General features: G+C 70.9%; 53 protein-coding genes. 38 read left to right on the top strand and 15 right to left on the bottom strand.

Annotated features, from left to right (window positions below; all coding sequences use genetic code 11):
* Positions 1-32: 32 nt before the first annotated feature.
* Together ACWGDE_RS02210 and ACWGDE_RS02205 are read right to left on the bottom strand one after the other, a co-directional pair.
* Positions 33-1,031 carry a hypothetical protein gene (locus ACWGDE_RS02210; protein ID WP_453387049.1) on the bottom strand — a complete coding sequence of 333 codons (999 nt, stop codon included), beginning with the start codon at positions 1,029-1,031 and terminating at the stop codon, positions 33-35.
* Between the two features lie 23 nt (positions 1,032-1,054).
* Positions 1,055-1,702: a hypothetical protein gene (locus ACWGDE_RS02205; RefSeq protein WP_453387048.1), complete on the bottom strand. Its 648-nt coding sequence runs from the start codon at positions 1,700-1,702 to the stop codon at positions 1,055-1,057.
* 386 nt (positions 1,703-2,088) lie between these two features.
* On the opposite strand from ACWGDE_RS02205, the gene ACWGDE_RS02200 reads away from it, so the two are divergent.
* The 15 genes from ACWGDE_RS02200 to ACWGDE_RS02130 all read left to right on the top strand — a co-directional run bounded on the left by ACWGDE_RS02200 (position 2,089) and on the right by ACWGDE_RS02130 (position 16,043).
* On the top strand, positions 2,089-2,799 hold the full coding sequence (locus tag ACWGDE_RS02200; RefSeq protein WP_453387047.1) for a hypothetical protein: 711 nt from the start codon (positions 2,089-2,091) through the stop codon (positions 2,797-2,799).
* A 29-nt stretch (positions 2,800-2,828) separates the two neighbouring features.
* Positions 2,829-3,674, top strand: coding sequence for a hypothetical protein (locus tag ACWGDE_RS02195; RefSeq protein ID WP_453387046.1), 846 nt, complete (start codon positions 2,829-2,831; stop codon positions 3,672-3,674).
* Entirely contained in the window at positions 3,671-4,978 is a 1,308-nt protein-coding gene (locus ACWGDE_RS02190; RefSeq protein WP_453387045.1) for a CpaF family protein, read from the top strand. Before ACWGDE_RS02195 ends, ACWGDE_RS02190 begins: the two co-directional genes overlap by 4 nt.
* 7 nt (positions 4,979-4,985) lie before the next feature.
* Positions 4,986-5,927, top strand: a complete 942-nt coding sequence (locus tag ACWGDE_RS02185; RefSeq protein WP_453387044.1) for a type II secretion system F family protein — start codon at positions 4,986-4,988, stop codon at positions 5,925-5,927.
* Positions 5,924-6,862, top strand: a complete 939-nt coding sequence (locus ACWGDE_RS02180; RefSeq protein WP_453387043.1) for a type II secretion system F family protein — start codon at positions 5,924-5,926, stop codon at positions 6,860-6,862. Before ACWGDE_RS02185 ends, ACWGDE_RS02180 begins: the two co-directional genes overlap by 4 nt.
* A 49-nt stretch (positions 6,863-6,911) precedes the next feature.
* On the top strand, positions 6,912-7,157 hold the full coding sequence (locus ACWGDE_RS02175) for a hypothetical protein (protein ID WP_453387042.1): 246 nt from the start codon (positions 6,912-6,914) through the stop codon (positions 7,155-7,157).
* A gap of 104 nt (positions 7,158-7,261) precedes the next feature.
* Positions 7,262-7,639 carry a TadE family protein gene (locus ACWGDE_RS02170; RefSeq protein WP_453387079.1) on the top strand — a complete coding sequence of 126 codons (378 nt, stop codon included), beginning with the start codon at positions 7,262-7,264 and terminating at the stop codon, positions 7,637-7,639.
* 13 nt (positions 7,640-7,652) lie between these two features.
* Complete coding sequence (locus tag ACWGDE_RS02165; protein WP_453387041.1) at positions 7,653-8,105, top strand: TadE family protein; 453 nt, start codon at positions 7,653-7,655, stop codon at positions 8,103-8,105.
* On the top strand, positions 8,102-8,566 hold the full coding sequence (locus ACWGDE_RS02160) for a pilus assembly protein TadG-related protein (RefSeq protein WP_453387040.1): 465 nt from the start codon (positions 8,102-8,104) through the stop codon (positions 8,564-8,566). Before ACWGDE_RS02165 ends, ACWGDE_RS02160 begins: the two co-directional genes overlap by 4 nt.
* 52 nt (positions 8,567-8,618) lie before the next feature.
* The gene (locus ACWGDE_RS02155; RefSeq protein ID WP_453387039.1) at positions 8,619-11,603 is read left to right on the top strand and encodes a BTAD domain-containing putative transcriptional regulator; all 2,985 of its coding nucleotides are present in this window, start codon (positions 8,619-8,621) and stop codon (positions 11,601-11,603) included.
* 2 nt (positions 11,604-11,605) lie between these two features.
* Positions 11,606-12,352 carry a prepilin peptidase gene (locus ACWGDE_RS02150; RefSeq protein ID WP_453387038.1) on the top strand — a complete coding sequence of 249 codons (747 nt, stop codon included), beginning with the start codon at positions 11,606-11,608 and terminating at the stop codon, positions 12,350-12,352.
* Between the two features lie 106 nt (positions 12,353-12,458).
* On the top strand, positions 12,459-13,658 hold the full coding sequence (gene mqnC, locus ACWGDE_RS02145; protein WP_453387037.1) for a cyclic dehypoxanthinyl futalosine synthase: 1,200 nt from the start codon (positions 12,459-12,461) through the stop codon (positions 13,656-13,658).
* A gap of 7 nt (positions 13,659-13,665) precedes the next feature.
* Positions 13,666-14,319 carry an imidazolonepropionase-like domain-containing protein gene (locus ACWGDE_RS02140; RefSeq protein WP_453387036.1) on the top strand — a complete coding sequence of 218 codons (654 nt, stop codon included), beginning with the start codon at positions 13,666-13,668 and terminating at the stop codon, positions 14,317-14,319.
* Between the two features lie 113 nt (positions 14,320-14,432).
* Complete coding sequence (locus tag ACWGDE_RS02135) at positions 14,433-15,125, top strand: demethylmenaquinone methyltransferase (RefSeq protein ID WP_453387035.1); 693 nt, start codon at positions 14,433-14,435, stop codon at positions 15,123-15,125.
* A gap of 6 nt (positions 15,126-15,131) precedes the next feature.
* Positions 15,132-16,043, top strand: coding sequence for a glutaminase (locus ACWGDE_RS02130; protein WP_453387034.1), 912 nt, complete (start codon positions 15,132-15,134; stop codon positions 16,041-16,043).
* A 363-nt stretch (positions 16,044-16,406) separates the two neighbouring features.
* Here ACWGDE_RS02130 and ACWGDE_RS02125 read toward each other — a convergent pair whose 3' ends face one another.
* On the bottom strand, positions 16,407-16,937 hold the full coding sequence (locus ACWGDE_RS02125; protein WP_453387033.1) for a GNAT family N-acetyltransferase: 531 nt from the start codon (positions 16,935-16,937) through the stop codon (positions 16,407-16,409).
* Positions 16,938-17,034: 97 nt separating this feature from the next.
* On the opposite strand from ACWGDE_RS02125, the gene ACWGDE_RS02120 reads away from it, so the two are divergent.
* Positions 17,035-18,318 carry a geranylgeranyl reductase family protein gene (locus tag ACWGDE_RS02120; protein WP_453387032.1) on the top strand — a complete coding sequence of 428 codons (1,284 nt, stop codon included), beginning with the start codon at positions 17,035-17,037 and terminating at the stop codon, positions 18,316-18,318.
* 16 nt (positions 18,319-18,334) lie between these two features.
* Here ACWGDE_RS02120 and ACWGDE_RS02115 read toward each other — a convergent pair whose 3' ends face one another.
* Positions 18,335-18,715 (bottom strand): hypothetical protein, encoded by a 381-nt coding sequence (locus tag ACWGDE_RS02115; RefSeq protein WP_453387031.1) that lies wholly within the window; start codon positions 18,713-18,715, stop codon positions 18,335-18,337.
* A gap of 456 nt (positions 18,716-19,171) precedes the next feature.
* On the opposite strand from ACWGDE_RS02115, the gene ACWGDE_RS02110 reads away from it, so the two are divergent.
* Both ACWGDE_RS02110 and ACWGDE_RS02105 read left to right on the top strand, forming a co-directional pair.
* Entirely contained in the window at positions 19,172-19,582 is a 411-nt protein-coding gene (locus ACWGDE_RS02110; RefSeq protein WP_453387030.1) for a hypothetical protein, read from the top strand.
* A gap of 30 nt (positions 19,583-19,612) precedes the next feature.
* Positions 19,613-20,593 (top strand): hypothetical protein, encoded by a 981-nt coding sequence (locus tag ACWGDE_RS02105; protein ID WP_453387029.1) that lies wholly within the window; start codon positions 19,613-19,615, stop codon positions 20,591-20,593.
* Positions 20,594-20,864: 271 nt separating this feature from the next.
* On the opposite strand, the gene ACWGDE_RS02100 is transcribed toward ACWGDE_RS02105, so the two are convergent.
* On the bottom strand, positions 20,865-21,707 hold the full coding sequence (locus ACWGDE_RS02100) for a C40 family peptidase (RefSeq protein ID WP_453387028.1): 843 nt from the start codon (positions 21,705-21,707) through the stop codon (positions 20,865-20,867).
* Positions 21,708-22,521: 814 nt separating this feature from the next.
* On the opposite strand from ACWGDE_RS02100, the gene ACWGDE_RS02095 reads away from it, so the two are divergent.
* The 14 genes from ACWGDE_RS02095 to nuoN are packed head-to-tail and all read left to right on the top strand — an operon-like array spanning position 22,522 to position 38,368.
* Entirely contained in the window at positions 22,522-22,881 is a 360-nt protein-coding gene (locus ACWGDE_RS02095) for an NADH-quinone oxidoreductase subunit A (protein ID WP_030010013.1), read from the top strand.
* Positions 22,882-22,895: 14 nt separating this feature from the next.
* Complete coding sequence (locus ACWGDE_RS02090) at positions 22,896-23,450, top strand: NuoB/complex I 20 kDa subunit family protein (protein WP_007265818.1); 555 nt, start codon at positions 22,896-22,898, stop codon at positions 23,448-23,450.
* Positions 23,447-24,187, top strand: coding sequence for an NADH-quinone oxidoreductase subunit C (locus ACWGDE_RS02085; protein ID WP_453387027.1), 741 nt, complete (start codon positions 23,447-23,449; stop codon positions 24,185-24,187). The genes ACWGDE_RS02090 and ACWGDE_RS02085 overlap by 4 nt, the downstream gene beginning before the upstream one ends.
* Positions 24,187-25,521: an NADH-quinone oxidoreductase subunit D gene (locus tag ACWGDE_RS02080; RefSeq protein ID WP_453387026.1), complete on the top strand. Its 1,335-nt coding sequence runs from the start codon at positions 24,187-24,189 to the stop codon at positions 25,519-25,521. Before ACWGDE_RS02085 ends, ACWGDE_RS02080 begins: the two co-directional genes overlap by 1 nt.
* Positions 25,518-26,261, top strand: coding sequence for an NADH-quinone oxidoreductase subunit NuoE (nuoE, locus tag ACWGDE_RS02075; protein WP_453387025.1), 744 nt, complete (start codon positions 25,518-25,520; stop codon positions 26,259-26,261). Before ACWGDE_RS02080 ends, nuoE begins: the two co-directional genes overlap by 4 nt.
* Positions 26,261-27,610: an NADH-quinone oxidoreductase subunit NuoF gene (gene nuoF / locus ACWGDE_RS02070; protein ID WP_453387024.1), complete on the top strand. Its 1,350-nt coding sequence runs from the start codon at positions 26,261-26,263 to the stop codon at positions 27,608-27,610. Before nuoE ends, nuoF begins: the two co-directional genes overlap by 1 nt.
* The gene (locus ACWGDE_RS02065) at positions 27,607-30,114 is read left to right on the top strand and encodes an NADH-quinone oxidoreductase subunit G (protein ID WP_453387023.1); all 2,508 of its coding nucleotides are present in this window, start codon (positions 27,607-27,609) and stop codon (positions 30,112-30,114) included. Before nuoF ends, ACWGDE_RS02065 begins: the two co-directional genes overlap by 4 nt.
* Positions 30,111-31,481, top strand: a complete 1,371-nt coding sequence (gene nuoH / locus ACWGDE_RS02060; RefSeq protein WP_453387022.1) for an NADH-quinone oxidoreductase subunit NuoH — start codon at positions 30,111-30,113, stop codon at positions 31,479-31,481. Before ACWGDE_RS02065 ends, nuoH begins: the two co-directional genes overlap by 4 nt.
* Entirely contained in the window at positions 31,474-32,100 is a 627-nt protein-coding gene (gene nuoI / locus ACWGDE_RS02055; protein WP_453387021.1) for an NADH-quinone oxidoreductase subunit NuoI, read from the top strand. Before nuoH ends, nuoI begins: the two co-directional genes overlap by 8 nt.
* Positions 32,097-32,909: an NADH-quinone oxidoreductase subunit J gene (locus ACWGDE_RS02050; RefSeq protein WP_453387020.1), complete on the top strand. Its 813-nt coding sequence runs from the start codon at positions 32,097-32,099 to the stop codon at positions 32,907-32,909. The genes nuoI and ACWGDE_RS02050 overlap by 4 nt, the downstream gene beginning before the upstream one ends.
* Positions 32,906-33,205, top strand: a complete 300-nt coding sequence (gene nuoK, locus ACWGDE_RS02045) for an NADH-quinone oxidoreductase subunit NuoK (RefSeq protein WP_112449176.1) — start codon at positions 32,906-32,908, stop codon at positions 33,203-33,205. Before ACWGDE_RS02050 ends, nuoK begins: the two co-directional genes overlap by 4 nt.
* Before the next feature lie 9 nt (positions 33,206-33,214).
* Entirely contained in the window at positions 33,215-35,110 is a 1,896-nt protein-coding gene (nuoL, locus tag ACWGDE_RS02040; RefSeq protein ID WP_453387019.1) for an NADH-quinone oxidoreductase subunit L, read from the top strand.
* Between the two features lies 1 nt (position 35,111).
* A complete protein-coding gene (locus tag ACWGDE_RS02035) occupies positions 35,112-36,713 on the top strand; it encodes an NADH-quinone oxidoreductase subunit M (protein WP_453387018.1) in 1,602 nt (533 codons plus the stop codon).
* Positions 36,714-36,718: 5 nt separating this feature from the next.
* Positions 36,719-38,368, top strand: a complete 1,650-nt coding sequence (nuoN, locus tag ACWGDE_RS02030; protein WP_453387078.1) for an NADH-quinone oxidoreductase subunit NuoN — start codon at positions 36,719-36,721, stop codon at positions 38,366-38,368.
* A 62-nt stretch (positions 38,369-38,430) separates the two neighbouring features.
* Here nuoN and ACWGDE_RS02025 read toward each other — a convergent pair whose 3' ends face one another.
* Together ACWGDE_RS02025 and fahA are read right to left on the bottom strand one after the other, a co-directional pair.
* Entirely contained in the window at positions 38,431-39,021 is a 591-nt protein-coding gene (locus ACWGDE_RS02025; RefSeq protein ID WP_453387017.1) for a hypothetical protein, read from the bottom strand.
* Between the two features lie 218 nt (positions 39,022-39,239).
* Positions 39,240-40,463: a fumarylacetoacetase gene (gene fahA, locus ACWGDE_RS02020; RefSeq protein ID WP_453387016.1), complete on the bottom strand. Its 1,224-nt coding sequence runs from the start codon at positions 40,461-40,463 to the stop codon at positions 39,240-39,242.
* Positions 40,464-40,604: 141 nt separating this feature from the next.
* Here fahA and ACWGDE_RS02015 point away from each other — a divergent pair, with 141 nt between their 5' ends.
* Together ACWGDE_RS02015 and ACWGDE_RS02010 are read left to right on the top strand one after the other, a co-directional pair.
* Positions 40,605-41,411 (top strand): HAD-IIB family hydrolase, encoded by an 807-nt coding sequence (locus ACWGDE_RS02015; RefSeq protein WP_453387015.1) that lies wholly within the window; start codon positions 40,605-40,607, stop codon positions 41,409-41,411.
* Between the two features lie 328 nt (positions 41,412-41,739).
* A complete protein-coding gene (locus ACWGDE_RS02010; RefSeq protein ID WP_453387014.1) occupies positions 41,740-42,192 on the top strand; it encodes a hypothetical protein in 453 nt (150 codons plus the stop codon).
* Between the two features lie 74 nt (positions 42,193-42,266).
* Here the strand turns inward: ACWGDE_RS02010 and ACWGDE_RS02005 are convergent, their stop codons facing one another.
* Together ACWGDE_RS02005 and ACWGDE_RS02000 are read right to left on the bottom strand one after the other, a co-directional pair.
* Entirely contained in the window at positions 42,267-44,273 is a 2,007-nt protein-coding gene (locus tag ACWGDE_RS02005; protein ID WP_453387013.1) for a CocE/NonD family hydrolase, read from the bottom strand.
* Between the two features lie 73 nt (positions 44,274-44,346).
* Positions 44,347-45,864 carry a peptide MFS transporter gene (locus tag ACWGDE_RS02000; RefSeq protein ID WP_453387012.1) on the bottom strand — a complete coding sequence of 506 codons (1,518 nt, stop codon included), beginning with the start codon at positions 45,862-45,864 and terminating at the stop codon, positions 44,347-44,349.
* Between the two features lie 190 nt (positions 45,865-46,054).
* Between ACWGDE_RS02000 and ACWGDE_RS01995 the strand changes: the two genes are divergently transcribed.
* The 4 genes from ACWGDE_RS01995 (at position 46,055) to ACWGDE_RS01980 (ending at position 49,302) form a co-directional block, all read left to right on the top strand.
* On the top strand, positions 46,055-47,065 hold the full coding sequence (locus ACWGDE_RS01995; RefSeq protein ID WP_453387011.1) for a polyprenyl synthetase family protein: 1,011 nt from the start codon (positions 46,055-46,057) through the stop codon (positions 47,063-47,065).
* A 265-nt stretch (positions 47,066-47,330) separates the two neighbouring features.
* The gene (locus tag ACWGDE_RS01990) at positions 47,331-48,560 is read left to right on the top strand and encodes a LolA family protein (protein WP_453387010.1); all 1,230 of its coding nucleotides are present in this window, start codon (positions 47,331-47,333) and stop codon (positions 48,558-48,560) included.
* A gap of 125 nt (positions 48,561-48,685) precedes the next feature.
* On the top strand, positions 48,686-48,889 hold the full coding sequence (locus ACWGDE_RS01985) for a ribbon-helix-helix domain-containing protein (RefSeq protein WP_239516343.1): 204 nt from the start codon (positions 48,686-48,688) through the stop codon (positions 48,887-48,889).
* On the top strand, positions 48,886-49,302 hold the full coding sequence (locus tag ACWGDE_RS01980; protein ID WP_453387009.1) for a hypothetical protein: 417 nt from the start codon (positions 48,886-48,888) through the stop codon (positions 49,300-49,302). Before ACWGDE_RS01985 ends, ACWGDE_RS01980 begins: the two co-directional genes overlap by 4 nt.
* Here ACWGDE_RS01980 and ACWGDE_RS01975 read toward each other — a convergent pair.
* From ACWGDE_RS01975 to ACWGDE_RS01950, 6 genes are all read right to left on the bottom strand, one after another.
* On the bottom strand, positions 49,276-49,677 hold the full coding sequence (locus tag ACWGDE_RS01975; protein WP_453387008.1) for a hypothetical protein: 402 nt from the start codon (positions 49,675-49,677) through the stop codon (positions 49,276-49,278). The genes ACWGDE_RS01980 and ACWGDE_RS01975 overlap by 27 nt on opposite strands.
* Positions 49,678-49,743: 66 nt before the next feature.
* Positions 49,744-51,060, bottom strand: coding sequence for a M28 family metallopeptidase (locus tag ACWGDE_RS01970; protein WP_453387007.1), 1,317 nt, complete (start codon positions 51,058-51,060; stop codon positions 49,744-49,746).
* A 268-nt stretch (positions 51,061-51,328) separates the two neighbouring features.
* Positions 51,329-52,312, bottom strand: coding sequence for an EamA family transporter RarD (rarD, locus tag ACWGDE_RS01965; protein WP_453387006.1), 984 nt, complete (start codon positions 52,310-52,312; stop codon positions 51,329-51,331).
* A gap of 219 nt (positions 52,313-52,531) precedes the next feature.
* Positions 52,532-53,590, bottom strand: coding sequence for a 2-oxoacid:ferredoxin oxidoreductase subunit beta (locus ACWGDE_RS01960; RefSeq protein WP_453387005.1), 1,059 nt, complete (start codon positions 53,588-53,590; stop codon positions 52,532-52,534).
* Positions 53,583-55,574: a 2-oxoacid:acceptor oxidoreductase subunit alpha gene (locus ACWGDE_RS01955; protein WP_453387004.1), complete on the bottom strand. Its 1,992-nt coding sequence runs from the start codon at positions 55,572-55,574 to the stop codon at positions 53,583-53,585. Before ACWGDE_RS01955 ends, ACWGDE_RS01960 begins: the two co-directional genes overlap by 8 nt.
* Positions 55,575-55,722: 148 nt before the next feature.
* Entirely contained in the window at positions 55,723-56,382 is a 660-nt protein-coding gene (locus tag ACWGDE_RS01950; RefSeq protein ID WP_453387077.1) for a response regulator transcription factor, read from the bottom strand.
* Positions 56,383-57,094: the final 712 nt, after the last annotated feature.

The raw sequence follows: 57,094 nt of genomic DNA, 5'->3' as shown, positions 1-57,094 counted from the left end.
GCGTCCGTCGTTCGTCCCGCGTGCTCGTGCGTTTAGCGGTTGACGGCCTGGATCTCCTGGACCGTCACGTTCTGGGTGGTGGTGAAGGTTCCGCTGGGGAGGTTTCCACCCTGGCCGTTGCTGCCGGTCCAGCTGACTTCCCAGGTGATGCTGGCTTCCAGCGTGTAGCTGCTCTTGCCCGAGGACCGCAGGTACGTGACCCCGCAGGGCGGGTTCTTGCCGTCCGACCCGGCGCTGTACGGGGCGCCGATGGTGCCGTCCGCGTTGATGGCGCACTCACCGGAGCCGGGGTGGAGCGAGGCCTCCGACGTGCCGGGCTTGATGTGGAGGGAGACCGGCTTGGCGGTGGTGGTGGCGGAGATGGTCGTGCCGCCGGCCGTGAGGGAGGCCGTCACCGCGACGTTCTTGAAGACGGGATCGCCGTTCCAGATCCAGGTGGGCAGGTTGACCTTGTTGTTCCCCGTGTCCGGGGCCACCGTCACCTTCGTGGTGGGGATGTCGAGCTGGTTGTAGGCGGCCTGGGCGAGGATCTCCGGCGTGACGGCGTTCCGCATCGGCGGCGGGGTTCCGTTGGGGACCCATTCGGGCAGGTCGCTGCAGGAGAACGCGGCGAGCTCGTCGCTGCGGGCGGGATTCTGGACGCCGACCCAGAAGGCGCCCTTGCCTTCCTGGTCGAGGTTGTAGTCCTTGTACTTGCCCTCGGTGTACATCTTCCGCAGTTCGGCCATGGCCGACTTGGCGTAGGACGGCTGCGACGGGTCGTTGACCACGTTGTTGTACGAGCCCTCGGACGCGGCCTTGAAGTCGGCGGCCGACATGGGCTCGTACCAGCACGCCGGCGGAGTCCAGTTGCTCGTGGCGTGGAAGTCGCTGGACTGCGTCTTGCCCGGTCCCAGCGCCGGCGAGAAGCTGACCTTCGATGTGAGGGTGTTCCCCTGGACGCTGCCGCCGGTCTGGGTGCCGCCGCCCGGAGGGCGGTCTGCCGACGCCACTCCCGGTACCAGTGCCAGCGTGGCCGCGGTCGTACCCACAGCGGCCCATCGCAGTGAAGCCCTTATGGCGTGCACGTCTTGTCCCCCCGCTTCGAATCCATCTGGGTCGTCTGCCAGATCCCCTGCTGGTTCTTGTCCATCCGCACGTTGTAGGTGACGTACGAATCCTTCGTGACGGGCGTGGTGAGGACCTTGCCCGTCTTGCGCTCCTTGGCGAACGCCTGACCTTCGTCCGTGCAGTAGACGACTCCGGCCGCCGTGTCACTGAACATCTGGATCTTGGGGTTGTAGAAGCGGGTGGTGCCCGTCACCGTCAGGTCGTCCTTCTTGAACTTCGCGATCCAAGTGGAGGCGCCGATGAGGGCCTCTCGCTGGTAGTAGAAGGGGATCGCCGCGGACTCGGCATCGTTGTTGGCGATCGCGGCGTCGGTGGCGTTGGCACGGTTGGTGACGTCCGAGAGGATCGCGTCCTTCACCGGATCGCCTGTTGTCCAGCCTTCGTACACGTTCTTGACGTCGTCCGGCAGCGTGATCTTCGGGCGGTTTGCTGCTTGGGACGGGCTCGCGCTCGGGGATGCGGACGGTGGAGCGCTGGATTCCGTGCCCGTGATCTTGTCGTTGGCCTTGGTGTCGCCTCCGCCGCATGCGGTCAGGAGAAGGGCGGCAGTTGCCGTGGCGGCGACTGCAACGGGCAAAGTGCGGCGGTTCACTGGGCGGCTCCTGGTGGGGCGAGGGTCATCTGAAGCGTTCAGACGCTACCGGCGTGGAGAATGGTTTCGCCAGGGCGAAGGTCAATGGATCCCGACGGATCGGCCGCCGAGCCGCCGTGCGATCGGGATCGCGGGCTCTCGGGAGTCCATCCTCCCCGGCGGGGCGAGGCGGTGTCTGAGTACGTGCACCCCGGGGTCTGAGTACGCGTACTCAACTGTCCGTCACCGCGTCTCGTGGGGGCGGACTCGCCTTGAGGTGCCTATGTGCCGCTGCTACCGTGCGATCAGCTTACTTTTTCTATGGTTCGGCAAAGTCTCCAATCTGCTTGGTTCTGTTGGAGAATGGCCGATTTTGTCTTTTGTAGTGCGCGCGGGGGAGCAGTCGAGTGAAGGTCCAGGAACGTTCGGGTGCGGCGGGCCACAGGAGTTCCGGGCCCGCTCAGGGCGTTGGTGAGCGGCTGCCCTCCTCGGGGCGGGAACGCAAGCCCGCGCTGGCCGCGTTGGCGGTGCTGCTCATCCTCATCGGGGCCCTCGGGGCCACCGTGCTGGTCCTGCGGGCCGGCGAGCGGATCGAGGTCGTCCGGATCTCGGGGGACATTCCCGCGGGCAAGTCCGTGACCGACGCCACCATGACGTCGGTGCTGGTGGCGGACGACCCTGCCGTCCACTACGTCCGGTGGGAGCAGCGGGAGGCGCTCAAGGCGCTCCAGGCGAAGAACAGCCTGGTCAAGGGCACCATCGCGATCGGCGAGATGTTCACGGACGTCAAGGGACTGCCGGACGGGAAGGCCTTCGTCGGCCTCTCCCTCAAGGACGGCCAGTACCCCGCCGGTCTCAAGCCCGGTGACCACGTCGCCGCCTACCGCGTGAGCGCCGACGCCACCAAGCCCGCCACCGGCGCGGCCGCCGGCGCCGAGAACACGCTGCTCGTGAAGGACGCCAGGGTCAACGACGTCTTCGTCAGCGACGGCAAGACCATCGGCAGCGGCAACCTGCCCGTCACCGTCATGGTCAGCGCCAACGAGATCGCACCACTGACCCAGGCGGCCGCGTCCGGCCAGGTCTCCCTGGTGCTGATCCCGTCGGCCGCCGGCTGATTCACGGGCGCACAGGAAAGCAGAACGAAATGGCGCTCATCGCACTCGCCGCCGACAAGGGGGCACCCGGTGTGACCACCGCGGCGGTCGCTCTCGCGGCCGTCTGGCCGCGGCGCACCCTCCTCGCGGAGGCGGACCCCGCCGGCGGCGACCTCGTCTACCGCGGCGCCGCCTCGCACGGCGGTCCGCTCAACCCCAACACCGGCATGCTGTCGATCGCCGCGACGGCGCGTCGCGGCCTCGCCCCGGAACAGCTCTGGGACCACGCCCAGACGATGTCCGGCGGGCTCGACGTGCTCGTCGGCATCGGTTCGTCCGAGCAGTCCGCCGGCCTCGTCGGCCAGTGGCCGCTGCTCGGCCGGGCGTTCGCCTCGCTCGCCGAGTCCCCGCACGCGCCCGCCGACGTCATCGCCGACTGCGGCCGGATCGGCGGGGACGGCCCCGCGCTGGAGCTCTTCGCGCACGCCAGCCTCGTGCTGCTCGTCGGCCGTACGCAGCCCGAGAGCATCGCCCGGGTACGGGACAGGGCGCTCGCGCTGTCCGCCCGGCTGCACGGTTCCCAGCGCGGTGCCGGACAGCTCGGCACCCCGCTGATCGGCGTGCTGCTGGTGACCGACCCCAAGGACTCCTCCAAGGTGGTCGGGCAGGTCAACGACATGCTGGTCGCCTCGCACTCGGGCGTCCGCGTCGTCGGCTCGCTCGCGTACGACCCCCAGGGCGCCGACCAGTTGGCCGGGCGCCGACGGGGACGGCTGGACAAGTCCCTGCTGATCCGCTCCGCCCGGCAGGTCTCCTTCGACCTGAACCAGCAGTACGGCTCCGTGTGGACCGCTCCCACCGGCCCGTCGGGTGCCGTACCGGGTGCGGCCCGATGAGCGCGGTGGACCATCAGCTCGTCAAGCGCTTCCGGCAGGAGGCCGGCGACCGGATCGCCGAGCAGCGCCGCGTGGACCAGCTGTCGGGCCTCATGCAGATGTCCGGGGAGGACGAGCGGCAGTACGCCCGCGCCGTCATCGCCCAGATCCTGGAGGAGTACGCCCGCGGCGAGATCAACGCGGGCCGCACCCCCTTCGACGCCGAGACCGAGGAGCAGTTCGCCTCGGCCGTCCACGCCGCGCTCTTCGGCGTCGGCCGGCTCCAGCCGCTGCTCGACAACCCCGAAGTCGAGAACATCGACATCAACGGCTGCGACCAGGTGTTCGTCGGGTACGCGAACGGCAGCGAGGTCCGGGCCGACCCGGTGGCCGAGACCGACGAGGAGCTCATCGAGCTGATCCAGGTCCTCGGCGCCTACTCGGGCCTGTCCTCCCGCCCCTTCGACTCCGCCAACCCGCAGCTCGACCTGCGACTGCCCGACGGCTCCCGTCTGTCGGCGGTCATGGACGTGACCCGACGGCCGTCGCTGTCGATCCGTCGCGCCCGCATGGGCAAGGTCTTCATGTCGGACCTGGTGGGCAACGGAACCCTCACCCCGGAGCTCGGCCACTTCCTGTCCTGCGCGGTCCGCGCCCGCAAGAACATCATGATCGCCGGGGCGACCAACGCCGGTAAGACGACGCTGCTGCGCGCGCTCGCCAACGAGATCCCGCCGCACGAACGCCTGATCACGGTGGAGCGTGCCCTGGAGCTCGGTCTCGACACGTTCGCGGAACTGCACCCCAACGTCGTGGCCTTCGAGGAGCGCCTGCCCAACTCCGAGGGCCAGGGCGCCATCATGATGTCCGAGCTGGTGCGCCGCTCGCTGCGCATGAACCCCTCCCGGGTCATCGTCGGCGAGGTCCTCGGCGACGAGATCGTCACCATGCTCAACGCCATGTCGCAGGGCAACGACGGCTCGCTCTCCACGATCCACGCCAACAGCTCCAGCGAGGTCTTCAGCCGCATCTCCACGTACGCGCTGCAGGCCGCCGAACGGCTGCCCATCGAGGCCAGCCAGATGCTGGTCGCGGGAGCCATCAACTTCGTGGTCTTCGTCGAGCGCCGCAACGCCTTCCAGAGCGGCGGAAGGCTCCGCCGCGTCGTCACCTCCGTACGCGAGGTGAACGGGGTCGACGGCCGCGTGCTCTCCAGCGAGGTCTTCGCGGAGACCAGCGACGGCCGGGTCATCCCGCACGCCCCGATCTCCTGCATCGAGGAGCTCGTTCCCTTCGGCTACCGACCCAGCGGATCCTGGGGGTGAGGCGGACATGAACGGCATCACCTCCATGGGCGGCCTCTTCTCGCTGCCCGTCCTGTACGCGCTGGTGTGCGGCCTCGTGGTCGGTGGCGGGCTCGCCCTGCTCACGGCCGCGATCCGCGGTCTGCCCGTCAAACCGGAGCACGAGCGGGCCAATTCGCGCGAGCGCCTCGCCGAGCTGGCCCGGTTCGCCGGCCAGCGGGGTTCCCTCGCGATCGGTACCGGGCTCGTCATCCTGCTGCTGACCCGGTGGGCAGTGGCCGGCATCGCCACCGGCGTGCTCGTGTTCTTCTGGGAGCGCCTCTTCGGCGGCGCCGCCGAGGAACGGTCCGCGATGCGCCGCGTCGAGGCCCTCGCGGCCTGGACCGAGTCGCTGCGCGACACCATCGCCGGCGCGGTCGGTCTGGAGCAGGCCATCCCCGCCTCGGCACGCGCCGCGGCTCCGGCCCTGCGGCCCCACCTGGAGACGCTGGTCGACCGGCTGCGGGCCCGTATGCCGCTCCCGGACGCGCTGCAGCACCTCGCCGACGAGATCGACGACGCTTCCGCCGACATCATCGTCGCCGCGCTGATCCTCAACGCCCGGCTGCGCGGCCCCGGTCTGCGGCAGGTACTGGGCGCGCTGGCCAAGTCCGCGCGCGAGGAGGTCGACATGCGCCAGCGCGTGATGGCCCAGCGCTCCAGCACCCGGCGCAGCGTGCAGATCGTCGTCGGCGTCAGCGTGGCCTTCGTCATCGGCCTGTCGGTCTTCAACCCGGACTTCGTGTCCCCGTACAACTCGCCGATCGGCCAGGTCGTACTGGCCTGCGTGTGCGGCCTCTTCGCCCTGGGCTTCTGGTGGCTGCGCAAGCTGTCCACCATCGAGACGCCCGAGCGCTTCCTGGTCCGCGACGCCCAGCCGGTGCGCTTCGCGCAGCCCCCGTCCGAACACGAGGAGGTCGGTCAGAGGTGAACCTCACCCTTCCGATCGTGATCGGGGCGATCCTCGGTCTCGGCGTCTACGCACTCTTCCGGGCCCTGGTGCCCTCCAAGAGCGGTGCGGTGGCGACCGTGGCCCGGATCGACGCGATGCGGGCCCGCGGAGCCCTGTACGAGTCGCCCGGGCGTCTGGCTCCGCAGGAGGCGGACTCCGGCCGGCTCGGCGGTCTCCGCGCCGGCATCGGCGTCCGGGTCGCCGACTTCTACCGGCAGCAGGGCTGGGAACAGCACTCCCTGCGCGCCGACCTGAACGTCCTGGAGCGCAGCTGGGAGAACTTCCTGGCCACGAAGATGCTGCTGGGCGTGGTGGGCCTCTTCTTCGGCCCGTTCCTCTTCGCGATCGTCTGGACCCTCAGCCTCGCCAGCGGACCGGTCATCCCGTTCTGGATGGCGCTGGTCTGCGGCGGCCTCTTCTTCTTCCTCCCCGACCTCGAGGTACGACGGGACGCGGCGGAGAAGCGCCGTGACCTGCGGCGCGTCATCGGCGCCTACCTCGACCTGGTCGCGATGAACCTCGCGGGCGGCCGCGGCCTGCCCGAGGCGCTCATGGCCGCCGCCGAGGTCAGTGACGGCTGGGCCCTGCGGCGCATCCGCAACACCCTCGCGGACGCCCGGATCACCGGCACCAGCCAGTGGCAGGCGCTCGGCATGCTCGGCCAGGAACTGGGCGTGGAGGAGCTGAAGGACCTGGCGAGCGCGCTCGCCCTCGTCGCCGAGGACGGCGCGAAGGTGCGCGAGTCCCTGGCCTCCCGTGCCGAAACGATGCGCCACCGCGAGATGGCCGAGATCGAGGGCAGCGCGGGCGAGAAGTCCCAGTCGATGCTCGTGGCCCAGCTCCTGCTCTGCGCGGGCTTCCTGGTCTTCCTGATCTATCCGGCGGCGATGCGGGTGTTCCAGGGCGCCATCTGACCCTCTCGTCCCCCTTCCGTTTCTCCAATCCTCTGAGAGGACAACCACTATGAACAGGTTCCTTACCAGTCACCCCGCTGTCGATTTCCTGGTCACCTTTCTGCAGGGCCGGGTCCAGCGCGCCCGCTCCGGGGAGCTGGACCGCGGCGCGTCGGCCGTCGAGTGGGTGATCATCTCCGCGGTCGTCGTGGCGATCGTCGGGGTGGTCGCGGCGATCATCAACACCGCCCTCAACACGGGCGCCAACAAGGTCGGCACCTGCATCACGGGCGCCACCAACTCCAAGACCTGCTAGGAGCAGTTCTTTCCGTGACCGACGCCGTGAACCACTGCGCCGCCCGACTGCGCGGCGCCGTACGCCGCCGGGTGGAGGCCGCCTCCACCCGGGGCGACTCCGGCATGTCCGCGATCGAGTTCGTCTTCCTCACACCGCTGCTGTTCTTCATGATCTTCGCGGCGGTCCAGTTCGCCATGTACTCGTTCGCGGACCAGGTGGCGCAGGCAGCGGCGCAGGCGGGTGCCCGCGAGGGGCGGGCCTCGGCGAACGCCAACCCGGGCGGCTGGCAGGCCAGGGCGCGCGACAGCGTGGACAGCTACATCCAGCAGCTCGGCCCGCAGCTGGTGCTCAGCCCGGTCGTGGTGACCGAACGGCCGACGCCGGACACGGTGCGCGTCGAGATCACGGCCCGGGCGCCGAGCATCGTGCCCGGGCTCGAGCTGACCATCCGCGCGCAGTCGAGCGGGCCGGTCGAGCGTTTCGTGCAGGACGGGGGGTGACGGTCCGTTGACCATGCGGACAGAGCAAGCAGAACAAGCAGAACAAGCAGAACAAGGCGCAGGTGAGCGCGAGGCCGGCGATCGGGGGATCTCCACCGTCGAGGTGGTCATCATCGCCCCCGTCTTCTTCCTCTTCATCCTGGTCCTCGTCGCCTTCGGTCAACTGGCGAACGGGCGCGGGGCGGTCGACGGCGCCGCGCGCGACGCGGCCCGGGCCGGCTCCATCCAGCGGAACCAGAACACCGCGATGGCCGAGGCCCGCCGGGCGGCGGAAGCCGACCTGAACGACGTCTGCTCGGGCCCGGTGACGGTGACGAAGACCAGCGCGGGGTTCGAACCCGGCGGGTTCTTCACGGTGGAGGTCGCCTGCCAGGTACGCGGCCTCGCCATGCTCGGCATCGACGTCCCGACCCGGATCAGCGGCAAGGCCACCTCGCCGCTCGACCCCTACCGGAGGGCGGCATGAGAAACCTCCTGGACGGGCTCCGGACCCGCCTCGCGGCACGCGGGGCGGAGCTGGACGACCGCGGCTCCGGCGCGGGCGCCCTGATCATCTTCAGCATCCTCTTCCTGGCCCTGGCCGCCTTCGTCGTCGACGGCGGCATGGCGATCTCCCAGCGGGAGCGGGCAGCCGACGTGGCCGAGCAGGCCGCGCGGTACGCCGCGCAGGACATCGACCGTGCCGCCCTCTACGCGGGCACGGGCGGGGCCCCGATCAGGTTCCAGAACTGCGACGCCCGGGTGCGCGAGTTCACCCTGCAGGCGGAGATGTCGCTCGCCGACCGGATGGCGTCCAGCTGTGTCGAGGCCGACGCACAGCAGGTCAAGGTCGAGATCCAGCTCACCTACCGTCCGGTGCTCGGCCTGTACCACCGCGGGCCGGTCACGGTGCGCGGCAGAGCGATCGCCGCGTCGCTGACCGGATAATCCGTCCCCCACCCTTCCCGTCCCACCGCTCTCTCCACATCAGGAAGCCGCCATGGCCCGCAGCACCTCCCGTACGAGCGCCGCACCGAGACAGCGGCGGACCTTCGGCGACTTCGTCAAGGCGTTCCTCGCGTTCCTCGCACTGGCCGTGCTCGTGCTCGGCGTGCCCGTGGCGCTCGCCTCCGTGGTCGGCTGGCCGCTGCCGGACGAGGTCCCCTCGCTGGACATGCTCCGCCAGCAGATCACGGTCAACACCTTCATCGACGTACTGACCGTGGTCGTCTGGCTGGCCTGGGCGCAGTTCACCGCGTGCGTCCTCGTCGAGGTCAAGGCCGCCGTCTCCGGGTTCGGCATGCCGGCGCGCGTCCCCGCCGCCGGGGCGAGCCAGGCCCTGGCCCGGCAACTCGTCGCGGCCCTGCTGCTGGTGACCGCCGGAGCGGCGAGCTTCGCCCCCGGCCTCTCGCAGCTGGGCCAGCCCTTCGAGGACCAGCACCGGCCGGGAGTGGCGGCGTCCGCCGAGCAGACCCCCGGCCAGCAGGCACAGCAGGAGGCCCAGGACCGGGCCGCGGAACAGGCGGAGTCCGACCGGCAGGCGGCCGAGCAGGCGCGGGAGCAGGGGACGAAGTTCTACCGGATCCAGCCTCCCGAAGGCCGCCACCACGACTCCCTGTGGGAGATCTCCGAGCGGCACCTCGGCGACGGCCGGCGCTACTCCGAGATCTACGAGCTGAACAAGGACCGCGTCCAGCCGGACGGCGAGAAGCTCTCGAAGGCCAGCCTGATCCGGCCCGGCTGGATCATGGAGATGCCCGCCGACGCGTACGGCGGCGATCTCGTGGAGATGCCGGACGAGGCGCCGAAGGTGTCGGAGAAGGTCCGCGAGCAGATCGTGGAGTACTCCAAGAGCGGCGACCACGCGCAGGCCGCGGCCGACTCGACCGCGGGCGCCAAGGCCGGGGGCGGCGCGGCCGCCTCCACGGGCGCCCTGGACACGGACACCGCACAGCTCTTCCTGCCCCGGGACTGGACCAACCAGGACGAGTCCGACGCCATGGCCGAGGCCATCGCCGCGGCCGACGCGGCGGACGCGGCCTCCATCGCGGCCGGCCCCCAGGCGCAGGCGACCGACGCCGGCGACTCCTCCTTCGGCCTCCCCGAAGCCCTCCTCGCGTCCCCGCTGCTGGCCGCCGGACTGCTGGCCGCCCTCGGCCGCCGTCGCCGCAGCGCCCTGTGGCAGTCCGCGACGGGCACCCTCACGGGCCGCGGCGCCACCCCGCGGATCCCCACCGGCGAAGCCGCCAACGTGCAGGACGCGCTGTTCGTCGGCGCGGACCCCGATGCCGTACGCCGCCTCGACCGCTCCCTGCGCAGCCTGTCCGAGACGCTCACCGCGGCCTCCCGCCCGCTGCCGACCGTCTACGCGGCCTGGCTCGCCGGCGGCGAGATCCACCTCCAGCTCGGCGACGGGGAGGACGCCCCGCCCGCGCCGTGGCAGCTCGGCCAGGACCAGACGGTCTGGCGCCTCGACCAGGCGGCCGCCGAGGCCGCCCGGCCCGGCGACGGCGCGGCCCCCTACCCCGGGCTGGTCAGCGTGGGCACCCAGGGCGGGAACCGCCTGCTGCTGAACCTGGAGGCCGTACCCGGCGTGGTCGCCCTGACCGGCGCCCCCGAGGACCGGTCGGCGGTCATGTCCTCGATCGCAGCCGAACTCGCGACCAACGGCTGGTCCGACCGTCTGACCCTCACCCTCGTCGGCTTCGGCGAGGAGCTCACGTCCCTCGCACCCACCCGCGTGCACCACCTGCCCGGGATCGACGACCTGCTGCCGGTCATGGAGGCCGAGACCCGTCAGCGGGCCGGCGCCCTGGAAGCGGCGGGCCACGACTCCGTCCTCACCGGACGCACCGGCCACGCGCAGGACAACCGGTGGGCGCCGCACTTCGTGCTGCTCGCCGCCGAGCCGACCGAGGCCCAGGCCGCCCGGCTCGCCACCCTGGGCGCCGAAGCGGCCCGCCTCGGCATCGGCTACCTCCTCGCCACCCCGACGGCGAACCTTCCCGGCGCGGTCTGGGGGCTGGAGATCACCTCCGACGGCCGGCTGCTCGCCCCGGTACTGGGCCTCGAACTCCAGGCCCAGACGCTGCCCCAGGCACTGCACGAAGCCGTCGTACAGCTCTTCCGGGACGCCGACGGCGAGACCGGCCACGACCCGGACCCGGCCGCCCCGGCCTTCCTCGTCGACGTCACCGAACAGGGCCGCCCGGCGGTCTACGCCCGGATCATCGGGCCGGTCGAGCTCATCGGCCTCGCCGCCCCGGACCCCGACCGCGCCGCGCTGATGACCGAGGCGCTCGCCATGTGCCTGCTGCACCGCGAGGGAGTCAACCCGAGGGTGCTCGCCGCCGCGTTGTGGCCGCGGGGCGTGACCGACGACGTCCGTGACGCACTCTTCGACCGGCTGCGGGAGTGGCTCGGCACCGACCCGGACGGCAGCCCCAGGCTGCGCTCCGGCCAGGCCGGCCGGCTCACCCTGGCCCCGTCCGTCGTCTCCGACCTCGACGTGCTGCGGTCGCTGCACTACGAGGCGACGCAGGGCCGCGGAGCCCGCAACGCGACCGTGCGCGAGCGGATGCTCACCGACGCGCTGGGCCTCGTACGGGGAAACCTGCTCCCGGACCGGACCGCGGGGCGGTACGGGTGGCTCTCCCACGAGATCATCGACGCACAACTGCCCCTGCTCGTCACGGAGGTCGCCCTGACCCTTTCCGAGCACCAGCTCGCCCAGGGCCGGCCCGAGCAGGCCATCGGCGCGCTCTCCACCGCCATGACGCTGTCGCCCGGCGACGAGCGGCTGTGGAACGAGACGCTGCGGGCCACCCACGCCACCGGCGACACGGCACGCCTGACGGCGCTCGCCGCCTCCATGTCCGCGCGCGCCGCCGAACTCGGCGGCGGCCGCGGCCTGCCCCCGCGCACCGCGGCCCTCCTCGACGAGCTCCTGCCGACCTGGCGCGGCGACAGCGCGACGGCGGGCTGACGTTGAACGCCACGCAGGCCCTGGTCGTGGCCGGCGGCCTCGTGTGGGGCCTCGCCTGCGGCCTCCTCGTACCGCGCGCCGCCTACCGGCTCGCCGTCGAACGGGACACCGCGTGGCGTACGGAGTGCCCGGCCGGACACCCGCTGACGGGCCCGGCCGGGGGCTGGCTGGGGCGGGCCCTCTGCGCGCCGTGCGGCGGGGCCGAGGCGCGCTACCGGCCCGCGCTGCTGCCCGTACTCCTGACCGCGGCGGCCTGCGGGGCGCTCGCGGCGGCCGTCGGAGGCAGCCCCGAGCTGTTCCTGTGGCTGGTCCTGGTGCCGTTCGGCGTCCTGCTGGCCCTCGTCGACGCGGCCGTGTTCCGGCTGCCCGACGTGCTGACCCTGCCGCTCGCCGCGCTGACGGCGGCCGGCCTCGGCCTGGCCGCGCTCCTTCCCGGGGCGGCGGGCTCCTGGCCGACGGCCCTGCTCGGCGGTCTGGCCCTCGGCGGCTTCTACCTGACGCTCTTCCTGATCAACCCGCGCGGCATGGGGTTCGGGGACGTCAAGCTCGCGCTCGCGCTCGGCCAGGTCCTGGGCTGGTACGGCTGGCCCGTCCTGTTCCTCGGGACCTTCGCGGCCTTCCTCGCGGGCGCGGTCCACGGGCTCGTCCTGATCCTGCTGCGCCGCGCGGGCCGCAGCACCGCGATGCCCTTCGGCCCCTTCATGCTCGCCGGGGCACTGGCCGCGGTGGTGTACGCGGGCCTCGGTTGATCACGATCTCCAGGGGTGTCCGGGAAGTGGTCATCGCCCTGGCGTAGGCTGGATCGGTCCGGACCCTTGACACAGCCGAACGACACAGCCGAAAGGTGACGCACCGGTGACCGACCAGGCCGCTCTCCAGTCTGTCCTCGACCGAGCCGCCGCTGGGGGCCGGATCACCAAGGAAGAGGCGCTCGACCTCTACCGCCACGCTCCGCTGCACGCGCTCGGCCAGGCCGCCGACGCCGCGCGGCGCCTGCGCTACGCGGGTACCGAGCACATCGCGACGTACATCATCGAGCGCAACATCAACTACACCAACGTGTGTGTGACGGCGTGCAAGTTCTGCGCCTTCTACGCGGCCCCCAAGGACGCGAAGAAGGGCTGGTCCCGCGATCTCGAGGACATCCTGCGCCGCTGCGCGGAGACCGTCGAGCTGGGCGGCACGCAGATCATGTTCCAGGGCGGCCACCACCCGGACTACGGCGTCGAGTACTACGAAGAGCACTTCTCCGCCATCAAGCAGGCCTACCCGCAGCTGGTCATCCACTCCCTCGGCGCGTCCGAGGTCGAGCACATGGCCCGCATCTCGGGCGTCTCGGCGGAGGAGGCGATCCAGCGCATCCACGCCGCCGGCCTCGACTCCTTCGCGGGTGCCGGCGCCGAACTCCTGCCGGAGCGGCCGCGCAAGGCGATCGCCCCGCTGAAGGAGTCCGGCGAGCGCTGGCTGGAGATCATGGAGATCGCCCACAAGCTGGGCGTGGAGTCCACCTCCACCATGCTGATGGGCACCGGCGAGACCAACGCCGAGCGCATCGAGCACATCGCGATGATCCGGGACACCCAGGACCGTACGGGCGGCTTCCGCGCCTTCATCCCGTACACCTACCAGCCCGAGAACAACCACCTCAAGGGCCGCACCCAGGCGACGATCTTCGAGTACCTGCGCATGATCGCGATCGCGCGCCTGTTCCTCGACAACATCGCCCACATCCAGGGCTCCTGGCTCACCGTCGGCAAGGAGGCGGGCCAGCTCTCCCTGCACTACGGCGCCGACGACCTCGGCTCGATCATGCTCGAGGAGAACGTCGTCTCCTCGGCCGGTGCCAAGCACCGCTCCAACCGCCAGGAGATCATCGACCTGATCCGCAAGGCGGGCCGCACCCCGGCGCAGCGCGCGACGACGTACGAGCACCTGCTCGTGCACGACGACCCGGCGAACGACCCGGTCGACGAGCGCGTCGTCTCGCACATCTCCTCCACCGCCATCGAGGGCGGCACGGCCCACCCCGAGCTGAAGCTCATCTCCACGAACTGACGCGCCCGTGCTGACGATCCACACCGCAGAACTCCTCGTCACCGGCCTCACCGGCCCCGGATCCGCGCCGCTTCCCGGCGGCGCGGTCCTGGTCGACGGCGACCGCATCGCCGGGGTGGGCCCGTACGAGGAGATCGCCGCGGCCTGTCCGCACGCCCGGGTCCGCAGCTGGCCCGGCGTGCTGACCCCCGGGCTGCTGGTGCGCGGCGGCGACGAGCTGCTGGAGCGCACGTACTACCCGGACGACCCGTACGAGATCACCGAGCTCGGCGCCGATCCGATCAGCGGCGCCGAGGCGCTGGCCGACCTGAAGATGACCGAGGCCCGCTGGGGCAACAGCGCCCGGCGCGGCACGCAGAAGCTCCTCGCGCGCGGCGTGGTCGCGCTGACCGGCCGCATCACCGTCCCGTCCGTACGGACCGCGGTGGCCCGCTCAGGGCTCGCCATCCTGCCGCCCACCCCGTACGAGGGCCCCGCGAGCCTCGACCCGTTCGCCGGCCGGGACACGGCCGAGCAGGCCTTCCACGGAATCCTGGAGCCCGGCGCCCCGGCCCGCTTCGCGGCCTTCGCGGTGGCCGGCCCGGCGGAGCTCCTGGAGCAGGGCCCGACCAGCTGCGTGGCCACGGTCATCGGCGGGCGGCTGCTGCACCGCCGCCGCTGAGCGGACGGCGGGGACGGCCTGCGAGAATGGCAGGGCATCCGCGGAGCCCGCGCAACGCACCCGCACGACCGCGTACCGCACCCGCACCGAAGAGACCCGAGGGGCCAACGCCAGTGACCACCGCTTCCCTGGACAAGCAGCCGCACGAAGTCGCCTCCATGTTCGACGACGTGGCGGCGAACTACGACCTCACCAACGACGTCCTCTCCCTCGGGCAGGCCCGCCTGTGGCGCAAGGAGGTCGCCAAGGCGGTCGGTGCGCGCCCCGGGCACCTGGTCCTGGACCTGGCGGCCGGCACGGCCACCTCCTCGCTGCCGTTCGCCGCGACCGGCGCGTACGTGGTCCCCTGCGACTTCTCCCTCGGCATGCTCCGCGAGGGCAAGAAGCGCAACCCCTGGCTCCCGCTGACCGCCGGCGACGCGACGAAGCTCCCGTTCAAGGACGACGTCTTCGACACGGTCACCATCTCCTTCGGCCTGCGCAACGTCCAGGACACGATCGCCGCCCTGCGCGAGCTGTACCGGGTCACCAAGCCCGGCGGCCAGGTCGTGATCTGCGAGTTCTCGCAGCCCACCTGGGCCCCCTTCCGGACCGTGTACACCGAGTACCTGATGCGCGCGATGCCGCCGGTGGCCCGGGCTGTCTCCTCCAACCCGGACGCCTACGTGTACCTCGCCGACTCCATCCGCGCCTGGCCCGACCAGCCGGCGCTGGCCGCGCTGCTGCAGGAGGCCGGCTGGGCCAAGGTCGCCTGGCGCAACCTGAGCGGCGGCATCGTGGCCCTGCATCGCGGCACCAAGGGGTAGTTCCCCGTGGACTACCAGGCGCTGCTGGAACAGGTCGCGAAGGACATCGCCCCGCTGGTGGGCAGCGGGGCGCCCGCCGAGTACATCCCGGCGCTGGCGTCCGTGGACCCCCGGCAGTTCGGGATGGCCGTCGCGGACCTCGACGGCAACGTCTTCGGCGTGGGGGACTGGCGTACCCCCTTCTCCGCGCAGTCCATCACCAAGGTCTTCGCGCTGGCCCTCGCCCTCGCCGAGGGCGGCGACAGCCTGTGGGAGCGGGTGGGCCGGGAACCCTCCGGCAACCCCTTCAACTCCCTCGTGCAGCTGGAGTACGAGAACGGCATCCCGCGCAACCCCTTCATCAACGCGGGCGCGCTCGTCGTCACCGACCGGCTCCAGACGCTGACCGGCGACGCGAGCAGCGAACTCCTGCGCTTCCTGCGGGAGGAGAGCGGCAACCCGGACCTCTCCTTCGACGCGGACGTGGCCGCCTCCGAATCCGAACACGGCGACCGCAACGCGGCGCTCGCCCACTTCATGGCGAGCTACGGCAACCTGGACAACCCGGTGCCGGCGCTGCTGGAGCACTACTTCTGGCAGTGCTCGATCGAGATGTCCTGCGCGGACCTCGCGCGCGCCGGACGCTTCCTGGCCCGGCACGGGCTGCGGGCGGACGGCACGCGGCTGCTGACGCGCAGCGAGGCGAAGCAGATCAACGCGGTCATGCTGACGTGCGGGACGTACGACGCGGCGGGCGAGTTCGCCTACCGCGTCGGCCTGCCGGGCAAGAGCGGTGTGGGCGGGGGGATCGTGGCGGTGGTCCCCGGCGCGTGCACGCTGGCCGCGTGGAGCCCGGGCCTGGATCCCCAGGGCAACTCGGTCGCCGCGGTCGCCGCGTTGGACCGCTTCACCACCCTGACGGGCCTGTCGGTTTTTTGACGCGCCCCTCGCACGGCACGCCTCTTTGACGCGTCCCTCGCACGGCACGCCTCTTTGACGCGTCCCTCGCACCGCTCAGCGCCGGCGCGCTTCCCGGGCTTCGGGCCGCTGCGCCGAACTCCGTCCGGCGGGGGCCGGTCGGGGGCCGGTCGGGGGTGCCGCCACCGCCGTCCCGGCGGAGGCCCGGTGGGCGGGTGCGGCTGCCCGGCCCTGCGGGGGCAAGTCCCCTACCCGCCCTTCGCCCGTTCCCCGGGCTCCGCCCGGACCCGAAAGATCGCCTCAAACGCCGGCGGGGCTGGATCGTGGCCGGCGTCGGGCTGCACCCGCCGCGGCGGCCCGCCCGCCCCGCAGGGCAGTGGCGGGCTACTCGCCCCGCAGGGAAAGGGCGTAGCGGCGGCCGTGCCGGGTGCCGCTCGGGAGGAGGAACCGGTCCTCCAGGTCCATCCCCAGCCGCTCCGCCACCGCGATCGACCGGACGTTCGCGTCGTCGATCATCGCCACGACCCGTGCGAGCCCGGTCTCCCGGACCCGCTCCACCGTCGACAGCGCAGCGGCGTACGCGTACCCCTTGCCCCAGTGGCCGCGCCCCAGCCGCCAGCCGATCTCGATCTCCCCGACCGGCCCCCACGCCTTCTCCGCCGGCCACGGCTGCGCCCCGGTGAAGCCGAGCACCGTGCCCTCCTCGTCCAGCAGCGTCCACAGGCAGTAGCCGAGCTGCGCGTCGTGCATGCGCTGCCGCGCGGTGAACTCCTCGTACGCGGACAGCTCGGCCGGTCCGCCGAGGAACTCCATGACCTCGGGGTCGTCGAAGAGTCCGTGCCAGGCCCGCGCGTCCTCGTCGGTGGGCACGCGGAGCTGTACGGCGGGCAGTGGCCGGGTCGGCGAGGTGGTCATGAGGGCAGCCCTTCGGATCGTGATCTCTCTCGCTGCATAGACTGCACGTGTCTTGTGCCGTTGGGCACCCCTTATCGAGCCTTCGGGAGACCCCGCTGTGACCGAGCCCCTCTCCGAACACTCCGCGGACGTGATCGTCGTCGGGGCCGGGCCCGCCGGCTCGACCACCGCCTACTACCTGGCCAAAGCCGGACTCGACGTCCTGCTCCTGGAGAAGACGGCGTTCCCCCGCGAGAAGGTCTGCGGCGACGGCCTGACCCCGCGCGCCACCAAGCAGCTGGTGTCGATGGGCATCGACGTCTCCGAGGAAGCGGGCTGGCTCCGCAACAAGGGCCTCCGCATCATCGGCGGCGGTCAGCGCCTCCAGCTGGACTGGCCCGAGCTGGCCTCCTTCCCCGACTACGGACTCGTGCGCAAGCGCGACGACTTCGACGAGACGCTGGCCCGCCAGGCGCAGAAGGCGGGAGCCCGCCTCTACGAGCGCTGCAACGTAGGCGAGCCCGTCCGTGACCCCCGTACCGGCCACATCACGGGCGTGCAGGCCAAGCTCGGCGAGGAGAAGACCCCGGTCACCTTCAGCGCCCCGCTCGTCGTCGCGGCCGACGGCAACTCCTCGCGCCTCTCCCTGGCGATGGGCCTGCACCGTCGCGAGGACCGCCCGATGGGCGTGGCCGTGCGCACGTACTTCACCTCGCCCCGGCACGACGACGACTACCTGGAGTCGTGGCTGGAGCTGTGGGACCGGCGCGGGGCCGAGGACCGGCTGCTGCCCGGCTACGGCTGGATCTTCGGCATGGGCGACGGCACCTCCAACGTCGGCCTCGGCATCCTCAACTCCTCCTCCGCCTTCAAGGAGCTGGACTGGCGCGAGGTCCTCAAGGCCTGGTGCGCGTCCATGCCGGAGGACTGGGGCTACACCCCCGAGAACATGACACAGCCGATCCGCGGCGCGGCCCTGCCGATGGCCTTCAACCGGCAGCCGCACTACACCAAGGGCCTGCTGCTCGTCGGTGACGCGGGCGGTCTCGTCAACCCGTTCAACGGCGAGGGCATCGCCTACGCCATGGAGTCGGGCCAGATCGCCGCCGACGTCATCGTCCAGGCCCACTCCCGCGCCACCACCGCCCTGCGCGAACTGACCCTGCACAGCTACCCGAAGGTCCTCAAGGAGACCTACGGCGGCTACTACACGCTGGGCCGCGCCTTCGTGAAGCTCATCGGCAACCCGAAGGTCATGAAGATCGCCACCCAGCGCGGGCTGAGCCACCCGGTGCTGATGAAGTTCACCCTGAAGATGCTGGCCAACCTCACCGACCCGACGGGCGGCGACGCGATGGACCGGGTCATCAACGGCCTCTCGAAGGTGGCCCCCAAGGCCTGAGCCGGGGAGCTTTCGTTCAGGCGGGCCGGGCCGGGGGAACGTCTCCGGTCCGGCCCGTCTGGTCCTGCGGGGTGCCGTGCGTCGGTTCGTACGGGGCTTCGGGCGCGCCGTGGACCGTCCGGATGCAGCGCGTCAGGAGCACCAGGCCGCAGATCAGCAGGGCCCCCGAGGCCGTCCAGTCGAGGCCGAGGGTGATCGGGGAGCTGGGCTTGTGCCACGGGCGGGCCGTGGTCAGCAGCCAGCCGCCCAGTGCCAGCAGTCCGAGCCCGGCGGCGGCCCGGACGGCGGTCGGGTCGGCGGGGTCGGTGTGGGTGGCCGCGGGGTCGGCGGCGCGGCCACCGGGTGGACGGTCGCCGGCGCCGTGGCCGGGGGCTTCGTCGGACGGCCTGGTGATCACGGATCACCACCTCCTGGGGAGACTCGGGCGTGCTCGCCCCGGCCATCTTCGCAGGGCTCCGGCCGGTTCGGTACGAGCCGACCGGCAGGCGGGACAGACCCTTCCGCGCGTCCCAGCCCCTTCGTTCCACGCCCCGGTGTCGTCCGTGGGCGGTATTCCGGAATCCCGGACGACTTCCGGGTGTCCGTTCCGGGTCCGGGTGAAATCCCCGTACGAAAGGGCCGCGGAATTGGCGCGTCCGGATCGGGGCGCGGGCCCGCGAGGAGACCGGGCGAGGGTAGGCAGCCGGGCCAGAGGTGAGCAAGTTGGCTATGAGACAACTGTTTTGACGGTCCATCAGGCCAGAAACTGCTTGCTCACGGCCGGTGACGGACTGTTGAATTCCGGCCGGGCTGAATTCTCCGGCCGGGTTCCGCTGCACCATCCGCATTTCACCCGAAGGGCAAGGAATACGTGATGAAGAAGGCGCTCCTCAAGCTGGCGGTCGGCTGCGCCGCCACCCTTTCCGTCGGTTCCGTCCTCCTGGGCGCGGCCGGTCCTTCCGCCGCCTCGGCGCGGGACGGAAATCTGGAGGACCAGGAATTCGGGCTCTTCTACTACGCGGGCCGCACCGGTTGCGTCTTCGACCTGGTCACCGATGACCTGAACTTCGCCGACGACACCTTCCGGGGCTCCTGCTCCGGCAGCGGCGCGAGCGTGAACGACAACACCGAGGCCTACCGGAACCGCGACGTGTACGCCTGGAAGGTGGCCACGGACAGGGATCTGGGCGGCAACGTCGGGGAGATCCCCTCGAAGTACGAGGGCAACGCCTCCAGCACCTTCAAGAACCGGATCAGCTCGGCCAAGTACACCCTCCACCCCTGATCCCGGCCGCCGACGAAGGAGTCCCGCCCGATGCGCACCCGCACCCGCACCCGCACCCGTCTGCGCGTCTCCGCCCTCGCCGCCCTGCCGGCGGCCGTGCTCCTGGCCGGCTGCGGGGGCGGCGCCGGAGCGGCGGAGAGCGAACCGGAGCTCGGCCCGGTCGAGGTCAATCCGGCGACGGCCGCGCTGGTCCTGCCCATGGACGCGTACACGGACACCGAGGCCGAGTCGATCCGCATGGGTCAGGTGCAGCAACGGCTGCTCTCCCGCTGCATGGCCCGCTACGGGTTCGCGTACGAGGAGGTGCGGCCGGCCGACGGTGCTGCCGCCGGCGGCAGCGGCCCGGCGGACCGGCACCGCACCCTCTTCGGCGCGGCCGACCTCGCGTACGCGGCGGCCTACGGGTACGACCCGACGGGAGGTGCGGGTTCCCGAGCCAAACCGGCCGCCCCCGAGCTGAGCGACAGCGCGTACGTCGTCATGAACGGCGAGCAGCGGGGCTCGGCCGGCGGGCGGGCCCCCGACGCGATGACCGAGGAGGAGGCCGCGGGCGTGGAGAGCGGTCTGTCGGCCGGCGGTCAGAAGGTGCCGGCCGGCGGGTGCGGGCGGGAGGCCTACCGCAAGCTGTACGCGCCGACGAAGGACAGCGTGGACCTGCTCTTCACGTTCGGGCTGGCGGCGGAGGCCCACGACCGCTCCAAGAACGACTCGCGCGTCCTCGCCGTACTGGGGAAGTGGTCGGCGTGCATGGGCAGATCGGGCTACAGCGGGATCAAGACCCCGTACGACGTGATCGAGGAACTCGGCCTCCAAGGCGAACAGGGCGGCCCGCGGGCCGTCAACGCGGCCAAGGCCGACGTCGCCTGCAAGCAGGAGGTGAACCTCGTGGGGATCTGGGCCGCGGTCGAGAAGGCCTACCAGGAGCGGCTCGTCGAGCAGCACGCCGAGACCCTCGCCCGGTACAAGGCGCAGCGCGAGGCCCGCTTCAGGCTGGCGGCCACGATCAGCTGATGCCCCGACGGGCCCCGGCCGAGACCCCGACGGACCTCGGCCGGGCCCCGACAGGCGCCTCCAGGGCGCCCGTACGCCCCTCAGCGGCTCCGGGAGGCCCCGGGAAGCGCGGAAGCGCCGGAAGGCCGGTACTCGACCCCGAGCGGGGGAGTACCGGCCTTCAGCGCGTCACCGAGGGCGGCTCGGGACGCGAACGACAGTCACATCCGGGACGATCCGGGGGAATCCGGGGCGAAAACACGGCCCGAGGGCCGGGAACCCCGGAGACGGATCAGAGGATGCGGACGGCGCCGGTCGGCTTGTCGTAGCTCAGGGAGCGCTCGACGATGCCCGTGCTGGAGTTCTGCGCGCCGACGAACTTGCCGCCGCCCACGTAGATCGCGACGTGGTAGGCGCTGCCCTTGGAGCCCCAGTACAGGACGTCGCCCGGCTGCAGGGCGCTCAGCGACACCGAGGTGCCGGCCGAGGACTGCGCCTGGGACATGCGCGGCAGGCTGATGCCGGCCTGGCGGTACGCGGCCTGGACGAGGCCCGAGCAGTCGAACGAGGACGGGCCGGTGCCACCCATGACGTAGGCCTTGCCGACCTGCGCGCGGGCGAAGTTCACGATCGCGGCGGCGGAACCGGTCGCCGGGGCGGTGACGGTGCCCTCGCCCTGCGAGGAGCCCCCGGCGGAGGCGGACTTGCCTTCGAGCGAGGTGCGGGAGGCGCTGCGGCTGGCACGCTCGGCCTCGGCCTTGCGGTCCGCCTCCTCCTTCTCCTTCTGCTCGGCGTCGGCCTTCTGCTGGGCGTCGGCCTTGGCCTGCTTCGCCTCGGCGGCGGCGCCGGTGCGGGCGCTCTCCTCCAGGGCGTTGAGCTCGCCCTCGACGGCGGCGGCGCGGGTGTTCTCGGCGGCCTTGGTGACCGCGGAGGAGACCTCGGCGCTCAGGTCCAGGTTGAGGACCGGCATTTCGAGAGTGGTCTCGTGGACGGGCTCGGCGGAGGGGGTGGCGCTCGCCGTGCCGGCCATGGCCAGGGTGCTGAGGACGCCACCGGCAACTCCGGCGCGGACCGCGAGCTTCGAGGCGCTGCGGCGGGGCTTCCGGTGGCTGGGTATGTGAGCGGTAAGGGACATGGGTACAACCGCTATCAGGGCGTTGCGGTTCCCTTCAAGAAACGTGGTCTGCGCCACAGTTGTGCGCGAAGGGTGCTAACCGGGCGCGTCGGACTCCTTATTGACGCCGTAACGGGCCAATCGGACACCTCGCCGCAAGGCTGTGATCATGGGTTTTCCGCAATAAGTCCGAATTGATCCTTGGCCTACCATCCACCCGGACAGTTGGCCAAGCCCCCTTTCGCGGCCGCGAATCCGGAGTGGCACAGGTCACAGAAGTGTCACGCGATGCGGACGCTGTGCCCGGGCTGTGACCTGACCGTGAACTTGCCGCAGGGTCGGCGGCCGGATCGGGGTCGGCCCGGAGGCCGATCGGGATCGCGCCGCCGGCGCCGGCCGCCCCGACTTAGTGAACGCGTGCACGCGTCCACTCCCGTACGCGGGGCATCCCCCGGGCGGGCGATGCCGATCCCTTTATCACCACGGGCATCGTGTCGCCAATTTGCGTGCAGCGGCCACGGTTTGATAGTGCGGCAGGCCTTCCACCTGCATCTACATGGCCGGATGTCACCTTTGGTGATCATGTGGATGCTTCGCGTATGAAGATCACCACTCATCGGACTTCATGATCGTTCGTCAGGTGGTGGAGATCACAAACTCGTTGTTGTAACCCGTGTCGCAGATCACAGACGAGCAGGCATAAGATGCGCACCAGTCCGGCTTGTGAACTGCCTCACATGCAAGTGCTCGAACACAGCACGATCTTCGCGAGGCGGGGCGCTCGGCGCCGGCACAGCGGTCCAACGGTCAAGGACGACTGGAAGGAGCGAGGAGCGTGAATGCGTACGCGCCCATCCTCGTGCTCGGCGCCCTCGGCGCAGGGTTTGCGATCTTCTCCGTGGTCATGGCCACGCTGATCGGCCCAAAACGGTACAACCGGGCAAAACTTGAAGCTTACGAGTGCGGCATCGAGCCCACTCCCATGCCGGCCGGCGGCGGCCGCTTCCCCATCAAGTACTACCTGACGGCGATGCTCTTCATCGTCTTCGACATCGAGGTTGTCTTCCTCTACCCCTGGGCGGTCACCTTCGACTCGCTGGGGATCTTCGGGCTCGTCGAGATGCTCCTCTTCGTGCTCACCGTCTTCGTCGCCTACGCCTACGTGTGGCGCCGCGGCGGCCTGGAATGGGACTGAGGGGCTGAATTTCCATGGGACTGGAAGAGAAGCTGCCGAGCGGCTTTCTGCTGACCACCGTCGAACAGGCCGCGGGATGGGTGCGCAAGTCATCCGTCTTCCCCGCGACCTTCGGCCTGGCCTGCTGCGCCATCGAGATGATGACCACCGGAGCGGGCCGGTACGACCTGGCCCGCTTCGGCATGGAGGTCTTCCGCGGATCCCCGCGGCAGGCCGACCTGATGATCGTGGCGGGCCGGGTCAGTCAGAAGATGGCGCCGGTGCTGCGGCAGGTGTACGACCAGATGCCCGCTCCCAAGTGGGTCATCTCTATGGGTGTTTGTGCGTCTTCGGGCGGAATGTTCAATAACTACGCGATCGTCCAGGGCGTTGACCACATCGTTCCGGTGGACATCTACCTGCCCGGCTGCCCGCCCCGTCCCGAGATGCTGATGGACGCGATCCTCAAGCTCCACCAGAAGATCCAGGGATCGAAGCTCGGCGTGAACCGGGAAGAGGCGGCCCGCGAGGCGGAGGAGGCGGCCCTCAAGGCGCTCCCCACCATTGAGATGAAGGGGCTCCTGCGGTGAGCGACGAACCGGCCGTGGAGAACGGCCCCCCTGCCGGCAACGGCAACAACGTGCCCGCGCCCCGCGGCGTCGCCGGCCCCGAGGTGATCGGCGTCCGCAAGGGCATGTTCGGCGCCGCGAGCGGCGGCGACACCAGCGGCTACGGCGGCCTCGTGCGCACCGTGGCGCTGCCCGGCGAGAGCGCCCGCCCGTACGGTTCGTACTTCGACGAGGTCGTCGACGAGCTGGAGGGCGCGCTGGAGGAGCAGGGCCTCGTACCGGAGAACGCGATCGAGAAGGTCGTCGTCGACCGGGCGGAACTGACCCTCCACATCGCCCGCGAGCACCTCCTCCTCGTGGCGAGGACCCTGCGCGACGACCCGGCCCTGCGCTTCGAGCTCTGTACCGGCGTCAGCGGAGTGCACTTCCCCGGAGACAAGGGCCGCGAGCTGCACGCCGTCTACCACCTGCGCTCGCTCACCCACGGGCGGATCGTGCGGCTGGAGGTGTCCGCGCCGGACGCCGATCCGCACGTGCCCTCGATCGTCCCGGTCTACCCGACCAACGACTGGCACGAGCGCGAGACGTACGACTTCTTCGGGCTGGTCTTCGACGGGCACCCGGCCCTCACCCGGATCATGATGCCGGACGACTGGCAGGGCTTCCCGCAGCGCAAGGACTACCCGCTCGGCGGCATCGCGATCGAGTACAAGGGCGCCCAGATCCCGGCTCCTGACCAGCGGAGGTCGTACAGCTGATGAACACCCAGAAAGAGTCGAACCACGCCTCCGCCCGCGAGACGACCGAGGGCACCGTCTACACCGTCACCGGCGGCGACTGGGACGAGATCGTCCAGTCCGCGGCCCGTGCCGACGACGAGCGCATCGTGGTCAACATGGGTCCGCAGCACCCGTCCACCCACGGAGTGCTCCGCCTGATCCTGGAGATCGACGGCGAGACGGTCACCGAGGCCCGCTGCGGCATCGGCTACCTCCACACCGGCATCGAGAAGAACCTCGAGTTCCGGAACTGGACGCAGGGCACCACCTTCGTCACGCGCATGGACTACCTGACGCCGTTCTTCAACGAGACGGCGTACTGCCTGGGCGTCGAGAAGCTGCTCGGCATCACCGATCAGATCCCGGACCGCGCCACCGTCATCCGCGTCCTGCTGATGGAGCTCAACCGGCTCTCCTCCCACCTGGTGTGCATCGCCACCGGCGGCATGGAGCTCGGCGCGACGACGATCATGATCTACGGGTTCCGCGACCGCGAGCTGATCCTCGACATCTTCGAGCTCATCACCGGACTGCGCATGAACCACGCGTTCGTCCGCCCCGGCGGCCTCGCGCAGGACCTGCCCCCGGGCGCGGTCGACCAGCTCCGCGAGTTCGTCAAGACCATGAAGAAGAACCTGCCGGAGTACGACAAGCTCGCCACCGGCAACCCCATCTTCAAGGCCCGCATGCAGGACGTCGGCTACCTCGACCTCACCGGCTGCATGGCGCTCGGCGCCACCGGCCCGATCCTGCGCTCCGCCGGCCTGCCGCACGACCTGCGCAAGTCGGACCCGTACTGCGGCTACGAGAACTACGAGTTCGACGTGCCGACCACCGAGTCCTGCGACTCCTACGGGCGCTTCCTGATCCGCCTGGAGGAGATGCGCCAGTCCCTGCGGATCGTCGAGCAGTGCCTGGACCGGCTGGAGCCGGGCCCGGTCATGGTCGCCGACAAGAAGATCGCCTGGCCCGCACAGCTCGCGATGGGCCCGGACGGACTCGGCAACTCGCTCGACCACATCAGGAACATCATGGGCACCTCCATGGAGGCCCTCATCCACCACTTCAAGCTGGTGACCGAGGGCTTCCGGGTGCCGGCCGGGCAGGCCTACGCGGCCGTCGAATCGCCCAAGGGCGAACTCGGCGTCCACGTGGTCTCCGACGGCGGCACCCGCCCCTACCGGGTCCACTTCCGCGACCCGTCCTTCACCAACCTGCAGGCCATGGCCGCGATGTGCGAGGGCGGCCAGGTCGCCGACGTCATCGTCGCCGTCGCCTCCATCGACCCCGTGATGGGAGGCGTCGACCGATGACTTCCGATGTCAGCCTGGGCATGCCCCAGCTGCCCGCCCCCGACTACCCGGCCGAGGTGCGCGAGCGGCTGGCGGCCGACGCCGCCGAGGTCGTCGCCCGCTACCCCGACAGCCGCTCCGCGCTGCTGCCGCTGCTCCACCTCGTCCAGTCGGAGGAGGGCTACGTCTCGCGCACCGGCATCCGGTTCTGCGCCGAGGTGCTGGGCCTGACGACCGCCGAGGTCACGGCGGTCGCCACCTTCTACACGATGTACCGGCGCAAGCCCTCGGGCGACTACCAGGTCGGCGTCTGTACGAACACCCTGTGCGCGGTCATGGGCGGCGACGCCATCTTCGACGAACTCAAGGAACACCTCGGGGTCGGCAACAACGAGACCACCCCCGACGGCAAGGTCACCCTCGAGCACATCGAGTGCAACGCGGCCTGCGACTACGCCCCCGTGGTGATGGTCAACTGGGAGTTCTTCGACAACCAGACCCCCGAGTCCGCCAAGGCCATGGTGGACGACCTGCTGGCCGGCCGCCCGGTCGAGCCGACCCGGGGCGCACCGCTGTGCACGTACAAGGAGACCGCCCGGATCCTGGCGGGCTTCCCGGACGAGCGCGCGGGCGCCGTCGAGGCGAGCGGCGGCGCCGGCCCCGCCTCGCTGATCGGGCTGCGCATCGCGCGCGGCGAGTCCCCGCAGCTCGGCAAGGTCGTGCACCCGCGTGCCGAGACCGCGACCGAGGAGGGGGAGTGATGACGGTGACCGCTGAGATGCACGAAAACGGAACCAGCCCGGAAAAGCTGCTGGCACCGGTGCTGTCGGCGTTCTGGGACGAGCCGAACTCGTGGACGCTGGAGACCTACCGGCGCCACGAGGGGTACGAGGGCCTGCGCAAGGCGCTCGCGATGACTCCGGACGAAGTGATCGCCTACGTCAAGGACTCGGGTCTGCGCGGACGCGGAGGCGCAGGCTTCCCCACGGGGATGAAATGGCAGTTCATTCCGCAGGGCGACGGAAAGCCGCACTACCTCGTCGTGAACGCGGACGAGTCGGAGCCGGGAACCTGCAAGGACATCCCCCTCCTCTTCGCCAACCCGCATTCCCTCATCGAGGGAATGATCATCGCCTGCTACGCGATCCGCTCGGAGCACGCCTTCATCTACCTGCGCGGCGAGGTCGTGCCGGTACTGCGGCGCCTGCACGAGGCGGTGCGCGAGGCGTACGAGGCCGGCTATCTCGGCAAGGACATCCTGGGGAGCGGGCTCAACCTCGACATCACCGTGCACGCGGGGGCGGGCGCGTACATCTGCGGCGAGGAAACGGCCCTCCTGGACTCCCTCGAAGGCCGGCGCGGTCAGCCCCGGCTGCGTCCTCCCTTCCCTGCCGTCGAGGGGCTCTACGCCTGCCCCACTGTCGTGAACAACGTGGAGTCCATCGCCTCGGTTCCCGCGATCCTGAACAAGGGCAAGGACTGGTTCAAGGCGATGGGGACCGAGAAGTCCCCCGGCTTCACGCTGTACTCGCTCTCGGGCCACGTCGTCGGCCCCGGCCAGTACGAGGCCCCGCTCGGCATCACCCTGCGCCAGCTGCTCGACATGAGCGGCGGCATGCGGCCCGGGCACCGGCTGAAGTTCTGGACCCCGGGCGGCTCCTCCACCCCCATGTTCACGGACGAGCACCTCGACGTCCCGCTGGACTACGAGGGCGTCGGCGCGGCCGGTTCCATGCTCGGCACCAAGGCCCTGCAGTGCTTCGACGAGACGACCTGCGTGGTGCGGGCGGTGACCCGCTGGACCGAGTTCTACGCCCACGAGTCCTGCGGCAAGTGCACGCCCTGCCGCGAAGGCACGTACTGGCTGGTCCAGCTGCTCCGCGACATCGAGGCCGGCAAGGGCGTCATGTCCGACCTCGACAAGCTCAACGACATCGCCGACAACATCAACGGCAAGTCGTTCTGCGCGCTCGGCGACGGTGCCGCCAGCCCCATCTTCTCCTCGCTCAAGTACTTCCGCGAGGAGTACGAGCAGCACATCACGGGCAAGGGCTGCCCCTTCGACCCCAAGAAGTCGACCCTCTGGGCCGACACGGAGGTGACCGCATGACCGTGACCACCAGCGCAGCCTCCGGCGGCGGTGCGGCAGCGGTCCCGCCGGAGAACACGGTCTCGCTGACCATCGACGGCATCGAACTGTCCGTGCCCAAGGGGACCCTGGTCATCCGGGCCGCCGAACAGCTCGGCATCGAGATCCCCCGGTTCTGCGACCACCCCCTCCTCTCCCCGGCCGGCGCCTGTCGCCAGTGCATCGTCGAGGTCGAGGGCCAGCGCAAGCCGATGGCCTCCTGCACCATCACCTGCACCGACGGCATGGTCGTCAAGACCCAGCTGACCTCCGAGGTCGCCGACAAGGCCCAGCGCGGGGTGATGGAGCTGCTGCTCATCAACCACCCGCTGGACTGCCCGGTCTGCGACAAGGGCGGCGAGTGCCCGCTGCAGAACCAGGCGATGTCGCACGGCAACGCAGAATCGCGTTTCGAGGGCAAGAAGCGCACGTACGAGAAGCCGGTCCCGATCTCCACCCAGGTGCTGCTGGACCGCGAACGGTGCGTGCTGTGCGCGCGCTGCACCCGCTTCTCCAACGAGATCGCCGGCGACCCGATGATCGAGCTCCTGGAACGCGGCGCGCTCCAGCAGGTCGGCACCGGCGAGGGCGACCCCTTCGAGTCGTACTTCTCGGGCAACACCATCCAGATCTGCCCGGTCGGCGCCCTCACCTCGGCGGCCTACCGGTTCCGCTCCCGCCCCTTCGACCTCGTCTCCTCCCCGAGCGTGTGCGAGCACTGCGCGGGCGGCTGCGCGACCCGCACCGACCACCGGCGCGGCAAGGTGCTGCGCCGCATGGCCGCGGAGGACCCCGAGGTCAACGAGGAGTGGATCTGCGACAAGGGCCGCTTCGGGTTCCGCTACGCGCAGCGCCCCGACCGGCTCACCACCCCGCTGGTGCGCGGCAGCGACGGGGTCCTCGCCCCGGCCAGCTGGCCCGAGGCGCTGGAAGCCGCGGCGAACGGACTGGCCGCCGCGCGCGGCCGGGCCGGGGTGCTGACCGGCGGCCGGCTCACCGTCGAGGACGCGTACGCCTACGCCAAGTTCGCCCGGGTCGTGCTCGACACCAACGACATCGACTTCCGGGCCCGGGTGCACAGCGCCGAGGAGGCCGAGTTCCTGGCCTCCTCCGTCGCCGGCACCGGCAAGGACCTCGACGGCCGCGGCGTCACCAACGCCTCGCTGGAGGCGGCCCCGGCCGTCCTCCTCGTCGGCATCGAGGCCGAGGAAGAGGCCCCCGGAGTCTTCCTGCGGCTGCGCAAGGCCCACCGCAAGCACAAGCAGCGGACCTTCGCCCTCGCCCCGTTCGCCACGCGCGGCCTGGAGAAGGCGGGCGGCACCCTGCTGGCCGCCGCCCCCGGCACCGAGCCCGAGTGGCTGGCCGCGCTGGCCTCCCGTACCGGGTTGGAAGCGGGCGGCTCCGAGGCCGCCGAAGCGCTGCGGCTGCCCGGCGCGGTCATCGTCGTGGGGGAGCGCCTCGCGGGCGTGCCCGGCGCGCTGACCGCCGCCGTACGGGCCGCCGCGGCCACGGGCGCCGCCCTGGTGTGGATCCCGCGCCGGGCCGGAGAGCGGGCCGCCGTCGAGGCGGGCGCGCTGCCGTCCCTGCTGCCGGGCGCCCGCCCGGCCACCGACCCGCGGGCCCGCGACGAGGTCGCCGCCGCCTGGGGCCTGGACGAGCTGCCGCACCGCTACGGCCGCGACACCGGCCAGATCGTCGAGGCCGCCGCCGGACGCGAACTGTCCGCCCTGCTGGTCGCGGGCGTCGAGCTCGCCGACCTGCCGGACCCGGCCCGCGCCCGGGTCGCGCTCCAGGAGGCCTTCGTGGTCTCGCTGGAACTGCGGCCCAGCGAGGTCACCGACCACGCGGACGTGGTCCTGCCCGTCGCGGCCGTCGCCGAGAAGCCGGGCGCGTTCATCAACTGGGAAGGCAGGGTCCGGCCGTTCGAGGCCGCGCTCAAGCCCGAGCAGATGACCCGTCGGCTCGCCCCCGCCGACTCCCGCGTACTGCACATGCTGGCCGACGCGGCCGACCGGCCGATCGCGCTGCCCGACGTGCACGCCGTGCGCCGGGAGCTGGACGCGCTCGGCCAGTGGGCCGGGGAGCGCGCCGCCGAACAGCACGCGGACACCGCGCCGCTGCCCCGGCCGGGTGCGGGCGAGGCGGTCCTCGCGGGCCACCGGCTCCTCCTCGACCAGGGTCTGCTGCAGGAGGGCGACGAGGCCCTGGCCGGCACCCGCCACGAGGCCAGCGCCCGACTGTCGGCCGCCACGGCCGCCGAGACGGGCGTCAAGAACGGCGACGTCCTCGCGGTGACCGGCCCGGCCGGCTCCGTGGAACTGCCGCTGCGGGTCACCGACATGCCCGACCGGGTGGTCTGGCTCCCGCTGAACTCCACCGGCTCCGGGGTCCTCGCCGACACCGGGGCACGCCCGGGGGCGCTGGTCCGCATCGGCCCGGCCACCCCCGCCGACACCAGCGACTCCCCTGCGGAGGTGGGCGCGTGAACACCGTTCAGATCGCCGCCGAAGACCTCTCCCTGTTCGGCAGGGACGTCTGGTGGCTCGTCGTCGTCAAGGCGGTGTTCTGCTTCGCCTTCCTGATGGTGACCGTGCTCTTCTCCATCGTGTGGGAGCGCAAGGTCGTCGCCTGGATGCAGCTGCGCATCGGCCCCAACCGGCACGGCCCCTGGGGCATGCTCCAGTCGCTCGCCGACGGCGTGAAGCTCATGCTGAAGGAAGACCTCATCGTCAAGCGGGCGGACAAGGTCGTCTACGTCCTGGCCCCGATCATCGCGGCGATCCCGGCCTTCATGGCCATCGCGGTGATCCCCTTCGGCCCCTCGGGCAACGAGGTCTCCATCTTCGGCCAGCGCACCACGATGCAGCTGACCGACCTGCCGATCGCGATGCTCTACATCCTCGCGGTGGCCTCGGTCGGCATCTACGGCATCGTGCTCGCGGGCTGGTCCTCGGGCTCGACCTACCCGCTCCTGGGCGGCCTGCGCTCCTGCGCGCAGATGATCTCGTACGAGATCGCGATGGGCGCGGCCTTCGCCTCGGTCTTCCTCTACTCCGGGTCGATGTCGACCTCGAAGATCGTGGAGGCGCAGGCGGACCGCTGGTACATCATCCTGCTGCCGGTCTCCTTCATCATCTACGTCATCACGATGGTCGGCGAGACGAACCGCGCCCCCTTCGACATGCCGGAGTCCGAGGGCGACCTCGTCGGCGGCTTCAACACCGAGTACTCCTCCATCAAGTTCGCGCTGTTCATGCTGGCCGAGTACGTCAACATGGTCACCGTCTCGGCGGTCTCGGTCACCCTGTTCCTGGGCGGCTGGCGGGCCCCGGCGCCGATCTCCACGTACTGGGAGGGCGCCAACCACGGCTGGTGGCCGATGCTCTGGTTCGTCCTCAAGGTCCAGCTGCTGCTGTTCTTCTTCATCTGGCTGCGCGGCACGCTCCCGCGCGTGCGCTACGACCAGCTGATGAAGCTCGGCTGGAAGGTGCTGATCCCGGTCTCCGTGGTCTGGCTGATGCTGGTCGCCACCGTCCGGGCGCTGCGCAACGAGAACTACGACTTCCAGGAGATCGTGCTCTACGTCGGCGGCGCGGTCATCGCGATCCTGCTGCTGTCCTTCGTCGTGGACCTCTTCCGCGACAAGAAGGAGAAGGCGGCCCTCGCGGACGCCGAACAGGCGGCGGCCGAGGCTCCCTTCGACCCGCTGGCGGGCGGGTTCCCCGTACCGCCCAAGCCCGGCCAGCACCTGGCACCCGTACCGCGCAGGCGGCCTCGCAGTGAGCGGGAGCTCATTGTCAGTGGCGCGGCGAATACTGACAGTGACCGAGAGGAGGGTGCTGAGAATGTCTGACAAGTCTGACGCCGACCAGGGCGAGAAGTGGCAGAACCCGGTGGCCGGCTTCGGCGTGACCTTCAAGGCCATGTTCAAGAAGCGCCTCACCGAGCAGTACCCGGAGCAGCACAAGACCACCGCTCCGCGCTTCCACGGGAGGCACCAGCTCAACCGCCACCCGGACGGTCTGGAGAAGTGCATCGGGTGCGAGCTCTGCGCCTGGGCCTGTCCCGCCGACGCGATCTACGTCGAGGGAGCGGACAACACCGAGGAGGAGCGCTACTCCCCGGGTGAGCGGTACGGCCGGGTCTACCAGATCAACTACGCCCGCTGCATCCTGTGCGGGCTGTGCGTCGAGGCGTGCCCGACCAGGGCCCTGACCATGACGAACGAGTTCGAACTGGCCGACTCCAGCCGCGAATCGCTCATCTACACCAAGGAGCAGCTGCTCGCCGGTCTCACCGAGGGCATGGTCGAGGCTCCGCACTCGATCTTCCCGGGCACCGACGACACCGACTACTACCGCGGGCTGGTGACCGGGGCGGCTCCCGGTACGGTCCGCCAGGTCGCCGTGTCGAAGGGCGAGACCGCCTCCGAGGACGCCTCCCGGGACGCCTCCGAGGGGGTGGGGGCGTGAGCGCCATCGCCGCGGCCGCCACGGTCACCTCCGCCGGTGAGGCGGTGCAGTTCTGGGTCCTCGCCACGGTCGCCGTCATCGGCGCGCTGTCCACGATCCTGATGAAGAAGGCCGTGCACAGTGCCCTGAGCCTGGCCGGCACGATGATCATCCTGGCGGTCTTCTACCTCGCCAACGGGGCCTACTTCCTCGGCATCGTCCAGGTCGTCGTCTACACCGGCGCGATCATGATGCTGTTCCTCTTCGTGGTCATGCTCGTCGGCGTCACCGCCGCGGACTCCCTGAGCGAGACCATCAAGGGGCAGCGCTGGCTGGCCGCCCTGTGCGGACTCGGCTTCGGGATCCTGCTGATCGCCGGCATCGGCAACGCCCGGCTCACCCACTTCAACGGACTGGGCCGGATCAACTCCGGCGGGCACGTCGAAGGCCTGGCCACGCTCATCTTCACCAAGTACGTGTTCGCCTTCGAAATCACCGGCGCCCTGCTGATCACGGCGGCCGTCGGCGCGATGGTGCTCACCCACCGCGAGCGCACCGAGCGCGCCGCCACCCAGCGCGAGCTCGCCGAGCGCCGCGTACGCGAGGGCGTACAGCTCCCGCCGCTGCCCGCACCCGGCGTCTACGCCCGGCACAACGCCGTGGACGTCGCGGGCCTGCTGCCGGACGGCACCCCCTCCGAGCTCACCATCAACCAGACGCTGCGCGCCCGCGGCCAGATCAGGGACGTCTCCAGCCAGGCGCTGGACGACCTGAAGGCGCTGGAGCAGCGGTCGTCCGAGCGGCTCGGCCGTGAGGAGGCCTCGAAGTGAACCCGGTCAACTACCTGTACCTGTCCGCGCTGCTGTTCACCATCGGGGCGGCCGGAGTCCTCATCCGCAAGAACGCGATCGTGCTGTTCATGTGCGTCGAGCTCATGCTCAACGCCTGCAACCTCGCCTTCGTCACCTTCTCGCGGATGCACGGCAACCTCGACGGACAGATCATCGCGTTCTTCACGATGGTCGTCGCCGCCGCGGAGGTCGTGGTGGGCCTCGCGATCATCGTGTCGCTGTTCCGTACCCGCCACTCGGCCTCGGTCGACGACGCCAGCCTGATGAAGCTGTAAGGGGTCGCTGTGGAGAACATGATCGCGCTGCTGGTAGCAGCGCCCCTGCTCGGAGCGGCGGTGCTGCTCTGCGGCGGCCGCCGCCTCGACAAGGCCGGCCACTGGCTCGGCACCCTGCTCGCCGCCGTCTCCTTCGGGATCGGCCTGGCCCTCTTCGCCGAGATGCTCGGCAAGGGCGCCGAGGAGCGGACCTTCCACCAGCGGCTGTTCAGCTGGATCCCGGTCGAGGGTTTCCAGGCCGACATCGGCTTCCAGCTCGACCAGCTGTCGATGACCTTCGTCCTCTTGATCTCCGGGGTGGGCACGCTCATCCACGTGTACTCGATCGGGTACATGGAGCACGACGAGCGCCGCCGCCGGTTCTTCGGATACCTCAACCTCTTCGTCGCCGCGATGCTGCTCCTGGTCATCGCCGACAACTACCTCCTGCTGTACGTCGGCTGGGAGGGCGTGGGCCTGGCCTCGTACCTCCTGATCGGCTTCTGGCAGCACAAGCCCAGCGCGGCCACCGCCGCGAAGAAGGCCTTCCTGGTCAACCGGGTCGGCGACATGGGCCTTTCGATCGCCATCATGCTGATGTTCACCACCTTCGGAACCTTCGCCTTCGGTCCCGTGCTCGGCTCGGTGTCCGGGGCCGGCGAGGGCAAGCTGACGGCGATCGCCCTGATGCTGCTGCTCGCCGCCTGCGGCAAGTCGGCGCAGGTGCCGCTGCAGTCCTGGCTCGGCGACGCGATGGAGGGCCCGACCCCGGTCTCGGCCCTCATCCACGCGGCGACCATGGTCACCGCCGGCGTGTACCTGATCGTCCGCTCGGGCGCCATCTTCAACGGAGCCCCGGACGCCCAGGTGGCCGTCACCGTCGTGGGCGCGGTCACGCTCCTCTTCGGTGCGATCGTCGGTTGCGCGAAGGACGACATCAAGAAGGCCCTCGCCGGCTCGACGATGTCGCAGATCGGCTACATGATCCTGGCCGCGGGCCTCGGCCCGATCGGCTACGTCTTCGCGATCATGCACCTGGTCACGCACGGCTTCTTCAAGGCGGGTCTCTTCCTCGGCGCCGGTTCCGTGATGCACGGGATGAACGACGAGGTCGACATGCGCAAGTACGGCGGCCTGCGCAGGTACATGCCGGTCACCTTCATCACCTTCGGTCTCGGCTACCTCGCCATCATCGGCTTCCCGGGCCTGTCGGGCTTCTTCTCCAAGGACAAGATCATCGAGGCGGCCTTCGCGAAGGGCGGCACCGAGGGCTGGATCCTGGGCGGCGTCGCCCTGCTGGGCGCGGCGATCACCGCGTTCTACATGACCCGCGTCATGCTCCTCACCTTCTTCGGCGAGCAGCGCTGGCAGCCGGACGCGGAGGGCCACGCGCCGCACCCGCACGAGTCCCCGAAGTCCATGACCATCCCGATGATCGTCCTGGCCTTCGGCTCCGTGTTCGCGGGCGGGATCTTCGGCATCGGCGACCGGTTCCTGAAGTGGCTGGAGCCCGTCACCGGACACGAGCACGGCCACCCGCCGGTCAGCGCCCTGACGGTGACCCTGGCCACCATGGTGGTCCTCGTCGTCGGTGTCGCCATCGCCTGGGCGATGTACGGCAGGAAGCCCGTCCCGGTCATCGCCCCGCGCGGCTCGCTCCTCACCCGGGCGGCCCGACGGGACCTGCTGCAGGACGACTTCAACCACGTCGTCCTGGTCCGCGGCGGGGAGCACCTGACCCGCTCCCTCGTCTACCTCGACCACAGCCTGGTCGACGGAGTGGTCAACGGGACGGCCGCCGGGGTCGGCGGGCTCTCGGGCCGGCTGCGCAAGCTGCAGAACGGCTACGCCCGCAGCTACGCGGTCTCGATGTTCGGGGGCACGGCGATCCTGATCGCCGCGACCCTGCTGATGAGGGCGGTGTGAGATGAGTTTCCCGCTTCTGACGGTGACGGCCGCGGTACCCGCGGTCGGCGCGATCCTGACGGCGGCCGTCCCGGCCGCCCGCCGGACCGCGGCCAAGTGGCTCGCCCTGTTCTTCTCCCTGGCGACCCTGGCCCTGGCCGTGCTCGTCGCCGTCCGCTTCGAGCCCGGTGGCGACCGCTACCAGCTCACCGAGTCCCACTCCTGGATCCCCGACTTCGGGGTCCGCTACGAACTGGGCGTCGACGGCATCGGGGTGGCGCTCATCGCGCTCACCGCACTGCTGATCCCCTTCGTCATCGGGGCCGGCTGGCACGACGCCGACCCCTTGGAGACGCACTCGTCCCGCTGGCGGCCGACGCAGGGCTTCTTCGCCCTGATCCTGCTGGTCGAGGCGATGGTGGTGATCTCCTTCGAGGCCACCGACGTCTTCCTCTTCTACATCTTCTTCGAAGCCATGCTCATCCCGATGTACTTCCTCATCGGCGGCTTCGGGGACCGGGCGCACTCCGGGTCCGACGAGAACGCGGCCGCGCAGCGCTCGTACGCGGCGGTCAAGTTCCTCCTCTACAACCTGGTCGGCGGCCTGATCATGCTGGCCGCCGTCATCGGGCTGTACGTGGTCGCCGGGAACTTCTCGCTCCAGGAGATCGCCGCCGCCCGCGCCGCGGGCACGCTGGACATGGCGACCAACACCGAGCGGCTGCTCTTCCTCGGGTTCTTCTTCGCCTTCGCGGTGAAGGCCCCGCTGTGGCCGCTGCACACCTGGCTGCCGAACGCGATGGGCGAGGCCACCTCACCGGTCGCCGTCCTGATCACCGCGGTCGTCGACAAGGTCGGCACCTTCGCGATGCTCCGCTTCTGCCTCGGCCTCTTCCCCGAGGCCAGCAAGTGGGCCACGCCGGTGATCATCGTCCTGGCCCTGATCAGCATCGTCTACGGCGCGCTGGTCGCGGTCGGGCAGCGGGACATCAAGCGGCTGGTCGCCTACGCCTCGATCTCGCACTTCGGCTTCATCATCCTGGGCATCTTCGCGATGACCTCCCAGGGCCAGTCGGGCGCGACGCTGTACATGGTCAACCACGGGCTCTCCACGGCGGCGCTCATGCTGGTCGCCGGGTTCCTGATCTCGCGGCGCGGCTCGCGGCTCATCGCAGACTTCGGCGGTGTGCAGAAGGTGGCCCCGGTCCTGGCCGGCACCTTCCTGATCGGCGGTCTCGCCACGCTGTCGCTGCCGGGCCTCGCCCCGTTCGTCAGCGAGTTCCTGGTCCTGGTCGGCACGTTCGCCCGCTACCCGGTCGCCGGCATCGTCGCCACCTTCGGCATCGTGCTGGCCGCCCTGTACACGCTGGTCCTCTACCAGCGCACCATGACCGGCCCGCTCAAGGAGGAGGTCCGCACCATGCCGGACCTGCGCCTGCGGGAGGTCCTGGTCGTCGCCCCGCTGATCGTGCTGCTGATCGGGCTGGGCGTCTACCCGAAGCCGCTGACCGAGATCGTCAACCCGGCGGTGGAGCACACCATGTCGGACGTGAAGCAGACGGACCCGAAGCCCGAAGTGGCTGTCGTGGCCGAGCACGCGAAGAACGGGGAGGGGGCGAAGTGAGCACCGTGACTGCTGCCCAGAGCCTGCTGCCGACACTGGCGGCCGCGGCGCCGATCGACAAGATCCCGGCACCGCACATCGAGTACGCCCAGCTCTCGCCCACGCTCATCGTGCTGGGAGCGGCGGTCGTCGGAGTCCTCGTCGAGGCCTTCGTACCGCGCAAGTCCCGTTACTACGTCCAGGCGTTCCTCGCCGTCGCCGCGCTGGCCTCGGCCTTCGCGGCGGTCGTCGGGCTCGCCGCCGGCGGGTACGGAAGCACCAAAGCGCACATCGCGGCCATGGGAGCCGTGGCCGTCGACGGCCCGGCGCTCTTCCTGCAGGGCACCATCCTGCTGGCCTCGGTCGTCGCGATCTTCACCTTCGCCGAGCGGCGCCTGGACCCGGCCGCCCACGGCAACCGGGTGGACTCCTTCGCCGCCCAGGCGGCTTCCGTACCGGGCAGCGAGAGCGAGAAGGCCGCCGTCAAGGCGGGCTTCAGCACCACCGAGGTCTTCCCGCTCGCCCTGTTCGCCGTCTCCGGGATGCTGATCTTCCCCGCGGCCAACGACCTGCTGACGCTGTTCGTGGCCCTGGAGGTCTTCTCCCTCCCGCTGTACCTGCTCTGCGCCGTCGCCCGCCGCCAGCGGCTGATGTCGCAGGAGGCCGCCGTCAAGTACTTCCTGCTCGGCGCCTTCTCCTCCGCATTCCTCCTCTTCGGCATCGCGCTCCTCTACGGGTACGCGGGCTCCGTCTCGTACGCGGTCATCGCGGAGGTGGTCGACGGCACCGTGACCAACGTCGACCCGGCGCTCGCCGACACCATGGGCAACGACGCGCTGCTGCTGATCGGCGGCGCGCTGATCCTGATGGGCCTGCTCTTCAAGGTCGGCGCGGTCCCCTTCCACATGTGGACCCCGGACGTCTACCAGGGCGCCCCGACCCCGGTCACCGGCTTCATGGCGGCGGCGACGAAGGTGGCCGCCTTCGGCGCCCTCCTGCGCCTGCTGTACGTGGTGCTGCCGGGCCTGCGGTGGGACTGGCGGCCGGTCATGTGGGCCGTCGCGATCGTCACGATGCTCGCGGGCGCGGTGATCGCCGTGACCCAGACCGACGTCAAGCGGCTCCTCGCCTACTCCTCGGTCGCGCACGCCGGCTTCATCCTGGCCGGTGTGATCGCCACCTCGGCGGAGGGCGTCAAGTCCGTCCTCTTCTACCTGGGCGCGTACTCCTTCGTGACGATCGGCGCCTTCGCGGTGGTCACCCTGGTCCGCGACGCGGGCGGCGAGGCGACGCACCTGTCCAAGTGGGCGGGCCTGGGCCGTCGTTCGCCCCTCACGGCGGCGGTCTTCGCGGTCTTCCTGCTCGCCTTCGCCGGCATCCCGCTGACGTCCGGCTTCGCCGGCAAGTTCGCCGTGTTCAAGGCGGCGGCGGAGGGCGGCGCGGGAGCGCTGGTCGTGGTCGGTGTCATCTCGTCCGCGATCGCCGCGTTCTTCTACATCCGGGTGATCGTCCTGATGTTCTTCAGCGAGCCGAAGGCGGACGGCCCGACCGTGGCCGTCCCCTCCCCGCTGACGATGACGACGATCGCGGTGGGCGTCGCGGTGACCCTGGTCCTGGGTGTGGCCCCGCAGTACTTCCTGGAACTGGCGGGCCAGGCGAGCACGTTCGTCCGCTGACCGGCTGTTGCGTGGCGCAGGGCCCGGCTCCCCTTCGAGGGGGCCGGGCCCTGCGTCGTGTGTCAGTGGGGGTGGGCCGGGGTGGTGGCCTTGGCGGGGCAGGTCATGGCGGTGTTCCAGTTGTGGAAGCGGCCCGCGGGGTTGTCCCGGTACGCCCACAGGTGGAGGTCGTAGTGCTTGGGCATGCCCGCCCAGTGGCCCGGCATGGGCCCGTCGAAGGGCAGTCCGAACATGGTCGGGCGGTCGTCGGTGGTCTTCATGTCCTGGTCCCGGTCGGCGGACATCCACTCCACGGCCTCCAGCTTGCGGCGGCCGTGCTCGTCCTGCTCGGTGCTGTAGAGGAGCGCGGTCGGCCTGCTCGGGTCCGTCGAACCCCAGTAGGCCTCCTTGACGTAGTGGTAGCCCATGGAGCCCGCCCCGAACGGGTTGGTCATGCACGATTCGCCGTGCGGGACGTAGCCGTCCTTGATCGCCTCCTGCTCGTCCGCGTACTTGGCGGTCACCCGGATGGCCGTCGCCATGTCCCGCATGGCCCGGTGGTCGCGCGGGTCGGGCGCGGGCCCGTCGACACCGTGTGCGGGTATGGCGGCGGCCAGGGCTATGGACGCGGCGGCGGCGCAGGTCAGGAAGGCCTTGCGGGGACGTGCGGGCACGGTGGACTCCTGGGGTCGCGGACGGTGCGAGGACTTTCGTCCACCATCCAGGGGCGGCCCGGCCGGTGCACGCGGCATGCCCCCGAACGGGGGTCCGCGGCGGACCGCTCGGGCCGGACGGGTGGTTCCCGCGTGTCACCACCCGCGCCAGGAACGCCTGCGGCGGGGCGGCGGAAAGATCCGCCACCCCGCCGTCAGCTGTCGTCCCGAGGTGTGGACTACAGAGTGCCCACGATGCGGCCGGTGACCTCGCCGAGGCCCACGCGGGTGCCGTCGGTGCCCGGCGCCCAGGCGGTGAGGGTGACGGTGTCCCCGTCCTCCAGGAAGGTGCGCTTGCCGTCGGCGAGCTCGATGGCGTCGCGGCCGTTCCAGGTGAGCTCCAGCAGCGAGCCGCGCTCCTCGACGCTCGGGCCGCTGACGGTGCCCGAGCCGTACACGTCGCCGGTGCGCAGGGAGGCGCCGTTGACGGTCATGTGGGCGAGCTGCTGGGCGGCGGTCCAGTACATGGAGGCGAACGGCGGCTGCGCCACCTCCTGCCCGTTGATCGAGACGGTGATGCGCAGGTCGAAGCCGCCGGGGCGGTCGGCGGCGGAGTCGTCGAGGTAGGGCAGGAGCGGGAAGTCCCGGGCGGGCGGGGCGACGCGGGCCGCGTCCAGGGCCTCCAGGGGGGTGACCCAGGCGGAGACGGAGGTGGCGAAGGACTTGCCGAGGAAGGGGCCGAGCGGCACGTACTCCCAGGCCTGGATGTCGCGCGCGGACCAGTCGTTGAGCAGGAACAGCCCGAAGACGTGCTCCTCGAAGTCGCCGAGGGCCACGGGGCGGCCCTGCTCCGAGGGGGTGCCGACGACGAAGCCGACCTCGGCCTCGATGTCGAGCTTGACGGAGGGCCCGAAGACGGGCGCCGGGTCGGTGGGCGCCTTGCGCTGGCCGGAGGGCCGTACGACGTCGGTGCCGGAGACGACGATCGTTCCCGCCCGGCCGTGGTAACCGATGGGCAGGTGCTTCCAGTTGGGGGTGAGGGCGTCACCGTCCGGCCGGAACATCTTGCCGACGTTGGTGGCGTGGTGCTCGCTCGCGTAGAAGTCGACGTAGTCGGCGACCTCGTACGGGAGGTGCAGCACGACCCCGTCCAGCGGCAGCAGATGCGGCTCGATCGTCTCGCGGTGGCCGGGGTCGGTGACCCAGGCGGTCAGCGCCCGGCGCACGTCGTGCCAGGCGGTGCGGCCCGCGGCGAGCAGCGGGTTGAGCGTCGGCTGTCCGAGCAGTCCGGCGTACGGGGACCCGAGCGCGGCCGCGGCCGCCCCGGCATCGAGCACGTACCCGCCGATGCGGACACCGATCCGGCGCCGCTCCTCCCCGGCGGTGGAGAACACGCCGTAGGGGAGGTTGTGCGGCCCGAACGGGTCGCCCTCGGGAACATCGAGGGGGCTCTGCTGGGGCATGGGGTGCTGCCTCGCTTTCGACGCGGTCCGGGGGTGTCCCGGAGGCTGGTTGACACGTTACGGGGCTGGTGGGGCGTGCGGGAGGCCGGATTCGGGCGGCATTTGTAGGACTTGTCCGAAGGGGTCCGTATCCTTGAGCGCGTGACTTCCGCCCTCCCCTATGCACTCGTGGCCACCGACCTGGACGGGACTCTGCTGCGCGCCGGAGACACCGTCTCGGCCCGCTCCTGCGCGGCGCTCCGGGCCGCCCGCGCGGCCGGCGCCCGCCACATCATCGTGACAGGCCGCCCCGTCCCGCAGGTCCGCCACGTCCTGGACGGCCTCGGATACACGGGGCTCGCGGTGTGCGGACAGGGAGCGCAGGTCTACGACGCGGCGGCCGGTCTGCTGCTGCACTCCGTGGCCATGGACCGGGAGCTGGCCGAAGTCGCCCTGGGCAAGATCGAAGCGGAGGTCGGGGAGGTCTTCGCGGCGGTCAACCAGGAGGGCCTCGACGCGGAGATGCTGATAGGGCCGGGCTACCGGATGTGGCACCCGCACCTGCCGACGGTGGCGGTGGCGAGGCGGTCCGACCTGTGGACGTCCCCCATCAACAAGGTGCTGCTCCAGCACCCCCGCCTCTCGGACGACGAACTGACGGCGGTGGCCAGGTCGGTCGTCGGTGACCTGGTCAACGTCACCATGGCCGGGGAACACACCGTCGAACTCCAGCCACCGGGCATCGACAAGGCGAGCGGCCTGGCGGTGGCGGCGGAACTCCTGGACGTCGCCGGATCCTCGACGATCGCCTTCGGCGACATGCCGAACGACATCCCGATGTTCGCGTGGTCGGCACACGGAGTCGCGATGGCCGACGCCCACCACGAACTGCTGGCGGTCGCGGACGAGATCACCCTCTCGAACGAGTCGGACGGCATCGCGGTGGTCCTGGAACGGCTTTACGCCTAGCCGGTCCCTTTCGGATCTCGCCGGGCCCGGCGTCAAGGCACTTCAGCCGCACTCGGACACCGGGCAGAGGCCGACTCCGCCGATGCCGGGCAGGGCCCCCGTGGCCCCGAGACCACCGGCCACCTTGGCGGCGACCGGACGCCGGCGCGGGTCCGCGAACGCCGCACACGGGCGGAGCCCCAGGGGGCCGGGCGCGCCCGGGCCCGGTACTGGACATGCCTTGGACGGCGGCGCCACGATGACCCCTTCGATCGGATGATCATCCCGCCGGGCCTGGCCGGTCGGGGGCTGACGGACAAGGACGCCTGTGGCAGACCGAGTGGAACGTGTGCCCCTGAGCGACACGATGCGCGTGTTCCTCTGGGTGGCCGGCCTCACGCTGCTGGCCGTCGGGGCCGTGGTGGGGACGGTCGTGCACGGGCTCGCCGGCACCGGGCCCGGCCCTACCCGCCTCGAGGAGGCCGACGTGGCAGGGGCATGGATCGCCGAGGACGGCAGCGGTGCGCGCGTGCTCATCCACGCGGACCATTCGGCCGAGCTGTCGCGGGAGGCCCAGGCCCTGGTCTGCGTGTGGCAGTCGTGGGACGACGGCCGGGCGGGTCGGGCGACGTGGGTCTTCGGTGACGGAGACGAGCCCCGGACGTTGCGGATGGCGATCCCCGGCTCCCAGACGGTCGACGCCTGCCGCTTCGACCTCCATGCCGACGCCTCGGGGGAGCGGATGAAGCTCTCCGCCGGCCAACTGGTGCACCTGACGCTGCGCCGCGAGGACCAGGGCTGAGGGCGGCCCTCACGCCCACCGGGCGGCCCGGGGGCGCGAGGACCGCATCGTCCGCCGGGGCGGCCCCTGCGCGGTCAGACCGCCGCCCGCGGCAGTCTCCGCTCCCACGTGCGGTGGAAGAGGACCTCGTCGCCCTCGCGGCAGACGACCTCGTTCGACGTCACGAAGCCGCCCTCGTCGCACGAGATTTCGGAGCGGGTGATCACGGAGACGTCCCAGCCCAGCTCCGGCCGGTGCAGCCGTACGGTCCACGTCGAGTGGGTGCGGGCCGACAGCGGGTCCGACTCCTGGATCTCGTAGACCTCCTGCGCGTCCTCGCTGTACTCCAGCCCGTCCGGATACACCCGCGTCCCGCCGTACCGGGGGTCGACCTCCAGCCGCCAGACCCCGCGCGCGACGTCCCGTACGACCAGCCGTTCCGGCCGCGGCGCGTCCAGGGTCTCCGGGTAGGACACCCCCAGGGGCTCCGACTGCTCCGGGGCCTCGAAGAGGATGGGCTCCCCGTCGGACGACGCGTCGCGGACCGGGAGTTCCACCGCGCTGCCCGCCGGGTCCAGGATCCAGCCCCGCTCCGAGCCGGCCCGCGGCCAGATCCACGGCCAGTACGCGGAGGAGAGGGCGAGGCGGATGCGGTGTCCCGGCGGGAAGGAGTGGCCGATGCCGTTCAGTTCGAAGGCCACGTCCTCGTACGAGCCCACCGGCCACGGCACCGCCTTGTCCCGGCCCTGCCGCGCGGACAGGTTCAGCACGCCCCGGGTGACGAGCGTCGAGGAGCCGTCCGGAGCCACGTCGCAGAGGCGGGCGACGACCTGCCCGTACGGGACGTCCATGCGCAGGCGGAGGCGCACCACCGGCCGGCCCAGGATCTCCACCGGTCCGGAGCCGTCGCCGACCGGGAACTCGAAGCAGGCCGACTTCGCGTCCTCCTCCCGCTGGTCCGGCGGCAGGTCGGCGTCGTTGCCGAAGGGGAAGAAGCGGCCCGCGTCGAGGCCCGTGTGCTGCGGGGAGGCCACGATCACCGGGTCGCCCTGGAAGGCGTAGGTGACCGGGTCGACGTTCGGGGAGGGCCAGGACGGGTCGCCGACCCACCGGCCCGGCAGCGTCTCGTACGTCGTCGCGGGCGGGTGCGACTCGGAGATCCAGGAGCGCAGCGCCGGCTCGGACATCACGCCGGTGTCCTTGCCCTTGAGCCAGTGGTCCCACCAGCGCAGGGTCTCCTGGAGGAAGCCGATGGCGGGGCCCGGCGGCAGCCCCCGGTCGGGGTACTGGTGCGACCAGGGGCCGATCAGCCCGCGCACCCGGTCGGCCGGGAGGGCGGCGACCAGGCGCAGCACCGTGTCCCGGTACGGGTCGTGCCAGCCGCCCACCGCGAGCACGGCGGCCCGGATCGCCCCGTAGTCCTCGCACACGGAACCGTGGCGCCAGTACGCGTCGCGGGTCTGGTGGGCGAGCCAGTTGTGGACGAGGGGTTCGACCGCGCCGAGGCGCGAGAGCCACATCTCGCGCCAGCCCTCGCCCGCGTAGAGCGGGTCCGGCGGGCGGGAGGAGAAGGCGAGCATGGTCGCCGCCCAGGCGTGCATGTCGACGGCGAGCAGCGAGCCGCCCATGTAGTGCACGTCGTTGTCGAAGCGGTCGTCGGTCGAGCAGACGGTGACGACCGCCTTGAGGGCCTCGGGGGCGAGCGCCGCGATCTGCAGGCTGTTGAAGCCGCCCCAGGAGATCCCGAACATGCCCACGGACCCCGTGCACCAGGGCTGGGCGGCCAGCCACTCCACCACCGCGACCCCGTCGGCGAGTTCCCGGGCGTCGTACTCGTCGCCGGGGTCGCCGCCGCTGCAGCCGTGGCCGCGCACGTCGACCCGTACGGAGGCGTAGCCGTGGCCCGCGTACCAGGGGTGGCGCTGCCAGTCGCGCGGCGCGGTCCAGTCGGTCAGCCGGTACGGGAGGTACTCCAGCAGCGCCGGGACGGGCTCGTCGGTCACCGGGCGCCAGACGCGGGCGTACAGCTCGGTGCCGTCCCGCATCGGAATCCGGACATCCTCGCGGGTGGTTCCGTAGGGGAAATCGGTACGGACGATCATCGGGTCTTGACCACCAATCACCTCGGCGGACGGGCAGCGGACGGGCAGCGGGGGCGGCGGGGGCGGCGGACGGTCAGTGGACGGGGTGCATCGTGCGCTTCAGCCACGGCGCGAGCGCGATCACTGCCAGCCCCACCGCGATCGCGACGGCGCCGTTGACGCCGAAGTAGGCCGGGTTGGAGACCTGGCCGTAGACCTTGACCACCTGGGCCTGGATGCCGTTGGCCAGCGCCAGCGAGAGGAACCACAGGGCCATGGTCTGACTGGCGAACGCCTTGGGGGCGAGCTTCGTGGTGGCCGACATGCCGGAGGTCTCCAGCAGGACGTCGCCGAGGCCGAGCAGCAGGTAGGAGCCGATGATCCACCAGGCGGCCATCTTGTACGTGTCCCCGGTGTGCCCGGAGGTCGGCAGGGCCATCACCAGGAACGACAGCCCGCCCAGGATCACGCCGATGGCGATCTTGTTGGAGGCGTGCGGCTGGCGGCGGCCCATCCGGACCCACAGCGCCGCGACGACGGGGGCCAGGAGCACCTCGAAGGCGCCGAGGGCGGAGGCGTACCAGCCGGCCGGGAAGGTGAAGCCGAGGATCTCGGTGCGGGCGTTCGTCGAGGCGAGCAGCATCATCGTCGAGTACGCCTGGAAGAGGATGAAGTTGAAGGCGACCGAGGCCAGGAAGAGCACCACGTACGGGCGCAGTCGCCCCCGCTCCTCGGCGGTCACCCGGGGGCTGCGGAACATGACCGCGAAGTAGACGATCGGCGCGATGACCGAGATCAGGGTGAGCAGGTCCACGAACCGGCCCATCGTCAGCCAGCCCAGTACCGCCAGAAGGGTGGCGAGGGCGGCGAAGGCCAGGAGACCGGCAATGATCTTCGTCACTGCGGAGCGCATCGCGTCGGGCGCGAGCGCGAACTCCGCGGAATGCTTGCGTCCGGCCAGGTGACGGCGGCCCAGGACGTACTGGACCAGTCCCGCGGTCATGCCGAGGGCGGCGGCCGAGAAGCCCCAGTGCCAGCCCTTGTGATCGCCGAGCCAGGCGGTGATCAGCGGGCCGGCGAAGGCGCCGATGTTGATGCCCATGTAGTAGAGGGCGAAGCCGGCGTCGCGCCGCTGGTCGTCCGTCCTGTACAGCTTGCCGACCATGCTGGCCACGTTCGGCTTGAGCAGGCCGGTGCCGGCGCTGATCAGACCGAGGCCCACCCAGGTCATGGCGGCGGTGGGCACGGCCATGGCGTAGTGGCCGCACGCGATCAGGATTCCGCCCCACAGCACGGCGCGGTACGAACCCAGGATCCGGTCGGCGAGCCAACCGCCGGCGACGGAGACGAGGTAGACCATGGTCCCGTAGGCCGCCGAGACGGAGGCCGCGGTGCCGGGGTTCATCCCCAGGCCGCCATGGGCCACCGTGTCCGCGAAGTAGAGGACGAGGATGGCCTGCATGCCCAGGAACGAGAAGCGCTCCCAGACCTCCAGGCCCGACAGCGTGGCCAGTCCCCGGGGGTGTCCGAGGAAGGCGTGGTCGTCGCCGGGCGGCGGCTGGTCCGCCTCGGGGTCCGCGGGCTCGTCTATATCGGTCGCAGTTCTGGACAAAACGTATTCTCCGGTTGTTTCGGCTCCTCAAGAACATACCGGTGCGCATCGGGCACTGCTCGGGTGGTGACCGGGCAGCCGCCCTGGGTGATCGAAAACAGACCCGATACGCTGGCTTGAGTGATGGCAGCGACACATCGACAATCCATGTGATCGTCAACGTGATCGTCAGCAGACAGGAGTACCCCTCGTGACCGTCGTCGGGCCGTTCGGACTGAGCGTGCGGGACCAGGCTCTTGAGACCGATGTCCAGGCCGGACTGGCCGCCGTCGAGGCGGGTCTGCTGGAAGCCACCAAGAGCGAAGTCCCCTTCATCACCGAGGCCGCGCAGCATCTGGTGCGCGCCGGAGGCAAGCGGTTCAGGCCGCTGCTGGTGATGCTCGCCTCCCGATTCGGCGATCCCTACGCGCCCGGAATCGTGCCCTCGGCCGTGGTCGTGGAGCTCACCCACCTGGCGACGCTCTACCACGACGACGTCATGGACGAGGCGGACGTGCGCCGCGGCGTGGACAGCGCGAACGCCCGCTGGGGCAACTCCGTGGCCGTCCTCACGGGTGACTTCCTGTTCGCCCGCGCCTCGCACATCCTGGCGGACCTCGGACCCGAGGCCGTCCGCATCCAGGCCGAGGCCTTCGAGCGGCTGGTGACGGGTCAGATCCTGGAGACGGCCGGCCCGCGCGACGGCCGCGACCCCGTCGAGCACTACCTCGACGTCATCGCGGGCAAGACCGGTTCGCTGATCGCCGTCTCCGGCCGCTTCGGCGCGCTGATGTCCGGCGCCGACGAGTCGGTCGTCGACATCCTGACCCAGTACGGCGAGCGGCTCGGCACCGCCTTCCAGCTCGCCGACGACGTGCTCGACATCGCCTCCGACGCGCACGAGTCCGGCAAGACCCCGGGCACCGACCTGCGCGAGGGCATCCCGACGCTGCCCGTACTGCGGCTGCGCGAGATGGCCGCCCGCGACGGCAACCCGGACGACCTGGACCTCGTACGGCTCCTGGACGGCGATCTGACGGACGACGTCCGCCACGCCGAGGCGCTGTCGCGGCTGCGGGCCCACCCCGCCCTGGAGCAGGCCCGCCGCGACACCATCCGTTACGCGGAGGAGGCGCGGGCCACGCTGGGCCCGCTGCCGGAGTGCTTCGCGAAGGCAGCGCTGGTGGAGCTGTGCGACGCGGTGGTCCACCGCGCGGGCTGACACCCGCGGTCTTACCGATGGCAGAGGCACGGCCCGGCATCCCCTACGGGTAGGGGATGCCGGGCCGTCGTCTTGTCATCCCTGGGGCGTACGCACAGTTGGCTCCGGGGGCTGACGCCCCTGACCCCCTTTCTTTGGTCAGATAGAGGCACATCCCCACCAGATCGGGTGAGAGTGGCGGCGAGGGGTGGACGTGGTCGTGTTTGTCGACCACATACAAGACGGGTAGGTCGCCGCCGTACACACAGAGGTAGGGCAGACAGACATGGCAACGAACGCAAAGACCCGCAAGGCCGCTCGGTACGCCGTACCGGTCGCGGTGTTCGGTGTGGTCGCCGGCACGATCGCGATGGTCCCGGCCTTCGCGAACTCCGGCGGGCCGGACCTGCCGCAGGTGACGGCCCAGCAGCTCATCGAGAAGATCGCCGCCTCGGACGTGCAGCAGCTGTCCGGCAGCGCCAAGATCAGCACGGACCTCGGCCTGCCGTCCCTCGCCTCCGGGCTGCTCGGCGGAAACGGCGTCACGGGAGGCTCCGCGGACCCGCAGGACAAGGTCGCCCAGCTGGCGAGCGGCACCCACACCTTCCGGGTGGCCGCCGACGGCCCGGACAAGCAGAGGCTCACCTTCGTCGACGGCAAGGACGAGTACAGCCTCGTCCACAACGGCGACGACATCTGGGGATACGACTCCAAGTCCAAGGAGGCCTTCCACGAGAAGGCCCCGGCCGACGCGGGCAAGGGCGGCAAGGAGGGCAAGACGGGCGAGCGCAAGACCGGCGACCGGCTCGCCGCCACCCCGCAGGAGATCGCCCAGGAGCTCCTCAAGGCGGCCGGCCCGACCACGGACGTCGGCGTCGGCGACACCGCCCAGGTGGCCGGCCGCGACGCCTACCAGCTGGTCCTGAAGCCGAAGGCGTCCGGTTCCACGGTCGCCTCGGTGAAGATCGCGGTGGACGCCAAGAACGGTGTGCCGCTGCGCGTGCAGGTCCTGTCCACCGACGGCGGCAAGCCGATCGTGGACGCCGGCTTCACCAAGGTGGACTTCGCCAAGCCCGCCGCCGACACCTTCGCCTTCACCCCGCCCAAGGACGCCAAGGTGAACGAGGGCGGCGCGGAGCACGGCAAGGGCAACCACAAGGACGGCGGCCTGGGCGCCCTGGAGTCCATCCCGGGCCTCAGCGGCATCACCGGCGGCGCCGGGGCCGGCAAGGGCGACCTGAAGGTGATCGGCGAGGGCTGGACCACGATCGCCCGGATCGAGACCGGCGCACCCAACGGCCTGAAGGACCTCGAAGGCGCGGCGAAGGACGGCAAGGCCCCCAAGGAGGCCAAGCAGTTCCTCGACGCGCTCGGCGACAAGGTCTCCGGGAAGTTCGGCGAGGGCCGGATCTTCAAGACCCGGGTGGTCAACGCGCTGATCACGGACGACGGCAAGGTCTACGTCGGAGCGGTCACCAAGGACGCGCTCGTGAGCGCGGCCGACGCGAACAAGTAACCGCGGACGAGTAGCCGCGGCCGGGCGGCCGGCCGTCCGGGAGGGTGGGCGGGGACATTGTGTCCCTGCCCACCCTTCTCCCGTTCCCGCCCTGCGTACAGCAAGCCCGCTGTACCGTGAAAAGCATGTCGAGACACGTCACCATCCGCCTGGAAGAAGAGTTCCACGAACGCCTGAAGGCGCGCGCGGCGGCGCTGGGCACGACGGTCACCGCGCTGATCACCGAAGTCACGGAACGCGAGCTCGACGAGGACCGGAAGAACTTCCTGTCCGGGATCGAGGAGTTCGCCGACCACTGGGGCTACTTCCAGGAGCGGTTCGGGCATTGAAGATCACGATGGAGTGGGCCTGGACCGCCCTGGCCCACCACCTCCCGTCCGATCCCGCCGTGTGGGATCCCTCCGGAGTGGCCGCAGCCGTGGCCCGGCACCAGAACGACCTCGTCCTGGTCCCCGAGCAGCCCGCCCCGGACACCGCGTGGCGGGCCGCCGCGTTTCTGCACACCCTCGCGGTGTGCCCGGCGCTGGAATCCCCGATGAACGAGTTCTACGCCGCCGCCGCGACCCGCTCGTACCTGCGCGTCGCCGGGGCCAAGCAGCTGCCGTCGCCGGAGGAGCTGGGCGATCTGGTGGAGGCCGCGAAGCTGGGGCGCGCCGACGTCGAGGCGGTCGCGGAGGAACTGCGCGCCCGCATCCAGGAACCGCTGCCGGCCTCGCTACGGGGCGGCGCGCAGGACGCGTAGCACCATCGGGGCCTCGTCCGGGTGGATCCGCAGCTCGGTGGCGCCGTCCTCGGAGCGGAACGCGACGCTGATCTCGTCGGCGGAGACGGCCTCCAGCGGCGGGAAGTCCGCCGCCCGCGCCGTGGCCGTACGCCCCTTCGCGCGCCACCCGACCGGCCCGCCCGGCCCGCCGGGCGGCAGCTCCAGGCGGCCCTCGGCCCAGGCGCCGCCGGTCAGCTCCCGGTCGCGCAGATCGCACGGGACGAGGACGGGGCGGCCCTGGGCGTGGTCCGACAGACGCCTCCGCCGCCGGCGACCGCGCACGAGGAGTGCGGGGTTGATCGCGGCGGCGGCCTGGGCGAGCAGGGCGAACAGGGCGGCTATGAGCTCCGGCATGATCACATCAGATCACACCGGAGCCCCAGAGGACTAGACCAATTGGGGTGTCCTCGCGCCGTGTTCCTAGAAGGTGATCTTCCAGCTGTTGATGTAGCCGACGTCCTGCGCCGCGGCGTCCTTGACCCGCAGGTTCCACACGCCGTTGGCGACCTCGGAGGACGCGTTGACGGTGAAGGACTGGACGATGTTGTCGGCGCTGCCACCGCTGCGGTTGGACAGGCTGTAGACGGAGCCGTCGGGGGCGACCAGGTCGACCACCAGGTCACCGCGGTAGGTGTGGACGATGTTCACGTCGACCTTGGTGGTGGCCGGGGCGTTGCCCGTGACCCCCGAGACCGTGATCGGCGAGTTCACCGCGGCGGCGGGGGAGTCCGGGATGTTCACGTCCGCCGTGTTCTCGAAGGACGGGCCCGGCGGGACCGGGGTGGACGCGCCCAGGTTCCAGATCGCGTAGGCGATGGCGTCGGAGTTGCGGTCCAGGGCGGTGTCGTTGATGTTCGCCGAGGTGTCGCAGGAGGCGTGGTAGCAGCGGTCGAAGGCCTGACCGGAGGTGCCGCCCCACTTCTGGGCCTGGGCCGCCGTCTTGGTGTAGTCGGCGCCCGAGAACAGACCGCCGACCGGGATGCCCGCGCTCTTGAACGGCGCGTGGTCCGAGCGGCCGTCGCCCTCGGTCTCGATCTCCGTGGAGACGCCGATGCCCGCGTAGTAGTTCTTGAAGGTCTGCTCGATCGTCGGGTCGTCGTCGTAGACGAAGTAGCCCGGGTTCGGCGAGCCGATCATGTCGAAGTTCAGGTAGCCGGAGATCTTCGACTTCTCGGCCGCCGGCAGGTTGTTCACGTAGTACTTCGAGCCGATCATGCCGAGCTCTTCCGCGCCCCACCAGCCGAAGCGCAGGTGCTTCGTCGGCTGGAGCTGCGCCCGGGAGACGGCGAGCGCGGTCTCCAGGATGGCGGCCGAGCCGGAGCCGTTGTCGTTGATGCCGGGGCCCGCGTTCACCGAGTCCAGGTGCGAGCCGGACATCAGGACCGAGTTCGGGTCGCCGCCCGGCCAGTCGGCGATCAGGTTGTAGCCGGTCGCACCGCTGGAGGTGAAGGTCTGCAGGGTGGTCGTGAAACCGGCCGCGTCCAGCTTGGCCTTCACGTAGTCGATCGAGGCCTTGTAGCCGGCCTTGCCGTGCGCGCGGTTGCCGCCGTTGGCGGTGGCTATGGACTGCAGCTGCGCCAGGTGCGCCTTGACGTTGGCGACCGGGATGTCGGGCGGCGTCGGCGCCGCGGCGACCGAGGCCGGCGAGGCGAGCGCGGCGGGGGCGGTGGCGGCGAACAGACCGGCGACCGCGATGGCGGTCACGGCGGCCAGACGCCGGGAAACGGACAGGCTCATGTGGGGGCTCCGGGATTCCGTACTGGGGATGTGTGCGGAACGTGCGGGTGGCGCGGGTGAGCGTGCCTGCGCGTCGGCGCTTACCGCCTGGGTACGGCAGTGCGTCGTGCGTCAGTGCGAGCCTGATGTTGGGTGAGAGTGTGACTGTCCGTCAAGAACGCGATCCGGTCATGTTGGTTCGGAAATCGGACGATCCCCGCTCCGGAACTCCGGGGCGGGGATCGACGGGTGTCTGCGCGGGCTGTGGACGCGGCCCGGCGGGGGCCTCTCAGGCCGGCTCGTGCTCCGGGGTCCTGGCGCGGACGGCGGCGGCGCCCCCGGTGCGGGGGAGGCCGGCCGCCGGGAGGGATTCGAGGCGGACGGCGCGGGTGCGCCGGGCCGTGCGCAGGGCGTCCCAGGTGAGGATCGAGAGGGCGGCCCAGACCAGGGAGAAGCCGGCCCAGCGGGCGGGCGGCATGGCCTCGTGGAAGTACAGGACGCCGAGGCCGAACTGGAAGACCGGGGCCGTGTACTGGAGCAGTCCCAGGGTGGACAGCGGCACCCGGATCGCGGCGGCGCCGAAGCAGACCAGCGGGATCGCGGTGACCAGACCGGTCGAGGCGAGCAGCGCGGAGTGCCCGAGGCCCTGGGCGGCGAAGGTGGACTGCCCCTGCGAGCCCAGCCACAGCAGGTAGCCGAGGGCGGGCAGGAACAGCAGCACGGTCTCGGCGGTCAGCGATTCCAGACCGCCCATGTTGAGCTTCTTCTTGATCAGCCCGTACACGGCGAAGGAGAAGGCGAGCACGAGCGAGATCCACGGCGGACGCCCGTAGCCGACGGCCAGCACCAGTACGGCGGCCACGCCGATGGCGACCGCCGCCCACTGCGCGCGGCGCAGCCGCTCGCCGAGGAGCAGCACGCCGATCGCGATGGTGACCAGCGGGTTGATGAAGTAGCCGAGGCTGGCCTCGACCACCGCGCCGTTGTTGACGGCCCAGATGTACACGCCCCAGTTCACGCTGATCAGGGCGGCGGCGGCCACGAGGAGCGCGAGTTTGCGGGGCCGGCGGACCAGCTCGGCCATCCAGCCCCAGCGGCGCAGGGCGAGCAGGGCGAGGCCGACCACGGCCAGGGACCAGACCATGCGGTGGGCGAGGATCTCGACGGCGCCGGAGGGCTGGAGGAGGGGCCAGAAGAGGGGCACGACGCCCCACATCCCGTACGCGCCGAATCCGTAGAGCAGACCCGTGCGCTGATCGTTCTCCGCCTTCACGGGACCTCCAGTGGTAATCAAGCCAACCTCAAGACCGTAGCGCCGTACGCGCCGGATGTCATCAGCGTCGCGCGAGATGCTCATGACACTGCCGTGAACGGCCGGTGTGCGCCGCTGCGGTCCTCGGCCGCCGGGACCGCCCCCCGGACACGCCGAAGCCCGGACCTCCGGGAGGAGCTCCGGGCTGCGGAAGGCTCGGCCGGTACGCGGTGCTGCGGATCAGCCGACGACGGTCCAGGTGTCGTTCCCGCTCAGCAGCGCGCCCAGGTCGCCCTTGCCGCTGCGGTCCACGGCCGTCTCCAGCTGCTCGGCCATGAGGGTGTCGTAGACGGGCCGCCGCACGTTGCGGAAGACGCCGATCGGCGTCCGGTGCAGCGTGTCGGGGTCCGCCAGCCGGGAGAGCGCGAACGCGTTGGTCGGGGACGCGGAGGACGCGTCGTGGACCAGGACCCGCGACTCGTTCTCCGGGGTCACCGTCACGACCTCCAGGTCCCCGGTGGCCGCGTTGCGCACGACGCCCTGGGCGTTGTCGACGCCGAAGCGGATCGGCTGCCCCTGCTCCAGGCGGATCACCGCCTCCTGGGCCTGCTCGTGGTCCTTGAGGACCTCGAAGGCGCCGTCGTTGAAGATGTTGCAGTTCTGGTAGATCTCCACCAGCGCCGTGCCCTCGTGGTCGGCGGCCGCGCGCAGCACCTCGGTGAGGTGCTTGCGGTCGGAGTCCACCGTCCGCGCCACGAACGAGGCCTCCGCGCCGATGGCCAGCGACACCGGGTTGAAGGGCGCGTCGAGCGAGCCCATCGGCGTGGACTTGGTGATCTTGCCGATCTCGGAGGTGGGGGAGTACTGGCCCTTGGTCAGTCCGTAGATCCGGTTGTTGAACAGCAGGATCTTGAGGTTGACGTTGCGCCGCAGGGCGTGGATCAGGTGGTTTCCGCCGATGGAGAGGGCGTCGCCGTCACCCGTGACCACCCAGACCGACAGGTCGCGGCGGGAGGAGGCGAGCCCGGTGGCGATGGCCGGGGCGCGGCCGTGGATGGAGTGCATCCCGTAGGTGTTCATGTAGTACGGGAACCGGGAGGAGCAGCCGATGCCCGAGACGAAGACGATGTTCTCCTTCGCCAGCCCCAGCTCCGGCATGAAGCCCTGGACGGCGGCGAGGACCGCGTAGTCGCCGCAGCCGGGGCACCAGCGGACTTCCTGGTCCGACTTGAAGTCCTTCATCGACTGCTTGGCGGCGGCCTTCGGGACGAGGGAGAGCAGGGTGGGCGCCTCAGTCATTGATGGCCTCCTTGAGATGCGTGGCGAGCTGCTCGGCCTTGAACGGCATGCCGTTCACCTGGTTGTACGACTGCGCGTCGACCAGGTACTTCGCCCTCAGGAGGGTCGCGAGCTGCCCGAGGTTCATCTCCGGCACCACTACCTTGTCGTAACGCTTCAGGACCTCGCCCAGATTCCTCGGGAAGGGGTTGAGGTGGCGCAGGTGGGCCTGCGCGATGGGCAGGCCCGCGATCCGCAGCCGGCGTACGGCGGCGGTGATCGGGCCGTAGGTGGAGCCCCAGCCGATCACCAGGGTCCGCGCGCCGTCCGGGTCGTCGACCTCCACGTCCGGGACCTCGATGCCGTCGATCTTGGCCTGCCGGGTGCGGACCATGAGGTCGTGGTTGGCGGGGTCGTAGGAGATGTTGCCGGTGCCGTCCTGCTTCTCGATGCCGCCGATGCGGTGCTCGAGCCCGGGGGTGCCCGGGACCGCCCACGGACGGGCCAGCGTCCGCGGATCGCGCTTGTACGGCCAGAACACCTCGGTGCCGTCCGCGAGCTCGTGGTTGGGGCCGGAGGCGAACTGCACGGTCAGGTCCGGGAGGTCCGCCACGTCGGGGATACGCCAGGGCTCGGAGCCGTTGGCGAGGTAGCCGTCGGAGAGCAGGAAGACCGGGGTCCGGTACGTCAGCGCGATCCGGGCCGCGTCGAGCGCGGCGTCGAAGCAGTCCGCCGGGGTGCGCGGGGCCACGATCGGGACCGGGGCCTCGCCGTTGCGCCCGTACATGGCCTGGAGCAGGTCGGCCTGCTCGGTCTTGGTGGGCAGGCCGGTCGAGGGCCCGCCGCGCTGGATGTCCACGATCAGCAGCGGCAGCTCCAGCGAGACCGCCAGGCCGATGGTCTCGGACTTCAGCGCCACGCCCGGCCCGGAGGTGGTGGTGACGGCGAGCGCGCCGCCGAAGGCCGCGCCCAGGGCCGCGCCGATGCCCGCGATCTCGTCCTCGGCCTGGAAGGTCCGCACGCCGAAGTTCTTGTGCTTGCTCAGCTCGTGCAGGATGTCGGAGGCCGGGGTGATCGGGTACGAGCCCAGGTAGAGGGGGAGATCAGCCTGCTGACCTGCGGCGATCAGCCCGTAGGACAGGGCCAGGTTCCCGGAGATGTTGCGGTAGGTGCCGGTGGGGAAGGCCCGGGTGGCCGGGGCCACCTCGTAGGAGACGGCGAAGTCCTCGGTGGTCTCGCCGAAGTTCCAGCCGGCCCGGAAGGCGGTCACGTTCGCCTCGGCGATCTGCGGCTTCTTCGCGAACTTCTGCCGCAGGAACGTCTCGGTGCCCTCGGTGGGCCGGTGGTACATCCAGGACAGCAGGCCCAGCGCGAACATGTTCTTGCTGCGCTCGGCCTCCTTGCGGGAGAGCCCGAAGTCCTTCAGCGCCTCGATGGTCAGGGTGGTCAGCGGCACCGGGTGGACGTTGTAGGCGTCCAGGGAGCCGTCCTCCAGCGGGGAGGTCTCGTACCCGACCTTCGCCATGGGGCGCTTGGTGAACTCGTCGGTGTTGACGATGATCTCCGCGCCGCGCGGCACGTCCGCGATGTTCGCCTTCAGCGCGGCCGGGTTCATCGCGACCAGCACGTTCGGGGCGTCGCCCGGCGTCAGGATGTCGTGATCGGCGAAGTGCAGCTGGAAGGACGACACGCCCGGCAGGGTTCCGGCGGGGGCCCTGATCTCGGCGGGGAAGTTCGGCAGCGTCGAGAGGTCGTTCCCGAAGGAAGCGGTCTCCGAGGTGAAGCGGTCACCGGTGAGCTGCATCCCGTCACCCGAGTCGCCCGCGAAGCGGATGATCACCCGATCGAGTCGGCGCACTTCCTTGCCGTCACCCCCGGCGGTGGCAGCGCCACCGCTGGTATCCGGGTTGTCACTGTTCGGGCCCGGGGGTGTCCGCTGCTCGCCGACGACCGCGCCTTCGGCCCCGTCGGACTGCTCGGCTGGGCTACTGACCTGGCTGGTCACTGAACTGGACCTCCTTCGAGGCGTGAGCACTGCCCAAGGTCCACCCTACGTCCGTAGGGATTGCTGCCCCTGGATGCTCATTTTCTGGACCGCCCTGTGAGACGGTCTGTCCGAATCCGGCTGCCTTACCTGACAGAGTGTCAGTTGATCAAGATCTTAGGTAGGTGAGGACGGCCAGCACGCGCCGGTGATCCCCGTCACTCGGTGACAGGCCCAGCTTCATGAAGATGTTGCTGACGTGCTTCTCCACCGCCCCGTCGCTCACCACCAGCTGTTTGGCCACGGCGGAATTGGTCCGCCCCTCGGCCATCAGCCCGAGCACCTCGCGCTCGCGGGGGGTCAGCCCGGCGAGCACGTCCTGCTTGCGGCTGCGGCCGAGCAGCTGAGCCACGACCTCCGGGTCCAGGGCGGTACCGCCCCGGGCCACGCGCACGACGGCGTCGAGGAACTCGCGCACCTCCGCCACCCGGTCCTTGAGCAGGTACCCCACCCCGGTGCTGGAACCGGCCAGCAGTTCGGTGGCGTACTGCTCCTCCACGTACTGCGACAGCACGAGCACACCTATGCCGGGGTAGTCGCGCCGCAGCCGCACGGCGGCCCGCACGCCCTCGTCGGTGTGCGTCGGCGGCATCCGCACGTCGGCCACCACCACGTCCGGCAGCGCGTCCTCCGCCGCCAGGTCCGCCACCGTCTTGATCAGGGCTTCCGCGTCCCCGACGCCCGCGACGACGTCATGCCCCCGGTCGGTCAGCAACCGGGTCAGGCCCTCACGCAGCAGCACTGAATCCTCGGCGATGACCACACGCACCCTGTCTTCCACGACTTCGCAGCTCCCGTGTCCACTCGTCCCCGTTTCCCTGACGCAGCCAAGCATCCCAGCCTCGCGGCCGGATCAAGGCGGTGTGGGATCAACGTGTAGGGGTGTGGCCGCTGTTTTCGGGGTCGGAGGGGCGGGTTCCGGCCCGGAGGGCGAAAAGTCGGGGCTTTGGGCCCCGGGGGAGGGGGCCGAACGCCGTCACGGCCCGGGCCGATCACGGCCGGGGCCAATCCAGCCCCGCCGGCGCTTGAGGCGCGGTCGCGGCGCGGCGGGCGGAGATGGCGGGCGGCCCAGGCCATCGATCCGGGGGCTCGGTGGTGCGCAGCCATCTCGGCGGGCTGTCGAGTCATTGATGCGAGGCCCGGGGTCGCGCAGCCAATCCCAGCCCCGCCGGCGCTTGAGGCGCGGTCGCGGCGCGGCGGGCGGAGATGGCGGGCGGCCCAGGCAAGCGGGTCCGGGGTCTGGGAAGGCCCCCGAGCCCCACACCACCGGCCGGCCAGGCCACCGGCACGGCCCGCCCGCCCCGGCCCGGGGCGGGGCCCCGAGTCGGGGTGGCTTTGACGGTGTCCGGGGGGCGTCCCGGGTGTCGAGTGTCCTTCCGTGCCGGGCCGGGGGGGGGGGGGGGGGCCGACGGGGCCGGGCGGGGCGGAGGGGGGGCGGCCACCCCGGAAGGCCCGGCCCCCCCCCGGAAAAAAAAAAAAAC

Source organism: Streptomyces sp. NPDC054956, from assembly GCF_053609185.1.
This window is presented reverse-complemented; position numbering and strand designations above follow the sequence as displayed.

Excerpts from the sequence above, each read along its gene's own strand:
- ACWGDE_RS02195 (WP_453387046.1), top strand. The coding sequence starts at position 2,829 with ATGGCGCTCATCGCACTCGCCGCCGACAAGGGGGCACCCGGTGTGACC.
- ACWGDE_RS02190 (WP_453387045.1), top strand. The coding sequence starts at position 3,671 with ATGAGCGCGGTGGACCATCAGCTCGTCAAGCGCTTCCGGCAGGAGGCC.
- ACWGDE_RS02185 (WP_453387044.1), top strand. The coding sequence starts at position 4,986 with ATGAACGGCATCACCTCCATGGGCGGCCTCTTCTCGCTGCCCGTCCTG.
- ACWGDE_RS02175 (WP_453387042.1), top strand. The coding sequence starts at position 6,912 with ATGAACAGGTTCCTTACCAGTCACCCCGCTGTCGATTTCCTGGTCACC.
- ACWGDE_RS02170 (WP_453387079.1), top strand. The coding sequence starts at position 7,262 with ATGTCCGCGATCGAGTTCGTCTTCCTCACACCGCTGCTGTTCTTCATG.
- ACWGDE_RS02165 (WP_453387041.1), top strand. The coding sequence starts at position 7,653 with ATGCGGACAGAGCAAGCAGAACAAGCAGAACAAGCAGAACAAGGCGCA.
- ACWGDE_RS02160 (WP_453387040.1), top strand. The coding sequence starts at position 8,102 with ATGAGAAACCTCCTGGACGGGCTCCGGACCCGCCTCGCGGCACGCGGG.
- ACWGDE_RS02155 (WP_453387039.1), top strand. The coding sequence starts at position 8,619 with ATGGCCCGCAGCACCTCCCGTACGAGCGCCGCACCGAGACAGCGGCGG.
- ACWGDE_RS02125 (WP_453387033.1), bottom strand. The coding sequence starts at position 16,937 with ATGACCACCTCGCCGACCCGGCCACTGCCCGCCGTACAGCTCCGCGTG.
- ACWGDE_RS02110 (WP_453387030.1), top strand. The coding sequence starts at position 19,172 with ATGAAGAAGGCGCTCCTCAAGCTGGCGGTCGGCTGCGCCGCCACCCTT.
- ACWGDE_RS02105 (WP_453387029.1), top strand. The coding sequence starts at position 19,613 with ATGCGCACCCGCACCCGCACCCGCACCCGTCTGCGCGTCTCCGCCCTC.
- ACWGDE_RS02100 (WP_453387028.1), bottom strand. The coding sequence starts at position 21,707 with ATGTCCCTTACCGCTCACATACCCAGCCACCGGAAGCCCCGCCGCAGC.
- ACWGDE_RS02090 (WP_007265818.1), top strand. The coding sequence starts at position 22,896 with ATGGGACTGGAAGAGAAGCTGCCGAGCGGCTTTCTGCTGACCACCGTC.
- ACWGDE_RS02080 (WP_453387026.1), top strand. The coding sequence starts at position 24,187 with ATGAACACCCAGAAAGAGTCGAACCACGCCTCCGCCCGCGAGACGACC.
- nuoE (WP_453387025.1), top strand. The coding sequence starts at position 25,518 with ATGACTTCCGATGTCAGCCTGGGCATGCCCCAGCTGCCCGCCCCCGAC.
- nuoF (WP_453387024.1), top strand. The coding sequence starts at position 26,261 with ATGACGGTGACCGCTGAGATGCACGAAAACGGAACCAGCCCGGAAAAG.
- ACWGDE_RS02065 (WP_453387023.1), top strand. The coding sequence starts at position 27,607 with ATGACCGTGACCACCAGCGCAGCCTCCGGCGGCGGTGCGGCAGCGGTC.
- nuoI (WP_453387021.1), top strand. The coding sequence starts at position 31,474 with ATGTCTGACAAGTCTGACGCCGACCAGGGCGAGAAGTGGCAGAACCCG.
- ACWGDE_RS02035 (WP_453387018.1), top strand. The coding sequence starts at position 35,112 with ATGAGTTTCCCGCTTCTGACGGTGACGGCCGCGGTACCCGCGGTCGGC.
- fahA (WP_453387016.1), bottom strand. The coding sequence starts at position 40,463 with ATGCCCCAGCAGAGCCCCCTCGATGTTCCCGAGGGCGACCCGTTCGGG.
- ACWGDE_RS02005 (WP_453387013.1), bottom strand. The coding sequence starts at position 44,273 with ATGATCGTCCGTACCGATTTCCCCTACGGAACCACCCGCGAGGATGTC.
- ACWGDE_RS01990 (WP_453387010.1), top strand. The coding sequence starts at position 47,331 with ATGGCAACGAACGCAAAGACCCGCAAGGCCGCTCGGTACGCCGTACCG.
- ACWGDE_RS01985 (WP_239516343.1), top strand. The coding sequence starts at position 48,686 with ATGTCGAGACACGTCACCATCCGCCTGGAAGAAGAGTTCCACGAACGC.
- ACWGDE_RS01975 (WP_453387008.1), bottom strand. The coding sequence starts at position 49,677 with ATGCCGGAGCTCATAGCCGCCCTGTTCGCCCTGCTCGCCCAGGCCGCC.
- ACWGDE_RS01970 (WP_453387007.1), bottom strand. The coding sequence starts at position 51,060 with ATGAGCCTGTCCGTTTCCCGGCGTCTGGCCGCCGTGACCGCCATCGCG.
- ACWGDE_RS01960 (WP_453387005.1), bottom strand. The coding sequence starts at position 53,590 with ATGACTGAGGCGCCCACCCTGCTCTCCCTCGTCCCGAAGGCCGCCGCC.